The following is a 54,841-nucleotide window of genomic DNA, read 5'->3' on the forward strand; positions in this document are numbered from 1 at the left end:
GCCGGGCACGTCGCGCCCTGCGCGGGCGCACGGGTTGAAACACGCGCTCACCAAAATCGGGCTGATTCCATGCCCTCGGATGGCTCCCAAATGAAGAACGTCAAGTTTCTATTTACTTTCCACAAAATGGAATAGAAATACCATTCCGGCCGAGGCAAACTAGATACAAAGATTACATAAATATCGATAGCTTTTTTCTTCTGGGAATCCTCATGCCAAGCAGTCTCACACTTCCCTCGCGCAATACCAGCCTCCAGGGACCCTGCGCACTGGCGACCGTCTTCGCGTTGTCGATGGGAATGCAGGTGAGCGCGTACGCCGGTGGTATGGCGAATCTTCCAGACAACGCGGCAGGGCCGGTGGCAAGGGTGCAAGGCGTCCATCTGCCACAGGAGCAACCGGCCGGCGCGCATGAAAAGGCCAGCCGGCTGGTTTTCATCGATGGCGGTTTGCCGGATTTCCAGCAGATTGCCGATGCCGCTGCCGACGACGCCATCGTGGTCACGCTCAGGCCCGGGGAGGATGCCGTCGCACAGATGGCGGCGGTCGCACGCGGGCTTCACGGGCTTTCGTCCATTTCCATCGTCTCGCATGGCGACCGCGGCGTGGTCTCGTTCGGAAGCTCGAAGCTGGACACCGGCCATCTGCACGCATACCGGAAAGAGCTTGCACAGATCGGCGATGCCCTCGCGCCCGGGGGCGGGATCATGCTGTACGGCTGCAGCGTCGGTGAAGGCGCGATCGGGCACGATTACCTGGAGGCCCTGGCACGCGCCACCGGTGCAGTCGTGGCGGCCTCCACGAACACCACGGGGAGCGCGGCACTGGGCGGTGACTGGACGCTGGAGGTTTCCACGGCAGCGCTCTCAACCCCCCCGGCCTTCGACCTGGCGAAGCTGGCCCGGTATTCCCACACGCTGCCGCAACCCGCGTATTCGAACGCCACGGGCTACATCGGCGAGCAATTCTTCACCGTGGTCATGAGCGTTGCGCTGGATACCACGCATTTGCCGCCCGCCAGTGCATTCGATGTCCAGGTGAATGGAACCGGCGTCTCCGTGACGGGCGTCGCCGCGGGCGACAGCGCGGATTCCGTGAAGATTTCATTGAATGCCTCCCTGCTGCCGGGAGACATCATCGACTTCGTATACACCGATCCGACGCCAGGCAACGATACCAATGCACTGCAAGGGACGGATGGAACCGATGCGGCGAGCTTCAGCCACTCGATCGTCGTTGCCATCACGCGCCCCGGGCCCTCCGCACCTGCCACCCCGACGCTGGACAGCGCGAGCGATACGGGACAGGCAGGAGACGGCATCACCTCCGTCAATACGCCGACCATCTCCGGAACGGCCCAGGCCAATGCCACGGTCAAGCTCTACGACACCGATGGAACCACGCTGCTGGGCACGGCAATCGCCAATTCCAGCGGCAACTGGAGCATCACGAGCAGCGTGCTCGCGGATGGTTCGCACACGCTCAAAGTCACGCAAACCGATGGATCGAACACGACGTCCCCCCTGAGCAGCGGGCTGACGGTCAAGATCGACACGACGGCACCCGCGGCTCCCACGTCGCTGGGCGTCACTTCGGGCAGCGACAGCGGCGTCTCCGCCAGCGACGGGATCAGCAATGTCGCCACGCCGGTCATCACGGGCGGCGCCGAACCGGGTGCCACGGTGTCGCTGTACGACACCGATGGCGTCACCCTGCTCGGCACGGCCGTCGCCAACGCGACCACCGGCAGCTGGAGCATCACCAGCAGCATGCTGGCCGATGGCACCCACACGCTGAGGGCCAGGCAGCGGGATGCCGCCGGGAATGTATCGGTGGCCTCGACATCCATCGCCTACACCTTGGACACCGCCGCTCCCTCCGGCGTGGGGCTGTCGCCCACCACCATCTTCGTCAGTGCCGCGACGCAGAGTGCGACGATCGGTACGTTGAGTGCCTCCGACTCCCATAGCGTGAGTTTTGCACTGGGTGTGGGAAACGGAACGAACGATGCCGACAATGGCCGGTTCACGGTCAGCGGCGGCACATTGAAGGTGGGAGCGACGGCCCTCTCGGCCGGCTCGTACCATGTCTACCTGTCCGCAACGGATGTGGCAGGCAATGTCAGCTACAAGGCTGTCACGATCACCGTCCTGGCGAATGCCGCGCCGGTCGCCAGCAACGTGTCGTTCACAGGCACTGCGCAAGTGGGCCGTCAGCTGTCCGGCACCTACACCTATACCGATGCGGACCAGGACGCGCAAGGTACCTCCACCTACCGCTGGGTGCGCAACAGCGTGAACACGGGCATCGCCGGCGGCACCAACGCCGCCAGCACGCAGAACTACACCCTGGGCAGCAGCGATGAAGGAAAGTACCTGTACTTCTGCGTGGTGCCGGTGGCCCTGACCGGTACCGGCACGGGTGCCGAAGTGTGTTCGAGCCCGTCCAGCCTCGTTGTTGCCGCTCCCGTCGATGGCGCCTGCGGATCCGCAGCCAGCATCCCCGCCAGCCTTCTGCCCGCCGCCAACCTGTGCACGGCGGGCAATGCTTCCACCGTCACCACCGGAGCGAACCAGTATGCCTGGACATGCGCCGGCACCCAGGGTGGAAGCAATGCCTCCTGCACGGCCCCCTGGAGCAATACCGCCACCGGGCAGGCCCAGGGGGCCTTGTCCACCCCGGCCCCGGGTGCCAACAACAACTGGGTTCTCGCCAGCGCGGGCTTCTCCAATCCGCCGGCGCCTCCACCTGCCCGGGCCAGCCTGCCTTACGGCCTGGCCAACTTCACGCTGACCAGCGGCACGCCCGGCTCGTCCGCAAGCGTGACCATCAACTACACCTCGGCCATCCCGGCCGGCGCGGTGTACATGAAATACGGAAAGAGCCCGGAGGGCTACAACTGCTCCGGAGCCGCCTGCGCCGCCGACCACTGGTACCAGTTGCCTTCCAGCCAGGTGGCGTTTGCACAGGACCGCAAGAGCATCACGCTGACGATCGCCGACGGGGCCGTGGGCGACGACGATCTGAGCCCGAACAGCGTCATCGTCGATCCGGGCGGCCCTGCCGTGCTGTCGGCGGACGCGACCCCCATTCCCACGCTGTCCGAATGGGGCCTGCTGGCGCTGGGCGGGCTGGTCGCGGCCTTCGCATTCGGAGCAGTGCCACGGCGCCGCCGGACACACTGAAGCGCCCCGCGGGCGCCCGCCCTCAGGCCCGCAGTTCCTTCAGCAGCTTGCCCACGTCCAGGCCGCGGGCGCGCTCCTGGATCTGGGGTGCATAGCGTTGCTGCAATCCCTTGGCCTCTTCGGCCGTGCGCGCGAAGGCGGACTTGAGCGCGTCCGTGCCCAGGGTGCGGCCACCGGCGTAGTAGCGCTGCGCGACCTTGCCGAGCGCGTAGGTGGTGGCGAATGAGAACGCGGACCCGGTGGCGGCGCTGCCCACGGCGCGGCCCAGGCCGCCCATCACCTTGCCCAGCAGGCCGCCCACCAGCTTGCGGCCGAACTGCTCGACGTACTGCGAGGTGAGGCCCACGCCCACGGTGGCCAGGAAATCGGTGATGTGGCCCTTGTCGAGCTCGTAGCCATGGACCTTGCCGATGCGATAGACCAGCCGCGTCTGCAGCGGGATGATGGCCATGGAGGCGAGGGATTGCGGCAGCAGTTCCAGCGCGCCGTTCAGGATGGCGGCGTTGAGCACCATGGAATCGATCTCCGCATCGCTCACCGACGCCGCGCGCAGCCCGGGAGTGCCCGCGCCACCTTGCGCGGATGCCGCCGCCGCGCCGGAGGCCACGGGTGCCACGGCGACGGCCAGTGCGGCCGGGGGCACGTCCTCACCCTCCACGGGCGCGGCCCGCACGGGAGCGCCGGCCAGGGCGTCGGCCTGCTCGGTGACGGCGCCGGCATCGGACGGCGCAATGGCCAGGGCCGCGCGCAGCCGCTCGAGGAACGCTTTTTCCTGGGCATTGCAGACGCCGTCGGCATCGCACACGCCCACGGCCATCTCGAAGGCCAGCAGGCGCTGCGCGGGCGTTTCGAGGGCCGCGACGGCGTCTTCCATGCGTGCACGGCCGAGCAGCACGTCCTGGTAGGTCTTCATCAGGTCGGCCCCGCTGGCGGCGCCCAGGGATTGGGCCAGCTCGCGGATGTGCTCCCGCTCGCGCTCGTCCTTGTGGTCGTCGGCGAAGGCGGCCATCAGGGCCAGGGTCATGACGGCGCGGGTCTGTTCAGGCTGCATGCGAAGGGATCCTTGTCGGTGACGGTGGATGGTGGTGACGGGACAGGCCGCCGCACCACGCGGTGGCGGAGCACCGGCTTCCTGCCCGACAGAGCGTAGCCGGTGACGTTGGTTCCCTCCGCCGGCAGCCCATGCCGAATCGGCGTAGGCCGCAATCCCTTGCATCCACAAGGGTTTACGCTCCTCAAACGATAGCACCACAGTGCGCAGCGGCCGGGCCGGAGCGCATGGGCGGTTGACTGACATCAAGCCCCGCGCAGCGCCCGCACAATGTCTGCCGGCCAGAAACAACATCACACACTCTGCGTGCCGGCCCTGCGGCGCGCACGGCCAGAAAGGCATTTTCTCCATGAGCACGCACACCCCTTCCGCGGCCGGCACGCCGCGTCCCGAGCCCCGCGCCTACACGGCCGAGGAGAAGCGCCACCGGATCTTCTCGATCATGGCGGCCTCGTCGGGCAATCTCGTGGAATGGTTCGATTTCTACGTGTATGCGTTCGCGGCGCTGTATTTCGCGCCGGCGTTCTTCCCGAAGTCGGACCCGACCGCCCAGTTGCTGAACACGGCGGGCGTGTTCGCGGCGGGCTTCCTCATGCGGCCCATCGGCGGATGGCTGTTCGGCCGCATCGCGGACCGCTACGGCCGCAAGACCTCGATGCTGATCTCGGTCACCATGATGTGCGCGGGCTCCCTGGTCATCGCCTGCCTGCCCACGTATGCGGCCATCGGGGCCTGGGCGCCCTTCCTGCTGCTGGTATGCCGGCTGTTCCAGGGCCTGTCGGTGGGCGGCGAGTACGGCACCACGGCCACCTACATGAGCGAGGTGGCGCTGCGCGGCCAGCGCGGCTTCTTCTCGTCGTTCCAGTACGTGACGCTGATCGGCGGGCAGTTGCTGGCGGTGCTGGTGATCGTGATCCTGGAAACGCTGCTGTCCGATGCCGAGCTCAAGGCCTGGGGCTGGCGCATCCCGTTCGTGATCGGCGCCATCTCGGCGGTGGTCGCGCTGATGCTGCGCCGCACGCTGCACGAGACGCAGAGCGACGAGAACAGGAAGAAGGACGACGCCGGCACCATCGGCGGCCTCTTCCGCCACCACAAGGCGGCCTTCTTCACGGTGCTGGGCTATACGGCCGGCGGCTCGCTGATCTTCTACACCTTCACGACCTACATGCAGAAGTACCTCGTGAACACGGTGGGCCTGCCGATCAAGACGACCAGCTACGTGATGACCGGCGCGCTGTTCCTCTACATGTGCATGCAGCCCGTTTTCGGGGCACTGTCGGACCGCATCGGCCGCCGCAGCAACATGCTGCTGTTCGGCGCGCTGGGCGCCATCGGCACGGTGCCGATCCTCACCACGCTGCAGCACGTGACGAGCCCTGTCGCCGCCTTCGCGCTGATCGTGGTGGCGCTGGCCATCGTGAGTTTCTACACCTCGATCAGCGGCATCGTGAAGGCGGAGATGTTCCCGCCCGAAGTGCGTGCGCTGGGCGTGGGCCTGGCCTACGCAGTGGCCAACGCGATCTTCGGCGGTTCGGCGGAGTACGTGGCGCTGGGGCTGAAGACGCTGGGGCACGAGTCGGCGTTCTTCTGGTACGTGACGGCAATGATGGTGGTGGCCTTCCTGGTGAGCCTGCGGCTGCCGCGGCAGGCGAGTTACCTGCACCACGACCATTGATCGATCCGCCAGGAAGATCCTTGGCATTGCATTAAGGCCGGGCGCTTGTCCATGCCCCACCCCTGCTGTTCCAATGTCTCTCACTACAAGGTCATGGAGAGGGAGAAATGGCAGAACAGCGGTATGCCGATGCCATGCGCGCGGGCGGCAGGTTTGCGGTGGAACCGGGCAGGGAACGTCCGGCGTGTGCTGGCAGGCGGAGCACGGCACGGCGATGGGCCCGGTCACTGTGGTGCGCCGGCCTCTGCTGCGCCGCGGCCTGTGCGGCCGCCTCCGTGGAGCCCTACCGGATGCTCACGGAGCGGGAAGCGGGGGACGCGCGCACCGTCGTGCAGTATTTGCGGCAGTCGCCCGACGCGGGCTCGATGAAGGCGGCGCGACGGCTGCAGCAGAAGGGTGAACAGCAGATGCAGCGCGGGAACTGGCCGGCTGCGTTCAGGCTCTTCGGAAAGAGCATGGTCAGCTATCCTGCGCCCGGGGCGCTGGCAGGGTATGCCGACGCAGAAATCCGCATGCTGGCGCAGATGCATGCCCGCCGGCCCCGCGCGGATGCCGCCGTGCGCGCGGATCTGCGGCATGCGGTGCGCTTCTATGAGTCGTCGCTCGCGGCCGACACCGTCCTGGGATCCCTACCGAGCGAAGAGCGCTCGCGGATCGAGCGCAATGCGGGCTGCCTGCGCGCGTTCATCCGGACGGGCGACAAACCTGCGTCCTGCGAACCCCTGCAGTGGTACGCCTCCGGGCGCTGAACGGGCACGCCCGTCCGGGCGTCAATCGCCGGAGCGGCCCCTGCCCATTTTCCACAGGGCGTCCGATACGTTCTGCCACGCCACGTCGCAGCCGGGCGCCGCCCGCCCCGCGGGCAACGGCGCCTGCAGGGCCCACCACGCGCCGGCCTCCACGCTGTCGATCACGGGCACGTCCACCCGGGGCTGCACGACCTTCGCCATGCCCGCGAGCCCTGCCCCCCCCAGCACCACGGCCTGCACGCCGGGCTCGCGCGCCATGGCCTGGCACGCCCGCGCGAGCAGGGCCTGGGCTCCGGCGGGATCGGCCGCCAGCTCCGCACCCGAAGGGGCCACGGTGCGGATGCCGACCAACCGGTCCGCATGGCCCAGCGCCTGCGCGAGCCGCAGCAGCATGGCCTCCCACCGCTCCCCGCCCGTGACGATGCCGAAGCGGCCATGGCACGCGGCCGCAAGGAAGGAGGCCTCGGCCAGCCCGGTGACCGGCGCCGGGCTGCACTCGCGCAGCGCGAACAGGCCCGGGTCGCCGAAGCAGCCGATCAGCACGGCGTCGGGTGCGGGCTGCGGCGCCGCGAGGGCTTCGGCCCAGGCGTCCAGGACCGCGTGGCCGGCGACGGCGTAGCTGGCCTCGCAGGCGATGTAGGGCGCGCCGAAGCGTGCGGTCACGGTGCGCACGGCCGCATGGGTGCCCGCGGCGGCCTGCACGTGGCGCTGCAGCAGCGCGCTGACGGAGGTGGAGGTGTTGGGATTGACGACCAGCAGCGTGCGCGCGCGGCCCTGCGGCGCGGGGGCGGTCCCGCTCATGCGCCGCCCCCGAGCAGTTCCACGAGGTCCGGGGCACTGCCCTCCGGCGGCTCGAACGCCAGTTGCGATTCGATGCGCGCGAGGTGGTCCAGCATGCGCCGGCCGGCCTCCGCCGCGTCGCGCAGGCGGATGGCGTCGATGAGCGCACGGTGCTCGCGGCAGCCGCAGGCGGTGGCCTCTTCGCGCGCCTGGGCATGGCTGGGGCTGTAGGCCATGAGGATGAGCGAGGTGCGGGACACGAGCTCGCTGAGGATGCGTCCCAGGGTGGCGTGCCCGGCGGCCTGGGCGATGTGCAGGTGGAAGTCGCCCGAGAGGCGGATGGCGCGGCGCATGTCGCCGCCCCTGCGTGCCGCCTCTTCCTGCGCCACGGTGTCCACGAGGCGCGCCACGTCGGCGGGCGCGGCGCGCTGCACGAAGAGCGCGACGAGGCGCGGCTCGATGAGGCGGCGGGCCTCGAACACCTCGCGGGCCTCGTCCACCGTGGGGCGGGCGATGGAGGCGCCGCGCCGCGGCGTGAGCGTGACCACCTGCTCGCCGGCCAGGCGCACGAGCACAGGCCGCACGCGGGTGCGGGATACGCCGAAGGCCAGGGCCAGCTTGTCTTCCACGAGCTTGGTGCCGGGCGGCAGGCGGTGGTCCAGGATGGCGGAGACCATGCGTTCGTACATCTGCTGGTCGCTCAGGCCCTCGGCGCCGCTGCCGGGCTCCGCGCCGGGTTCCTCACCGGGCTCCTCGCCGGCCGGCCAGGGCCTGGCCGGGCGCGCTGCGGTCCTGGTGCGGGCCGCGCCGCCGGGGCTGCGCCGCCGTGGCGGCAGGCCGGTGCTCATCGCGCGCGCCCTCCGCGCCGCCGCAGCATCCAGGCCAGCGAGAGCGCCGCGCCCATGACCGCGAACGAGACCACGGTGGTCACCGTGCCCAGCGCGTAGATGGCGGGGGTGGTGACGGTGGTGGTGAGGCCCTGCAGTTCGAGCGGCAGCGTGTTCACGTCGCCGATCGCCTGGGAGGTGCGCGCGATCTCGTCCCAGCTCAGCGTGAATCCGAACATGCCGATGCCCACCACCGAGGGCGCGATGAGCGGCAGCACCACGTGCCGGAAGCCCTGCCAGGGCGTGGCGCCCAGGTCGCGCGCGGCCTCTTCGTAGGCCGGGTTGAAGCGGTTGAACACCGCGAACATGATGAGCAGGCCGAAGGGCAGCGTCCAGGTGAGGTGCGCGCCCAGCGCGGAGGTGAAGAGGCCCAGCGAGGTGCCGTAGCCCTCCAGCGCCTCCTGCCAGCCCAGCCGCTCCAGCACCGCCTTGGCGCCGGTGTCGATCAGGCGGAACTCCAGCCCGATGCCGAGCGACACGATGATGGACGGCATGATGAGGCTGGCCACCACCATGAGGAACAGCAGGTTGCCGCCCGCGAGGCGCTTGCGGAAGGCCAGGCCCGCCAGCACCGAGAACGCCACGGTGCAGGCCATCACGGCCAGGCCCAGGGCCAGCGAGCGGCGCAGGGCAGCGCCGATATCCACCACGCCGAGGCCTTCGGCGAGCTGGCGGAACCAGTGCAGCGACAGCCCGCGCAGCGGGAAGGTGAGGCCGCCCTCGGGGCCCTGGAAGCTCAGGATGAAGATCACCAGCATCGGCCCGTACATGAACAGCACGAACAGGGCGAAGACGCAGGCGAGCGGCCAGAAGCTGGCCGGGCGGGGTTCGCGGGGACGGGCCATCACAGCTCCTTGCGCAGGTCCACGAGGCGGGTGAGGCCCCAGATGATCATCAGCACGATCGCCAGCAGGATCACCGCGTTGGCGGCCGCGAGCGGGAACTGCAGGTACGAGGTCTGCACCTGGATGATCTTGCCCACCGAGGCGATCTGCTGACCGCCCATCACGCCGATGGTGACGAAGTCGCCCATGACGATGGTGATGACGAAGATCGATCCGATGACGATGCCGGTGCGCGACAGCGGCACGACCACGTTCCACAGCGTCTGCCAGCCGCTCGCGCCCGCGTCGCCCGCGGCCTCGATCAGGCTGCGGTCGATGCGCATCATGCTGTTGAAGATGGGCACGATCATGAACATGGTGTAGAGGTGCACGAACGCGAGCACCACCGAGAAATCCGAGAACAGCAGCCACTCGATGGGCGAATCGATCAGCCGCATCTGCATCAGCGTCTGGTTCACCAGCCCGTTGCGCCCGAGCAGCGGCACCCAGGAGATCATGCGGATCACGTTCGAAGTCCAGAACGGGATGGTGCAGAGCACGAACAGCAGCGTCTGCAGCCCCGCCGACCGCACGTGGAACGCCAGGAAATACGCCACCGCGAACCCCAGCACCAGCGTGATGCCCCACACCAGCAGGCTGAACTTGAGCGTGGAGAGGTACGTGCCGAGCGTGACGCACAGCTGCCCCAGGTTGCCGCACCCTTCGAAGATGGACACGTAGTTCTTGAACGTGAACCCGGGCAGCAGCTCGTACTCGCTGAAATCCCAGAAGCTCACCATCAGCACCAGCCCCAGCGGCACCAGGAAGAACAGCACGAACACCAGCGTGAGCGGCGCCGCCTGCCACCAGGCGGCAACACCCTGCTTCGCCGGCATGCGGGCCGCAGGAGGAGGAGAAACGGCAGTGCCCATAGAACCCCAGAACAGAGAAGAAACAGGAACACCCCAAGACCGCGGCACCGGGTGCCCCTCCGGAAAGGCAGGGCCTCACCCATCAAAAGGCCGCGGAGCAGGCCACGCCAGCAGACGCCGTGGAACGGGCTCCGCCCGGCCACCGGCGTCGTCCCCCTTCCCGCCGCGCGCAGCGCGGCGAGAGAAGGGGGAAGCGGCGCAGCCGCTCAGGGGGTAGCCCCCCTCATGCAGCAACGAACTCGTTCCACTTCTGCACCATGTAGTTGTTCTCGTCCATCACCGCGTTCCAGCAGGCGATGGCGCCCATGCGGGCCTCGTAGCTGCCGCCGTCGCGCACGGTGCCGGCCTTGGCGAGCACCTGGCCCTGCGGGCTCAGGATGTCCTTCTCGGCGGGCTTGCCTTCCATCCAGTAGGCCCACTCGTAGGGCTCCATCTTGGCTTTCGCTGTTTCCAGCACGGCGCTGTAATAGCCCTGGCGGTTCAGGTAGGCGCCGGCCCAGCCGTCGAGGAACCAGTTGATGAACTCGTAGGCGCCGTCGAGCTTGCGGCCCGAGAGCGTCGCAGGCACGCCGAAGCCGGCCGCCCAGGCGCGGTAGCCTTCCTTGAGCGGCTGGAAGTTGCAGGCGATGCCCTTGGTGCGCACGGCGGTGACGGCGGGGCTCCACATGGACTGGATCACCACCTCGCCGGAGGCCATGAGGTTGACGCTCTCGTTGAAGTCCTTCCACAGCGCGCGGAACTGGCCGGCCTTCTTGGCTTCGATCAGCGTCTTGATCGTGAGGTCGATCTCCTTCTTCGTCATGTTGCCCTTGTCGGGGTACTTGTAGAGGCCCATGGCCTCCACCACCATGGCCGCGTCCATGATGCCGATCGAGGGGATGTTGAGGATGGCGGCCTTGCCCTTGAACTCGGGGTTCAGCAGCTCGGCCCAGGAGGAGATGGGGCGCTTGATGAGGTCGGGCCGGATGCCCAGCGTGTCGGCGTTGTACACGGTGGGGATCAGCGACATGAACTGCGTGGGCGACTTCGCGAAGACCTTGCTCTTCTCGCCTTCGAGGAACATCACCTTCTTGGGGGCCGTGCCCTGCTCGCCCACGGCCTTGCCGGCAACCGTGCCCTGGGTGAAGAGCGTGGTGATCTTGTCGGCATTCTTGATGCGTTTGGTGTCGATGCCCTTGAGGTTGCCCGTGGGCACGATTTTCTTGAGCGAGAAGTATTCGGTATCGATCAGGTCGAAGCTGTTGGGCGCGGTCACGGCGCGCTTGGTGACGTCGTCGGTGGTGACGGCCACGTACTGGATCTCGATGCCGGTGTCGGCCTTGAACTTCTCGGCGATGGCCTTGTCCTGGTTCACCGCCGTGCCCAGGTAGCGCAGCACGATCTTCTCCTGCGCATGGATGGCCGGGAACACGCCCGCGGCGAGGATGCCCGCCGTGCCCTGCAGCAGCGTGCGGCGGCGCAGCGCCGGGCCATCGGCGGGGGACGGGGAATCGGAAATCACGTCGGACATGGATCAACTCCTTGGTTGGGGACGGGGACAGGGAATGCGCGGGAGAAAAGCGGTCAGTGCGGCACGGGGCCCAGCGGATGGGCGATGTCGGGGGTCCAGTGCAGCAGGGCCGAGTCGCCCACCTGCCAGGGGCGCGCGGCGAAGGCCTGCTCGGACACCATGGCCGAATAGGCGGCGGTCGCGGTGGCGGGGCCGGCCTGCGCGGCGGCGCCCGGCAGCGCGGGCGGAACCTCGTCCCGCAGGCCGATGAGCACGTGCGTGCCCTGGTATTCGACGTCCGTCACGCGGGCCGCGAGGTGCATGCCGCCTTCGGGCAGCGGCGTGCCGGGTGGATCGATGCGGATGCGGTCGGTGCGCACGCCCACGGGGCCGGCGGGGGTGGCCAGCACGTTGTGGCCGCCCATGAAGCGCGCGACGAATTCGCTGGCCGGGCGGTTGTAGATGTCGTGCGGCGAGCCGGCCTGCTCGATGCGGCCGTGGTTCATCACCACCATGGTGTCGGCCAGGGCCATGGCCTCTTCCTGCGAGTGCGTGACGTGGATGAAGGTCAGGCCCAGCTCCTTCTGCCAGCGCCGCAGCTCCGCGCGCATCTGCACGCGCAGGAAGGGGTCGAGCGCGGACAGGGGCTCGTCGAGCAGCAGCACGCGCGGCTCGGTGATGAGCGCGCGCGCCAGCGCCACCCGCTGCTGCTGTCCGCCGGAGAGTTCGCCCGGCTTGCGCTGGGCCAGGTGGCCCATGGCCACGCGCTCCAGCAGGTCCTGCGCGCGCCGGTGGCGCTCTGCACGGCCGACGCCCTTCATCTTGAGGCTGAAGGCCACGTTGTCCAGCGCCGTGAGGTGCGGGAACAGGGCGAAGCTCTGGAACATCATGGCCGTGCCGCGCGCGGCGGCGGGCAGGTCGGTGATGTTGCGGTTGTCCAGCAGCACGTCGCCGCTGGTGACCGATTCGTGCCCGGCGATCATGCGCAGCGTGGTGCTCTTGCCGCAACCCGAGGGGCCCAGCAGGCAGCAGTAGCTGCCGCTCGCGATGCGCAGGTCGATGCCATCGACCGCGGGCTGGCCGGAGGCATAGCGCTTGGTCAGCGCGACGATCTCGATGGCAGCGGGTGCCGGAGCAAGGGTGGGGGCGTCCATGCGCTGGCAGTACGCAAACCGCATGCCAGCGCCGCATACGGTTTGCGCACCGTTTTGTATACAAATCACGCTGGCAATCTGCGTGCCACGCACCAGGGTGGCGGGGCACGCACCGGGAATGGGCGGCAGCAGGCGGAAACGGCGCCAGGCGGGGGCGCCCCGCCGCTTCGCGGGGCGCCACGCCGCTTCGGATCGGGAGCCCGGCGGGCAGGGCCGCGCGGCGATCATCGCGCCCAACAGTACAGCGGGGCGGCGTACCGCTCCTGCAGACCCGATTGGAGCCTTCGATGACCGATGTCCGGTTCAGACATTCCGCCGGCGTGGCGCCTGCCGCGGCACGCCACCCCACCTTCGCCCCCCAATCCGCGCCCGAGCGCCCGCGTTCCGTTTTGTCGAGCAGCACCGGCCTGTTCGGACGCGGCGGCATGCAGGCCGCGCACGGCGGTGCCGGCATGCAACCCCGCTCCGCGCTGCCCGGCATGGCGCCGCACGGGCATGCCAGCCGGGAGTTCCACCCCGGAGCGGCCCTGCACGGGCCGGCGCATGGCTTCGGGCATGCCGCCCACCTGCAGCCGCCCGCGCACATGCCGCCCCCGATGCACTTCCAGCCCCCCGCATACGCCGCACCGCACTACGGGATGGGCCATGGCGGCCACGCGGCCCACCCCACGGCAGGCCATGCGCTCCCGGCGTTCCAGCAGTTCAACCCGCACCACCTGGCGCAGCAGAGCGGCAACTTCCACTACCAGCCTGCGGCGCATGGCGCGGGTGCGGCCAGCGGCCGGTCGCTCAACTCCTTCATCTACGGCGCGTCGATGCTGCAATCGGCGCTGATGTCGCCGATGGCGGCGCTGGATTACTTCTCGCACCGGCTGAACCCGTTCTCCGCGTTCAGCACTTTCGTGAGCTTCCCCCACTTCTTCTGAGGAAAGGCCCCGCCCCATGGATGCCACCACCGCGCCGGATGCCCCGGCCCGCACCGCCCTCCCCGCTTTCGTGATGCCGCCGGACAGCCCCGGCGAACCCTTCGACGCGCGGGCGCTGCTCGCGCGCTACGTGCTGCGCGATTTCAGCCAGGCCGTGGCGGAGGTGGAGCAGGCGCTGCTGGCCGCGCAGGACGGTGGAGCCCCCGCTTCGGCCGGGGCGCCCGGCGAAGAAGCCCGCCGGGAATTCGCGCGCCAGTTCGTCGCCGGCGCATGGCTGAACCGCCACAACCCCGGCTGGGACCCACGCCGCCCCGAAACGCACCAGCCCCTGCCGGACGACCCGCTGGTGGGGCTGCTGCAGGAGATGGCCGGCCGCGAGGCCGGCGCCACCGCCTGATCAGTCGCGCTGGCGCGAGACGCCCGCCTGCTCGAAGCTCGCCATCTCGCGCAGGATCGCGCAGGCGGAAACCAGCAGCGGCCACGCCAGCGCCGCGCCCGAACCCTCGCCCAGGCGCAGGCCCAGGTCCAGCAGCGGCTCGGCACCCAGCGCGGCGAGCAGGTGCGCATGCCCCGGCTCGCCCGAGCGGTGCGAGAACACACAGCAATCCAGCACGGCCGGATCGATCCGGCTGGCGACCAGCACCGCGGCGCTGGTGATGAAGCCATCGACCACGACCACGCGGCGCTCCGCCGCGGCCTGCAGCACGGCGCCCGCCAGGGTCGCGACCTCCAGCCCGCCCAGGGCGGCCAGCGCATCGAGCGGCGCGATGGCGGCGGCGTTGGCCTCCAGCGCCTGCCGCAGCACGGCCCGCTTGCGCGCGATGCCGTCGGCGTCCAGCCCCGTGCCGGCCCCGGTGCAGTCCTCCAGCGCGATGCAGCACAGGCGCGCGAGCAGCAGGCTGGCCACCGAGGTGTTGCCGATGCCCATTTCTCCCAACAGCAGCGCATTGCCCGGCAGGGAGCGGACGATGGAGCGGCCGTTCTCCACGGCCTGCGCGCACTGCTCCGAGGTCATGGCGGGGCCCGCCGCCGCGTCGGCGGTGCCGGCCGCCACCCGGCAGTGGCTCAGCAGGCTCGGCATGCCCGGGGCGCCGTCGCGCGGCGGGACCGGTGCCGCCACGCCGCAGTCGGCCACGGTGAGCGCCAGGCCGTGCTGGCGCGCGAGCACGCTCACCGCCGCGCCGCCCGCCAGGAAGTTCTCCACCATCTGGGCGGTGACTTCGCTGGGATAGGCCGAGACGCCGCGCGCAGCGATGCCATGGTCCGCCGCGCAGACCAGCATCTGCGGCGCGCGCAGCTCCGGCGATTCGGTGCCGAGGATGCAGCCGATGCGCACGGCCAGCGCTTCGAGCCGGCCGAGCGCGCCCAGCGGCTTGGTCTTGTGGTCCATGCGGTGGCGCAGGCGCGCGGCCAGGGCTGCATCCTGGGGCCGTGCATGGGCGCCGGCCGGGGTGGGAATGTTCGTGGTCATGGATGGCTTTCGGATTCCAGGAAACGCACCGCGGCCGGGCACGGTGCCGCGATCATCATTGGCCAGCGCGCTGCGCCGCACGCCAGGCGGGGTCGAACCATTCGTCCACGCCGCGCGCCAGCCGGTCGAACACCGCGTCCAGCGTCGGCACATCCGCGCCGAAGAGCGCGCGCAGCGCGGCCGCATCCTCGAACAGGCCGTGCACGTACAGGCCCAGCACATTGCCGCGCGCGTTCTGCCACGCCAGGCCGGGGATGGCTGCGTGCGCCACGTCGCCGGCCGCGGCCATGGCCGGGTGCTGCGCCGTGCGGCCGTGGTGGATCTCGTAGCCCTGCACCGCCACGCCCGAAAGCGCGCTCCAGGCGCCCTGCAGCGCGCCGAAGGCGGTGCGCGTGCGGCGCACGGTCTTGTCCGGATCGAACGCGGTGACCAGCGGCAGCAGGCCCAGGCCGGGCGCATTGCCGTCCACGCCGTGGGTGTCGATCAGCGCCTCGCCCAGCATCTGCAGGCCGCCGCAGATGCCCAGCACGCGGCCGCCGCGCGCGGCGTGGGCGGCGATGGCGGCATCCAGCCCCTGGGCGCGCAGCCAGGCCAGGTCGGCCGCGGTCGCCTTGGAGCCGGGCAGCACGATCCAGTCGGCACCGGCCACCTCGGCCGGGCTGCGCGCCCACACGAGCCGCAGGCCCGGCACGCCCTTGAGCGGCTGGAACTCGTCGAGGTTGCTGATGCGCGGATACGCCACCACCGCCACGGTCGTGTGCACCGCGCCACCGGCGCCCGCACGCACGTGGCCGGCATCGTCGAACACGCCGTCTTCTTCCGGCAGGCCGTGGCGCCACTGCATGGGGATGGTGGCCACCGTGGGCACGCCCGTGCGCTCGCGCAGCATGTCCGGCGCGGGCGCGAGCAGCGCGGCATCGCCGCGGAACTTGTTGAGCACGAAGCCCTGGATCAGCGCGCGCTCGTCTTCGGGCAGCAGCGCCCAGGTGCCGTAGAGGTGGGCGAAGGCGCCGCCACGGTCGATGTCGGTCACCAGCAACCCGTGCGCATCCGCATGGCGCGCCACGCGCATGTTGACGATGTCGTTGGCGTGCAGGTTGATCTCGGCCGGCGAGCCCGCCCCTTCGATCACCACGACGTCGTTCTCGGCCCGCAGCGCATCGAGCGCGGCGGCCACGTGCGGCCAGACATGCACGCTGCGGCCGCGCCAGGGCATGCGCATGAGTTCTTCGCTCACCTGCCCCATCAGGACCACCTGGCTGCGCGTATCCGCCTCGGGCTTGAGCAGCACCGGGTTCATGCGCACCTCGGGCTCGGCGCGCGCGGCCAGCGCCTGGAAATACTGCGCGCTGCCGATCTCGCCCTGCCCGCCACCCGGCGCCGCCACCACGCGCGCGTTGTTGCTCATGTTCTGCGCCTTGAACGGCGCGACGCGCAGGCCCTGGTCGCTGAACCAGCGGCACAGCGCGGTGGCGAGCCAGCTCTTGCCGGCGCCGCTGGAAGTGCCGAGGACCATGATGCAGCGGGCGGTCATGCGGCCTCCCGCGCCATGCAGGCAGGCCCGCCGCCGGAGGATGGGCGGCGCGCAGCGTTCGCGGCGCGGCGGAGCCGTTCGGATGCGGGACGGGGATGGTCTGGGAGGGGGATCACGGCACGGCGGCAGGAAAAGTGGGCGCCCGTCCGGGCGGGAGGCCGTCCGGATCGCGCAATGCGCCTATTGTCCCCTGCGCCGCGGCACCTGGACGCGGGTTCGGCCGCCCGGCCGGCGGCTCAGCCCTGAGGCGGCTGCCCGTTCGATGCCGACACGCCGCCATCCACCGGCAGCACCACGCCGGTGACGAAACCCGCGTCCGGGCTCGCGAGGAAGGCGATCACGGAGGCGATCTCCTCGGGCTCGGCGCCGCGGCCCAGGGGGATGCGTTCGGCGAACTTGGCGAGCAGCGCGGGATCGCTTTTGATGTCCTGCGTCATGCCCGTGAAGGTCAGACTGGGTGCCACGGCATTCACGCGCACGCCGTCCTTGCCGTGGTCCAGCGCGAGCGCGCGCGTGAAGTTGGAGACGGCGCCCTTGGAGGTGTTGTAGAAGCTCATGTCCCAGTCGCCGCCCAGGCCCGAGACCGACGAGGTGTTGACGATGCAGCCCCGTGTCTTCAGCAGGTGCGGCATGGCGGCGCGCGCACCGTGGAACACGCCGGAGACGTTGGTGGCGAGTACGCGCTGCCAGTCGTCCAGGCTGGCTTCGGTGACCTTGCCCTGCACGGCGATGCCGGCGTTGTTCACCATGACGTCGAGGTGGCCGAAGCGCTGCACCGTGGCGTCCACCAGGGCCTGGACGTCTTCGAACTTCGAGACATCGGCCGGGTGCGCGAGCGTGCGGTCGGCCGGCAGGTCGGCGCGCGTGGCGGCGAGCTTGTCGTCGCTCAGGTCGGCGATGGCGACCATCGCCCCTTCCTGCGAGAAGCGGCGCGCGGTGGCGGCGCCGATGCCGGAGCCCGCCCCGGTGACGATGACGACCTTGCCGGCGAAGCGCCGGGACGCGTCGGAGGGGTTGGCGGAACTGGACTGCGAAGATAGGGATGCCATGGGACGTTCCTTTCGTAGGGTCTGCGTGGAAAGCAAACGTCCATTCTTCGCGCGGCCCGCCCCCGCGTCGGTGCGCCTTCGGCGCCGTATGGCTGTCGGAGGGCATCCCGCCAGGCGGCCCGACCGCAGACCGTGCGGAGGGCGCCGGGCTCTTCAGCGCCGGACCATGCGGTCCATGATGTGCTCCAGCGCCGCCGCGGCGTCCGTGCAGCGTCCCGTGTGCACGGGCGAGGTCTGGATGATCGCGCTGCGCCGCGCGGTGAGCCAGTGGAAGCGCGCCCGGTAGGGCAGCGCCGCGATCGGGCCGCAGTCCGCATCGCCCGCGCAGATGGCCACGATGGCGCCCAGGTGGCGCCGCACCGTGTCCAGGTCGGCCTGCGGGTCGAGCGCGAGCAGGCGCGACTCGTCGAGCGCGGTCGCGGCCTGCAGGAAGCCGGAACGCTGGCACGAGAGGATCACGCCGGCATTGATGAACTCCTCGCGCTCCACGCGCGGCACCACGCGCACGATGGCGTAGTCATAGACATCAGCCGCGTGCATCGATCGCCCCCTGCAGCCAGGCCTGCCGGCCCGCGAGCCGCGCCAGGAAATAATCGACGTAGGCCTGCCGGTGCGCTGCCGGATCGGCGAGCGGGCCATCGCCCGGCCCGTCCCCGTGGCCCTCTGCCGCCTGCGCCAGGAACAGGTCGGGCACCTCGGCCAGCACCGCCTGCAGGCATTGCGGGGTCAGGCGCGCCGCGAGCCCGGCATCCACCGCCGCCAGCTCCGTGGCCAGGGGCAGCAGCACGTGGTCGGCGATCGGCGCGAACGGCTTGGCGGGCTGCGCCACCGTGCCGCTCCAGGCATGGTGGAAGGTGAGCGATGCGCCATGGTCGATCAGCCACGGGTTGCGGTGCCACACCAGCAGGTTGGTATTGCGCGCGGTGCGGTCCACATTGCCCACCAGCGCGTCGAACCAGACGAGGCGCGAGGCGAAACCCGGCGTGACGCGGTCCACCGCCGGATCGAAGTTGACCGCACCGGAGAGATAGTCGAGCGCCACGTTCAGCCCCGCGCTCGCGCGGATCAGGTCCTGGATCTCGGGATCGGGCTCGGTCTGCGCGAGGGCCGGATCGAGCTGGGCCAGCACGATCTCGGGCACGGGCAGTTCCAGCGCACGGGCGATGCCGCCGGCGATGATCTCTGCCATGAGCGCGCGCACGCCCTGCCCGGCGCCGCGGAACTTGAGGACATAGACGCCGAGATCGTCGCCCTCGACGACGGCCGGCATGGAGCCGCCCTCGCGCAGCGGCGTGACGTAGCGGCTTACGGTGATGGAACGCACGGCAGGACTCCGGGACCGGGGTGGAGGGGTGGCATGGATGGCGGCAAAAGCGGCAATGGTAGCGAGGCGCCACCGACGGCCACAGGCCTCATGCGGCGGCGCCCGGCCCCGCCCCCCGCCATGCGGCTTGCAATGCCTGCTGCGATGCTGGCGGCAGCACGCCGAGCCGCACGCAGCCGGGCAGCCCGAAGCTGCCGCAGTCGCGCAGCTTCACGCCCCGCAGCCGCACGGCCTGCAGCCAGGGCAGCAGGTCGGCCACCGGGGGGCGCGCCACGAAATAGTTGGCGCGGCTCCCGGCGTGCACGGACCAGCCCATGTCCTCGCACAGCGCCTGCTGGGCCGCCTTCCATATGCGCAGCGTGCCGAGCGACGCGGCCAGCCAGTCCTGCACCTGCGGCGCCACCCAGGCCGACAGCATCGCCACCCCGTGCGCGCCGATCGGCCAGGAGGGCGCCAGCGCCTGCAGCGCATCCAGGTCGTGACGCGGCACGCAGGCCGGGGCGATGGCATAGGCAGCGCGCACGCCCGTGAGGCCCAGGGCCTTGTTGGGCGTCCAGAGCTGCCATGCGTTCGCGGGCAGCGGGCCACTGGCGGACTCCAGCCGCAGCGGCGCGTAGGCGCAATCGACGATGCGCAGGTCGGCATCCGGCGCGCCGCTATCGATGGCCCCCCGCGCGTGCCATGCCTCCAGGCCAGGATCGGGCGTGCCGAGCGGGCTGCCGGGTTCGCAGGCCCAGTGCAGCACGGCCTTCCCGGAATCCTTCTTCGCGCCCTCCTCCGCTCCCGGCACCGGGGACGCGAGCAGCGGCAGGCCCCAGGCCCGGGCAGCGCGCGCATAGTCGCCATAGGCATGCGCGGGCACCGCCACCCCGGCCACGCCCTGCCGTGCGGCCCACGCGGTGAAGCGGTGGATGAATTCGCTGGCGCTCGCGGCCGGCAGGATGCGCCCGGGCGCCACGCCGTGCCAGGCGCCCAGGGCCTCGCGCAGCGCGGTGTAGGCCGGATCGGGATAGCGCGCGGCGTCGGCCCCGCGCACGGCCACCAGGGCGGCGGGACAGGGCCCGCAGGCATTCGCGTTGGTGGAAAAATCGTGCAGCGGAACGCCCAGCGCATCCGGGCCGCCGTGCACCGGCAACCCCTGCGCGGCCGCGCCGCCGTCGAGCGCCTCTGGCGTCATGGCAGCACGCCTCCCGGGGCGACATGCACGACGACACGCAGCCACTCCAGCGCCCAGAGCGCAGCCAGGGCGAGCGGCAGGCACCATGCCACGGCCCGCGCGGCCAGCACGGCGGCCCGGTGGGTGTCCGCCGGGGCGGCGGCCCTGCCGCGGCGGTGCAGGGTGTACACGCCGGGCTTGCACAGCCGCACATCCAGCGCGAGCGCCATCGCGGCCATCGGCCAGCCGCTGTTGGGCGAAGGCGTCCGGCGCGCCTGCCGGGCCACCGCGGCCCAGCGCACGCGGCGCCCGCACAGCGCCAGCAGCACCGCGGTGATGCGCGCGGGCACCCACGAGAGCACGTCGTCCGCGCGCGCCGCCCACTTGCCGGCCCACTGCCAGTAGCGCCCGCCGCGCATGCCGGGGTAGCCCCACATGGCATCCGCGGTGTTGGCGAAGCGGTAGAGCGCCGCGCCCGGCAGGCCCAGCAGCGCGAACCAGAAAAGCGGCGCCACCACGGAATCGTTCAGGTTCTCCGCCAGCGATTCGATGGCGGATTCACGCACCTGCACGGCCTGCAGCGCGTGGACGTCGCGGCTCACCAGGCGCGACAGCCGCTCGCGACCGGCCTCCAGCGATTGCGCCAGGGCCTCCTCCACGGCCACGACCTCGTCGCGCAGCATGCGCCAGGCCAGCAGGGGCTTGAGCAGCAGCGCCAGCACGGGCACGGCCCACCATGCGGGCAGTTGCAGCGCCGCGTGCTGCAGCACACCGGCGGCACCGGCCACCACCGAGGCCATCAGCAGCCAGGCCACCGCGCCCAGCACGAAAGCCCGGGCATCCGTGGCCACCGGCTGCGCGGGCGCGATGCGCTCGCCGCACCAGTGCAGCGCGCGCCCCATCCAGACCACCGGGTGCAGGGCCACCGGCGGCTCGCCCCACCACCGGTCGATTGCCAGCGCAGCCGCGATGGCGGCGGCCCAGGGCAGCGCGCCCAGCAGGGCCTGCAACGCAGGGCCGCCGTCAGCCACTCTCGCCCCCGCCGTCTTCGTCGCCCGACAGCCAGGGCGCCGGGCGACCCCAGGCCCCGTCGAACACCACCGACGCCAGCGGCGCGCGGCGCGCCCAGCGCTCGCGCTCCAGCATGGGCGACGGGTAGAAACCATGCACCGGCCCCAGGCACAGCAGCGCGACCGGTTCGGCGCCGGGCGGCAGGCCCAGCAGGCGTGCGACGTCGGCAGGATCGAAGATCGACACCCAGCCCATCCCCAGCCCTTCGGCGCGCGCGGCCAGCCAGAGGTTCTCGATGGCGCAGCCCACCGAGGCCACGTCCATGTGGGGCATGGTGCGGCGGCCGAACACGTGGGCGTCGCGCCCGTCGGCCAGCACCACGGCGATCAGTTCCGCCGCATCGAGGATGCCCTCCAGCTTGAGCCGCAGGAACTCCTCCTGCCGCCCCGCGCCCCGCACCGCCGGCCCGGCCGCATCCGGCGCGGGGCTGGCCAGCACCCCGGCCGTGCGCAGGCGCTCGGCATCGACGCAGGCGTGCAGCGCGCGCCGCAGCGAGGCGTCGGACACGCGGATGAAGCGCCAGGGCTGCATGAAGCCCACGCTGGGCCCTTCGTGCGCGGCGCGCAGCAGGCGCTCGAGCACAGCGGGTTCGACATGCCCGCCCGCGAAGTGGCGCATGTCGCGCCGCTCGCGGATGGCGCGGTAGATGGCCTCGCGCTCCGCGGCGCTGTAGGCCTCACCGGATCCGCCGGGTGCCATGCCTTTGCCTTCCTTGTCCAAGCGTCAGTCCTCGATGCCGCGCTGCGCCGGCACCCCGGCCTGGAACGCATGCTTGACCAGGCCCATCTCGGTGACCGTGTCCGCCAGGTCGATCAGCTCCTGCGGGCAGCGGCGCCCCGTCAGCACCACATGCACGTCGCGCGGCCGATCGCGCAGTGCCTGCAGCACCTCCTGCAGCGGCACCCAGCCGTAGATGAGCGGATAGGTGATCTCGTCGAGCACCACCAGGAAATGCCCGCCGCCCAGGATGGCATCCCGGGCACGCTCCCAGCCGGCGCGGGCCAGGGCGGCCGAATGTTCCAGGTCGCGGCTCTTCCAGCTGAAGCCGTCGCCCAGGCCCTCGATGGGAATGCCGAGCTGTTCGAAGACGCGGTGCTCGCCGAAGCGCGCGCTGGGCACCTTCATGAACTGGAAGATCTTCACCGGCTTGCCGCGGCCGTGCGCGCGCAGCGCAAGGCCGAAGGCCGCCGTGCTCTTGCCCTTGCCGTCGCCGGTATGCACCAGCACGAGGCCGCGGCGCTCGCCGTCCGGCTTGTCCGAGCGGCGCTCGGTGGGTGGAGATTCGATCTGCATGCGGAAGAAAAATGAATGAGGGAAGGAAAAAGGAAAGGCTCGGCCGGGGAGCGGCGTCAGCCGCCTGGTGCAGCCGGACCGACGCACGGCACCGCCACGCGCAGGCCGTCCACCTCGCGCACGCGGATGCGGTGGCCGAACACGGCCTCCAGCGCCGCATGGGTGGCGGGATCGTCGCCCGGGCCATGGTGGAGCACCCGGCCTGCGTCCAGGATGACCAGCGCATCGGCCTGCAGCGCGAACGACACCTCGTGCAGCACGCTCACCACCGCGCAGCCCTGCCGCACCAGCCCACGCACGGTCTGCAGCCAGTCGGCCTGGTGGGGCGGGTCGAGGTGGGCGAGCGGCTCGTCCATGAGCAGCACCGGGGCCTGCACGGCCAGCGCACGGGCCAGCAGCACGCGCTGGCGCTCGCCGCCGGAGAGTTCGGCAAGCGGGCGGTGGCGCCATGCCCAGGCCTGCGTGGCCTCCAGCGCGGCGCGCACGGCTGCATGGTCCGCCGGGCTGGGCGGTGCGAGCCAGGGCTGGTGCGGCAGCCGGCCCAGCATGGCAATGTCGTAGGCGGGCAGGCCGTCGGAGCCGGCCTCGCCCTGCCCCAGCCACGCGAGCTGGCGCGCCCGCTCCCGCGCACCCCAGCGCGGCAGCGGGCGGCCCATCAAGTCGATGTGGCCTCGCACGGCGCCGCCCGGCAGCAGGCCTGCCAGGGCCTTGAGCAGGGTCGATTTGCCGGCGCCGTTCGGCCCGACCACGCTGGTCCAGCAGCCGGCGGGAATGCTCAGGTCCACATCGCGCAGCACGGGCGTGCCGCCAAAGGATGCGCAGAGGCCGGATGCCTGCAGGGCGACAGTGCGGTCCATGCGTTCAGCCTCCGCGGCCCAGCCGGGTGCGCCGGTGCATGAGCCACAGCAGGTAGCTGCCGCCCAGCGCTGCCGTGAGCACGCCCACCGGCAACTCCTGCGGCGCGACGATCCAGCGCGCGAGGATGTCCGCGGCCAGCAGCAGCACCGCGCCCATCAGGCTGGAGAGCACCACATGGCGCTGGTGGGTGGACGGCGCGATGGAGCGCACTAGGTGCGGGGCGGCCAGGCCCACGAAGGCGATCAGGCCCGTCTGCGCCACCGCGGTGCCGGTGGCCAGCGCCATCGCCGCCACCAGCCCCGCGCGCATGGGCGCGAGCGGCAGGCCCAGGCTGGCTGCCGTGGCCTCGCCCAGCACCAACCCGTCCAGCGCGCGTGCCAGCACCCAGGCGGCGCCGGCGCTGAGCGCCCAGGCCCCGGCCATCAGCCCGCAGGCGATCCAGCCCACGAAGGCGGTGCTGCCCAGGGTGAAGGCCTGCATGGCCTGCAGGATCTCGGGCGAGGCCAGTTCCACCAGGTCGCGAGCGGCGCCGAGCACCACGCCCACGATCACGCCCGCGAGCAGCAGCCGCAGCGTGTGCTGCACGCCGCGCGCCAGCACCAGCGTGAGCAGCACGGCTGCCACGGCGCCCAGGAAGGCCATGCCCGTCACGCCCAGCCGCGCGAGCCACTGCGATGCACTGGGCGACAGGCCGAACAGCGCCATGGCCAGCGCGCCGCCGAGCGCCGCGCCCGAGGCGCTGCCCAGCAGGTACGGGTCCGCCAGCGGATTGCGGAACAGCCCCTGCGCCACCGCGCCAGACAGGCCGAGCAGCGCACCGGCGAGCCAGGCGCCCAGGGTGCGCGGCAGGCGGATGTCCCACAGGATCTGCCGCGCCACGGGATCGGCATCCGGGCCCCAGGCCAGTCCGATGCCGGTGCTGCCCACGCTCGCGCCCAGCAGCAGCAGGGCCGCGCCGGCCAGCAGCAGCCCCGCGGCCAGCCACGCCGCACGGCGGGCGCCGCCGGCATGTCCGGCCCCGTCGTCCACCGGGCTCATGGCGCCTTGTCCGCGAGGCAGCGCGCCATGATGCGCGCGGCATCCGCCATGCGCGGGCCGGGGCGCACCGCCACGTCGGCCTCGCGCGGGGAAAACACGCAGACGCGCTGCCCCTGCACGGCGCGCAGGCCGTCCCAGCCCGGGTACGGCACCAGGGCCTGCATGCTGCTGTTGCCCACCATGATGATGTCCGGCTGGGCCCGCACGACGAACTCCGGGTTCAGCCGCGGGAACGGCCCCAGCTCGGGCGGCACCACGTTGCGCGCGCCCAGGCGGGCCAGCGTCTCGCCGATGAAGGACGACGTGCCGGCCGCGTACGGCCCCCGGCTCACCTCGAAATACACCCGGGCGCCGCGCGCGCGCTCCGGCAGCGACTGCGCGGCCGCCTGCACGCCCGCGTCGATCTCGCGCCACACGCGGTCGGCGCCCTGCTGCGGCGGCACGGCCAGCAGCGCGCCCAGGGTGCGCAGCACCTCGCGCACGTCCGCATGCGTCCTGGGCTCCAGCGCCACCACGGGAATGCCCAGCGCCTCCAGCCGGTCGCTCGCGCGCGAGCTGGTCGCCAGCAGCACCACGTCCGGCCGCCGGGCGGCGATGGCCTCGATGTTCGGGTCGATGCCGCCGCCCATCTGCGGCAGCGCGCGCACGGATTCGGGCCAGTTGGAGTAGCGGTCCACGCCCACCAGCCGCGCGCACTGCTGCAGCGCGCAGACCGATTCGGTGAGCGAGGGCAGCAGGCTCACGATGCGCTGCGGCGGCCGGGCGAAGGCGATGCGGCGGCCCCGGCCGTCGGTGATCGCCACGCCGCCCGCGGGGGCATCGGGCACCGCGGAGGCCGCAGAAACCGCGGCCGCGGGCTTCGGCGGCACCTGCGCCAGTGCCGGCCCCGGCGCGCCGGCAGCCCCTGCCAGCAGGGCCGCCGCCCCCAGGCGCTGAAGTAAAGGAATCACGGGAGGCCACCGGTTCATGGCTGCGGCGCCTCCTTCAGCGCGAGCGGCAGGCCGGCTGCCATGAGGGTGACGCGCGCGCAGGCCTCGGCAGTGCGCTGGTTGAGGCGGCCCAGCGCATCCACGAAGGCACGCACCTCGCGGCCCAGCGGGATGACGCCCAGCCCGATCTCGTTGCCGACCACCACCACCGGCCCCGGCGCCTGACGGATGGCCTCCAGGAAGGCCTGGCACTGGGGCTCGAAGTCGCCCGGCGGCTGCGCCTCGGGCAGCGGCATCAGCCACTGCGTGAGCCACAGCGTGAGGCAATCGACCACGACCAAGGTGCCCGCCCGCGAGCAGCGCGCCAGCGCTGCGGCCACGTCCAGCGGCTCCTCCACCGTCTCCATGCCCGGCACGCGCACCGCACGCTCGCGCTGGTGGCGGGCGATGCGCTCGCGCATCTCGTCGTCCCAGGCCCGGCCGGTGGCGATGAGCACCGCGCGGTGTGCGCCGGAGGCCTCCATCCAGGTGCGCGCCAGCATCTCGGCACGGCGCGACTTGCCGCTCTTCTGCCCGCCCAGGATGAATTCGCTGCGCGCGACCGACAGCCGCGTGTCCTGCATGCTGTCGCCGACGCCATCGCCCACGAAAGGGGCCGCCAGGGCCGTCATGCGGCGGCCTCCGGAGCCGCCGCCGGCGCCGGCTCCGCCAGTGCGTCCCCGGCGCCGAACAGCGCCGCCACGGCCCGCGGGCTGGAGGGGAACCAGGCGTGGAAATAGCTCGCGTGGATGCTGCCCTGCCGGTAGAGCGCCTCGCCTGCGCCGCCCTCGCCCGGATCCGGGCGGCGGGTGCGCGCGCGCACGGGGGCGCTGCTCTCGCAGGTCGAGTAATGGAAGGTGTGGCCGCGCAGCACTTGGCCGTCCAGGTCCAGCTGCTGCGGCCCCAGCGCGGCCAGCCGCCGCTGCATGGCCACGTGGCCCGGCAGCAGTCCCCAGAGCGGCTTGCGCTCGCCGTCCGCGAGGGTGATCGATTCGAAGAGCGCCATCATGCCGCCGCATTCTGCCCATACGGGCCGGCCGGCCTCCACGTGGGCCCGCAGGCTGCGCTGCATGCCGGTGTTGGCGGCCAGGCGGTCGGCGTGCAGCTCCGGATAGCCGCCGGGCAGCCACACCGCGTCGCAGGCTGGCAGTTCCGCATCCTGCAGCGGCGAGAAGCGCCGCACGCGTGCGCCCAGGGCCTCCAGCGTCTGCAGGTTGGCCCGGTAGATGAAGCAGAACGCGGCATCGCCGGCCACCGCCACGGTGCGGCCGGCCAGCAGCGGCGGCACCGCGGCGCGCGGCGCGGGCGCTGCGAACTCCACGGCGAACCGCTCCTGCCAGTCCTGCGGCGACAGGCAGCCCAGGGGCGTCTGCGCCAGCGCATCGGCCGCCAGATCGATGCGCGCCAGGCCGTCGGCCAGTTCGTGCGCGGCCACCAGGCCCAGGTGCCGCTCGGGCAGCAGCCCCGCGCGCTGGCGGCCCGGTGGCGCGTCGCCTGCAGGCGCATCCGCCGCGGGCGGGGCGACGCGCGCCAGGGCGCCCATCCAGTCTCCCGCATCCGCCAGGCTCTCCTGCAGCATGCCGGCATGGCGCGCGCTGCCCACGCGGTTGGCCAGCACGCCCGCCCAGGGCAGGCCCGGGCGGTAGTCCCGCAGGCCCCAGGCCAGCGCGCCGAAGGTGCCCGCCATGGCAGAGGCATCCACCACGGCCAGCACCGGCAGGCCGAAGCGCTGCGCGAGGTCCGCGAGGCTGGGCGTGCCGTCGAACAGGCCCATCACGCCCTCGACCAGGATCAGGTCGGCCTCTTGCGCGGCAGCGTGCAGCCGCTCGGCCGCGTCCTGCTCACCCGTCATCCAGAGATCGATGGCATGCACCGGCGCGCCGCTGGCCTGCTCCAGCCAGCACGGGTCGAGAAAATCCGGACCGCACTTGAACACGCGCACGCGCCGCCCCTGCCGCGCGTGCAGGCGTGCCAGCGCGGCGGTCACGGTGGTCTTGCCCTGCCCCGACGACGGCGCGGCGATCGCGATCGCCGGACAGCGGATGCTGCCCGCCGTGCCGGCGGCCCTGCTCAACGCGGCGCCCACTTGAGGCCTACATAGAACGTGCGGCCCGCCTGCGCATAGGTGCGCGCGGTCTGGTAGTTCCTGTCGGCGAGGTTGTCCACGCGCGCGAGCAGCGTCGTGTCCTGCGCCACGCGCGTGCTGGCATACAGGTTGACGAGCGTGTAGCCGCCCAGCACCGCGGTGTTGGCGGCGTTGTCGAAACGCCGGCCCTCGGCCTGCACCTCGGAGCCCACCGTCCAGCCGGCGACGCGCGTGTCGGCGCCCAGCGTCGCATGGCGCCTGGCGCGTCGGGGCAGCAGGCGGCCGGTAGTTTCGTCGCGGTGGTTCTGCAGGTCCACGGATGCGCGCAACTGCACGCCGCCCAGGGTGTGCTGCGCGGACAGCGTCACGCCCTGGTACTTCGCCCGGCCCGCGTTGGCATAGCAGCCGAACTCATCCTGGCACGGGCCGGCCTCGCCGAAGACGATGAGGTTCTTCACGCGGTTGCGGTAGGCCACCACGGACGCGCTGCTCGCGCCCTGCGCCCAGCGCAGGCCCAGTTCCACGTTGCGGCCCTCTTCCGGCTTCAGCGACGCGACGCCGTAGGGGCTGAAGCGCTGGTAGAGGGTGGGGGCACGGAACGCGGTGCCGGCCGATGCCGTGGCCCGCCACTGCGGCGTGATCGCGTAGCCGTAGGCGATGCTGCCGGTATTGTGCCCACCGAACTCGCTGTCCGAATCATGGCGTGCGTTGATCTGCAGCGCATGCGGGCCGGCGGTGAAGCCGTAGCCCAGCGCCAGCGCGTCCTGCGAGCGGTCGCCATCGAGGCCACCGTTGCGCAGCTGGTCCTCGCGGCGCTCCAGCGCGGCGGTGAACAGATGCCCCCCCTCGCGCCATTCGTTCTGGAACAGGTAGCCGCGCAGGCGGGTATCGGCGGTGTAGGGCGAGGGGCGCGTCTCGTAGCGCTCGCGCGAATCGGTGACCGACACGCGGGTGGTGTAGCGGTCGCTCCATTGCGCCCGCCAGTTCAGCCCCAGCGCATGCATGCGATGCAGGGCGCGGTCGTCGTTGCCCAGGGGCGTGGTGTCGTAGCCCGCATTGGTGTCGGCGCCCAGCAGCGTGCCCTCGAGGCGCTGGCGCGGATCGATCTGCAGGCCCACGCGCGCGTTCACGGCAGAGCGGCGCAGGCCGTCCTTGTCGGGGTTCTGACCCGCGACGGGCCGGGCGTTGAAGCCGTCGCTGATCTCGCGCTCGAAGCCCAGCGCGTAGTCCACCGCGCGGCCCTCGCCCGCCGAGCCGCTCACGCCGGCCTCGGCCTTGTAGGTGCCGTGGCTGCCGGCGCCGACGCCCACGTAGGGCTGCGCCGGGCCCTCGCCCTTGCGCGTGAAGATCTGGATCACGCCGCCCACGGCGTCCGATCCGTACACCGCGGCGGCGGGGCCGCGCAGCACCTCGATGCGGTCGATGAGGCCCAGCGGGATCGCCTCCCAGGGCGCGCCGCCCGTGGTCTGCGAATCCACGCGCACGCCATCGATATAGACGGCGGTGAAGCGCTGCTCCGCGCCGCGCAGGTAGACGCTGGTCGTCGTGCCAGGCCCGCCGTTGCGCGAAATCTCGATGCCCGGCACGCGGGCCAGCACGTCGGCCAGCCCCGTGGCGCCGCTGGCCTCGATGGTGTCGCGGTCCACGATGGAAACGTCGGCCACGAGATCGGCCAGGGGCTGGGGCGTGCGGTTGGCGGTCACCACGACCTCGCCCATCGGGGCTGCGGTGGCCGCTTGCACCGCCGGGGCCAGCGACAGGCCCGTGGCGAGCAGGACCAGCGTGGCAGGCGCATGGAGGAACGGAAGGGCAGCACGTGCGCCGGCGGCGCCGCGGAACCGGGGAATCGGAGAATGCATGGAAGCGATCGCAGAAAACGAGCCCGCGCCGGCCTCCCCGCCGGCATTGGGCGACACGGCCGCGCAGGCCCGATGGCTCTGGCGCGGCCTCCGTGTTGGCCGGTATCCGGGCTGGTGGACGACACGCTCCTGCGCCTTCCCAGGCGCTTGTTCAAGGCACCCAGTGGCCATGTGCAGGAGGCGGCGAAAGCCGCCCTGCCGAAAGGGGCGGGCAGCTTTCTTCCACGGACCGTTGCGGGGGCAGCGCAGGCACGGCGCGTCCGTGGCGGACGGCGCCTCCCTGCTTCCCGTTGAACCGCGGTCTGTGAACCAGGCCGCAGGCACCAACGCAGCGGATTCTAGGACGTTTCGATACATATTCCCCCGCCCTGCCCCAACCCTACAATCCGTGCATGGATTCACCCTCCCCCCTCGACCAGATCACCGAGCGCGTGGAGCGGCTGCTCGTGCGCCATGCCGAGCTGCAGCGCGCCAACGCCCTGCTCACCGCCCAGGTGGTCTCGCTCACGCAGGAGCGCGACTCGCTCCGGTCGCGCCTGAACACGGCCCGCACGCGCATCGACGCGATGCTGGAGAAAATGCCGCCCCCGCCGGGCGATGCCCCGACCGACCTGCCCAAGGAGGCCGAATGAACCAGATCGAAGTGCAGATCATGCAGCAGAGCTACCGCCTCGCCTGTCCGGAAGGCCAGCAGGAACGGCTGCTGCAGGCGGTCGAGCGCGTGGATGCGGCCATGGTCCGCATCCGCGACGCCGGCAAGGTGCGCGCGCGCGAGCGCATCGCCGTGCTGGCGGCCCTGAATCTGGCCTTCGAACTGGCCGACCAGGCCCGCGCTGCAGCCGCGCCCGCCGAGGCGCCAGCCGCGCAGGAGCCCCCGGACGATCTCCCGCCTGCGCAAGCGCATGCCGCTGCGGATGCCCGGGCCACCCTGCCCGGCGCCGCGCCGGCCGCCGACGGGCCTGCCCAGCGCAGCCTGCTGGCCGACGGCGAGGCGCCGGATGGCGATGCGCTGCAGGCGCTGCTGCGGCGCCTGGACCATGCACTGGGCGAGGACGGCCGGCCGGCCTGACCCTGCACTTCCAAAGGGCGGTTTGCGCGCCTACAATGGGGGCGTCTGCAGTGCCGCCGGGCTTTATATTTCCTTGAACCAATGCTCCATGAGCAAGGGCTTGGTACATTGCCCGGTGAGCGTGATCATCTCGCGTCAGATGAACCCAACGCCTGGCTGCCCTCGCCCCCCTGAACCCCCGGTTCAGGATGACGGTCCGGCGGCTACTGCGGACACCCTTTTACCCGAGCGCCGCGGCAACCCCGCGGCGCTTTTGCGTTGCGGGCTCATGCCGGTGCGCGGCCGCCCTGTGCATCCCGCGCGACCAGGGCGCGGAAGTCCTCGGCAGGCAATCCCGGGGCCACCAGGAAGCCCTGGAAGTAGTGGCACTGCATGGCCTGCAGCGCTTCGCGCTGCTGCGGCGTCTCGACCCCCTCGGCCACCACCTGGATGCGCAGCGCCCGGCCGATGTGCACGATCGCCTCGATGATTGCCCGGTCGCTTTCGTCGTCCGGCAGGCCGCGCACGAACGACTGGTCGATCTTCAGCTTGTGGATGTGGAGCTTCTTGAGGTAGGCCAGGCTCGAATAGCCCGTGCCGAAATCGTCGATCGACAGGCCCACGCCCAGCTCGGCCAGGGCCGCGAGGCGCTGCGCCATTTCCTGGGCATCCTGCAGCAGGATGGTCTCGGTCAGCTCCAGTTCCAGCAGCGACGCCGGCAGCCCGTGGCTGCGCAGCAGCGACACGAGGCGCTCCACGAAGCCGGACTGCCGGAACTCCAGCGCGGACACGTTCACCGCCACCACCAGGGGCGTGCCGGCCTGCATCCAGCGGGCCGCCTCGCGGATCGCCTGCTCCAGCACCCAGGCGCCCAGGGTCACGATGTAGCCCGACTCTTCGGCCAGTGGGATGAAGACGCCCGGCGACACGGCTCCGAGCCCGGGATCGTTCCAGCGCAGCAGCGCCTCGGCGCCCACCACCCGGCCCGAGGCCATTGCCACCTGCGGCTGGTAGTGGACGGCGAAATCGCCGCGATCCAGCGCCTGCCGCATCGCATGCTCCAGTTGCATGCGCGAGAGCATGTCGGCATTCATCTGCGGCTGGTAGAACCCGTAGCTGCCCCGGCCGCGCTCCTTGACCCGGTACATGGCGGTGTCCGCCTGCTTGATCAGGTCGTCCAGCGTCTCGCCGTCCCGGGGATGCAGCGCGATGCCGATGCTGCACTGGATGGAAAAGCCCATGCCGTCGAGCATGAAGGGCTGGCGCATGTCCTCCAGGATGCGGAGCGCCAGGGACTCGGCCAGGTGCGCGTCGCCCGCATCCAGGTGGAGCACGAACTCGTCGCCCCCCAGGCGGCACAGCATGTCGTTCTGCCGCAGGCAGCCCTGCAGGCGCTGCGCCACCAGTTGCAGCACCCGGTCGCCGAAGAGATGCCCCAGCGAATCGTTGATGATCTTGAAGCGGTCGAGGTCGATGAACAGGATGGCGAAGCCGCCGCCCTGCGCACGCGCGGTTTCCAGCGCCGAGGCGACGCAGCGCGACAGCAGCAGGCGGTTGGGCAGGCCGGTGAGCACGTCGCTGTACGCCAGCTGCTCGATGCGCTTTTGCGCGGCATGCTGCAGGGTGAGGTCGCGGAAGGAGTACACGCGCCCCATGGGCCGGCCCTGGATCATCTGCGGCACCGAACGGCGCTCGATCACGGTGCCCGTGCGCAGGTGCAGGATGTCGAGGGTTTCCTCCTCCGGGAACTGCGCGATGCCCAGCAGCCGCGCGCGGTAGGCATCGGCATCGGTGACCTGGCCGGCCATGTGCGCCTCCACGGCCGCGTCATTGCGCTGCACGAGCAGGTCTTCCGGCATGTTCCACAGCCAGGCCATGCGCTGGTTGAAGGCCCTCACCCGGCCACCCATGTCGCAGACCAGCATGCCGTCGGCGGCGGAGTCGAGCGTGGCGCGCAACTCCGAGAGCAGCCGTTCCAGCTCACCCTGGATGGATGCCTGCTCGCTGCGGTCCAGCATGCCCAGCACCAGCAGCGGCATGCCCTCTGGAGAATCGACGGCGGCGACGCGGCGGTCCACCGGCACGAGGGAGCCGTCGGGGCGCAGCATGCCCGAATGCGAATGGATGCCCGCCCGCAGCCCGGCCATGTCCTGCGACCAGAACGCGAGATCCTCGGGCGTGCAGGCCAGCAGGTGCACCGGCAGCCCTTCCATGGCGTCCTGCGGCCGGCCGGCCAGCTCGGCCGCGGCCCGGTTGCACAGCACCACGTTCAGCGACTGCGCATCGACCAGCCAGAGCGCCTCGCGCAGGCCCGCGAACAGCGACCGCCACGCGACATCGATGCCAGGGCGGTTCATTCCGGCACCTCGTCCGCGCCGGCCACCAGCGCCCTTTCGAAGAAGTAGCAGATGCGCTTGCGCGGCGACAGGTAGTCCAGCGCATCGCGCGGCAGCTGCGCGGGGCGCAGGCTGCGGCGGATGCCAAGGTCCGGCGAGCGCTCCAGGTCGAGCACCAGCGCCTCGTCGCGCGGCACGCTGCCGTCGTGCACGATGACCTGCGGCCGCAGCGGCCGGGCCGAGTCCACCGCCACCACGATGGCATAGCGCTCATTGGTGAGCTGCACGATCGATCCCGCGGGGTACACCCCCATCAGGCGGATGAAGCACTGCAGCACCTGCGCGTCGAAACGGGACTTGTGCTGGGCGAACAGGACGGACAGCGCCTCGTGCGGCGTCAGCGGCGCCGCGCCGCGCAGCGGGTTGCACAGCCGGTCGTAGTGGTTCACCAGCGCGAGCACCTGGCCCGCCCGGCCCAGGTCGGCCCCCCGCAGCCCGAGCGGAAAGCCGCCGCCGTCGGCCCGTTCGTGGTGCTGGGCGATGGCCGAGACCACCGCCCGGCCCAGGCCCATGCGCTGCGCCAGCACCACCGATTCGCCCACGTGCGCCTCGTAGAGAGCCTGGTCGGCCGGGCCCAGCGCGGCGCTGGGCTGCGCGACGTGCGGCGGCAGGGAGATCTTGCCCAGGTCGTGCAGCAGCGCCGCGATGCCCAGGTCACCCAGGTCTTCCCCGCGCATTCCCAGCGACTTGCCCAGCAGCAGGGACAGCACCGCCACGTTGACGGAATGCAGCGCGGCGCGCGTGCCGGCCCGCTCGGACAGCAGCCGGACCGCGGAATCGCCATGGGCCATGAGTTCGTCCACGCAGCCGCGGACCAGGGACTCGGTCGCCTTGCGCGCCTCGGCCGGATCCTGTTCCACGTGCAGGGCCAGGCGCTCGTACACCCGCGTGGCCCGCGCGAACTGCTCGTCGCAGCGGGCCAGGGCGCGGCGCTGGGCATCCAGGCGCGCATGCAGCGCGCCCGCCGGCTCGGCAGCCGGGGTGCCGGAGCCGGCCCCGGGCACCGGGGCTGGCTCCGCAGGCCCCTGCGGAGCGGATGCCGGTGCCTCCATCGCCGCGCGCACCGCCGCATCGCTGCGCGCGGGCACCCAGCGCACCTGCTCCAGTCCCAGCGATTGCAGGGTGGCGACCTGGTCCCCGGATGCGATCCGGAAGCTGCTCACCGGAAAGGGATGGTTCATCCATCCCAGCTCCAGCTGGATGTACATGCCGACGCGCAGCTGGGCGACGTCGATGAGGAGGGAGGAGTTCACGGGGAGGTCACGAAATAAGAGAGGCGCGTAACGCCTCTCATTCGAAACCATTATCACCAGTTCGTGAGCAGCTGTTTCCGTGCCCGCGACAAATGTACCGCTTCAGCGACACCAGGGCTCCAGCGCATGGCGCCCCACGTCCATCCAGAGCGCCCAGGCCGCCACGGCCGCCAGCAGCAGGCCGGCGAACCGCGTTCCCCAGGTGGCGCGCGCCGCGTCCACCCGGGAGCGGAGCCGCCGCCAGGCCCAGGCGCCGCCCAGCAGCCAGAGCGCGCCGCCGGCGCCGAACGCGGCCATCGCCGCGGCACCCTGCGCCGGGCTGCCGGCCAGCGCCGCCACGAGCAGGGCCGAATACAGCAGCCCGCACGGCATCAGGGCCCAGGCCAGCCCGGCCACCGCGAGGCCGCCCGGAGCGCGCACGCCGGGGCCGACGCGGGCCCAGACCGCGCGGCCGGCCCGCTCCACCCAGGCCGGTTGGCGCGCCTGCAGGGCCATCAGGAGGCCCCAGGCCAGCATGCCCACGTGCAGCAGCGTCCATGCCGGCCGCAGGGCCGCGGACTGCTGGGTGAGCCAGGCCAGGCGGTCCATCGCCAGCGCCGCGGCGGCCCCGGCCAGCCCGTAGCCGGCCATCCGGGCGAGATGGAACACCGCGGTGCGCGCCATCGCGCTGCGGAGCAGGCCGCCCGGTCCGGACGCAGCCAGCGCGGCGCAGGCGGCGGGCGCCCCCGCCGCGGCCGGCACGGAGCCGTACCGGCGCAGCGGCGCCAGCGCAGCCGCCCCGCCGCCCTGCGGCCCCCCCAGGATCGCGGCGCAGGGGGCCGCGCACATCGCCAGGCAGTGCGGCCCGCCCGCCAGTCCCATGGCGAAGGCCGTCCAGATCAGTGCGTCGGGCATGGCGGCTCCTGCAAAAAGAAAAGAGCCGTCAGATGATCCGGGAGAACCGCGCGCGGTTGCGGTCCGCCTGCAGGTAGCGGTCGAACACCATGGCCACGCCGCGCACGAAGAACCAGCCCATTTCCGTCACGCTGATGCCGTCTTCGCCCACCGTGACGAGGCCGTCGCCGGCCATGCCTTCGAGCACCTCGATTTCCGCCGCGAAATACCGCCGGAAATCGATCAGCCACGACTGCTCCATCGGCTCGAACAGCACTTCGCCCTGGCACATGAGGGCCATGATGACGGAACGGCGCACGAGGTCGTCACGCGTCAGCGCGAGGCCGCGCACCACCGGCAGCCGGCCCTGGTTGATGAGGTCGTAGTACTCGTCCAGGGTCTTCGCGTTCTGGCTGTACGTGGCGCCGATGCGGCCGATGGCGGAGACGCCCAGCGCGATCAGGTCGCAGTCGGGCTGGGTGCTGTAGCCCTGGAAGTTGCGGTGCAGCCGGCCCTGCCGCTTCGCCACGGCCAGGGCGTCGCCCGGCAGCGCGAAGTGGTCCATGCCCACGTACACATAGCCCGCTTCCTGGAAGGCGTTGAGCGAGCGCGACAGCATCGACACCTTGGCGGACGCCATCGGCAGTTCGGCCGACACGATGCGCCGCTGCGGCTTGAAGCGCTCCGGCAGGTGGGCGTAGGCATAGAGCGCGATACGGTCGGGCCGCAGCTCGCACACCTGGGCCAGCGTGCGGTCGAACGATTCGGGGGTCTGCCGCGGCAGGCCGTAGATCAGGTCCACGTTGACGGACTCGAAGCCGATCCGGCGCGCCTCCTGCACCAGCGCGAACACCTGCTCGGCCGGCTGCACGCGGTGCACCGCCTTCTGCACGGCCGGGTCGAAATCCTGCACGCCGAAGCTCAGCCGGTTGAAGCCCAGCTCCGCCAGCCGTGCGAGCCGCCCGGCGTCCACCGTGCGGGGATCGACCTCGATGGAATACTCGCCCCCCGGCACGAGCGTGAAGCTGCGGCGCAGCATGTTCATCAGCTCCTGCAGCGCGTCGTCGCCGAGGAAGGTGGGGCTGCCGCCTCCGATGTGCAGCTGGCTCACCGCATGGCCGGGCGCGCAGTGCGCCATGTGCAGGTCGATCTCGCGGCTGAGGTAGCGCAGGTACACGTCGGCGCGCTCGGGGTGGCGCGTGATGATCTTGTTGCACGCGCAGTAGTAGCACAGCGATTCGCAGAACGGGATGTGCACGTACAGCGAAAGAGGCACGGCCTTGGCGGCGGAGCCGAGGCGGCGCTGCTGCAGCGCCAGCACGTACTCGTCCGCGCCGAAGGCCTCCACGAACCGGTCCGCGGTCGGGTAGGAGGTATAGCGGGGGCCCGGCACGTCGAAGCGGCGCAGAAGCTCGGGAGTCACAGCGTTCATGGTGCGGAATTCCTTATCGGTCCACAATGTGCCCCAGGTCCTTCGCCGTTGTCCTTGACGCCGGTCAAGCATTCGGACGCGCGTCGCTGCGACAATTGACGCATCACAGCCACCCGCCACATTCTTTCCGCACGCATGCGCTCCCGCCATGCGTGCGCACCGTGGCAGGCCTGCATGCACAACGAGATAGCACACAGAAGGGAAGGCTGCTCATCCATGAATCCGCACACCATCAAGGTTGCCTGCTCGAACTGCAACCTGCGCGAGCTCTGCATGCCGCTGGGCCTGAACGAGCAGCAGCTGCAGCGCATCGATGACATCGTCGCCACGCGCCGCAAGGTCAAGCGCGGCGGCACGCTGTTCCGCAACGGGGAGGCGTTCACGTCGCTCTTCGCCATCCGCACGGGCTTCTTCAAGACCTGCGTGGCCACCGAGGACGGGCGCGACCAGGTGACGGGCTTCCAGATGGCCGGCGAGATCATCGGGCTCGACGGCATCGTCAGCGACCACCACACCTGCGACGCCGTCGCGCTGGAGGACGCCGAGGTGTGCGTCATGCCCTTCGAGCGCATCGAGGAGCTGTCGCGCGAGGTTACCGCCCTGCAGCACCACGTCCACAAGATCATGAGCCGCGAGATCGTGCGCGAGCACGGCGTGATGCTGCTGCTGGGCAGCATGCGCGCCGAGGAGCGCCTCGCGGCCTTCCTGCTCAACCTCGTGCAGCGCCTGCATGCGCGGGGCTTCTCGCAGTCCGAACTGGTTCTGCGCATGACCCGCGAGGAGATCGGCAGCTACCTGGGCCTCAAGCTGGAGACCGTGAGCCGCACGTTCTCGAAATTCGTCGAGGAAGGCATCGTCGAGGTCAAGCAGCGGCACGTGCGCATCGTCGAGCCGGATGCGCTCAAGCGGATCGTGAACAGCCAGGCTTGTCACTGACATCCCCCTGAGGCGCTGCGCGCCTTCCCCCTTCTCTCGCATCGCTACGCGATGCGGGAAGGGAGACGACGCCAGTGGCCGGGCGAAGCCCGTTCCACGGCGTCTGCTGGCCTGGCCTGCTCCGCGGCCTTCTGATCGGTGAGGCCGTGCGCGCTCTCACTGCATGAACTTGCCGCACTCCATCGGGCGCTCGCCCGCGGGAACGGGACAGCGGTTGAGCTCGAAGGGCGACATGGACAGCAGCGTGGTGAGGGCGCTGGAGAGCATGCACAGCGCCCAGAACACGAAGAACGCCACCGTATAGACGCCCTCGCGCGAGAGGGCGAGGGGTTGGTCGGACCAGTGCAGGGCGGCAGGGTCCACGAAGGCGAATACCACCATCTCGATCAATCCTGCCACCAGGAAGGCGGGCCAAGCGATCCACATCCAGCGTTGGGTTCTCATCGCGATCTCCTCCTTTGCAGTCATCGGTGTCGAAAACGAACGGAACACATCGGGCTCCGGTGCCCGCCAGGCAGCGCCGCGGTACTCAGCGCGGCTGGTCCTGGGCCGGCGTGGCCGCGTGGTTGCGCGCCTTCATCGCCGGCTCCATGGCCGCGGCGCGCGCGCGCTCCCGCTCGAGCGTGCGGTTGATCTCGATGCCCTGGCGGTAATAGTCTTCCGCCACCACCGGATCGGGCTGCCGCACGGCGAGCCATGCCGTCGCCGTGCCGGCGACCACCACGATCGCGGGCCCGGCGATCACCATCCACACGTGGCCGAACTTCCACCAGGGCTGGGCCGCCACGGCGGCCGATGTCGTCTTGTGCGCCATCATCTCGAACTCCTTCCTTCGTCACCACGGCCCCATCACACCACAGGGTGGCAGGGGCCTGCCATACTGAATAACACCAACCGCCCTCGCCGCCTCAGCGCGGCACGAGGAAGATGGATTTCTCTTTCACGCGGGCCCGGGTCTCCAGGGACTGCACCTCGAAGGCCACCGGATGCGAGCCCGGCGCGGCCGAGCCGTACGGGATCTGCAGCCGCACCGCCACCCAGCGCGACTGCGCCGCGCCGATCTCCACCTCGGCCTCGGATGCGACGGCCAGCCCTTCCAGCCCGGACGCCGCGATGCGGTAGCGCTGGGGCGCCTCTGTCGCATTCATGATCTGCAGGCTGTACACGTTCTCCAGCCGCCCGCCGGCCACGATGCGCGAGAGCGCCGCGCGGTCGCGCACCACGTCCACCTTGAGCGGCGTGCGCAGCGCCAGGCTCGTGAGCATGCCGACGCACAGCGCCACCAGCACCGCCGTGTAGATCAGCACGCGCGGCCGCAGCACGCGGCGCAGCATCTGCGACTGCGTCCAGCGGTTCGCCACGCCGTTCTGCGTGGAATAGCGGATGAGCCCGCGCGGGTACTTCATCTTGTCCATCACGGTGTTGCACGCATCCACGCACAGGCCGCAGCCGATGCATTCGTACTGCAGGCCGTTGCGGATGTCGATGCCCACGGGGCAAACCTGCACGCACAGCGTGCAATCGATGCAATCGCCCAAGCCCCTGGCCCGGTGGTCCACCGACTTGTTGCGCGGGCCGCGCGGCTCGCCGCGGATCTCGTCGTACGTGACGATGAGGGTGTCCTTGTCGAACATCGCGCTCTGGAAGCGCGCATAGGGGCACATGTACTTGCAGACCTGCTCGCGCAGGAAGCCGGCGTTGCCGTAGGTGGCGAAGCTGTAGAAGGCCACCCAGAAGAGCTGCCAGGAGCCCTGCAGCGCCATCAGCTCGGTGCCCAGTTCGCGGATGGGCACGAAGTAGCCCACGAAGGTGAAACCCGTCCAGGCCGCGACCGCGATCCAGAGGAACTGCTTGAGGGCCTTCTTGCGGATCTTCTCGAAGGTCCAGGGCCCGTTGTCGAGCCGCAGGCGCGCACTCCGGTCGCCCTCCACCTTGTGCTCGATCCACATGAACATCTCGGTGTAGACGGTCTGCGGGCAGGAAAACCCGCACCAGAGCCGGCCCGCCACCGCGGTGAACAGGAACAGCGACAGCGCCGAGATGATGAGCAGGCCCGTCAGGTAGATGAAATCCTGCGGATACAGCACCAGGCCGAAGAGGTAGAAGCGCCGAGCGCCCAGGTCGAACAGCACCATCTGCCGCTCGCCCCACTGCAGCCACGGCAGCCCGTAGAACACCAGCTGCGTGAAAGCGACCATGGCCCACCGCCAGCGCGCGAACACGCCGGCGATGGACCTCGGGTAGATCTTCTTCTGGGCTTCGTAGAGGGAGACGACTTCGGCCTGTGCCGATCCGCCGTCCGCCGGAACGGGGGCGATCGGGATGACCTTGCGCGGCTGTCCGTCAGGGGGCTTCATGTGGATTCTGCTTTGGTCTGTGGGCCGGCGGACTCGTTTCGTGGGGGCAGGGATTGCGCGTGGGACCGTCGGGGGCGGCGCGCCGGCCGGCGGCGCCCCGGGTACGGTCCCGCGGTTCAGTTCGCCGGGGCCGCCGCGGCGGTGTTCGCGCCGGGCCTGTTGGACAGGCCCCAGACGTAGGCGGTCAGCACGCCGATCTGCGCATCGGTGAGCTTGCCGGCCTGGGCGGGCATCTGGTTCACCTTGCCGTTGTTGATCATGGCGGTGATGGCGCCCTCGCCCCAGCCGTGGAGCCAGATGTCATCGGTCAGGTTGGGCGCGCCCAGCGCGGTGTTGCCCTTGCCGTCCATGCCATGGCAGGCCGCGCACACCGTGAACTTGGACTTGCCCAGCGAGGCGCGCAGCGAATCGTGCGGGCTGCCCGACAGGCTCAGCACGTAGTGGGCGAGGTTGCGCACGTCCTCGGCCGAGCCGACGGCCGCCGCCATGGGGGGCATGGTGCCGATGCGGCCCTTCTCGATCGTCTCGCGGATGTTGGCGGGTGCGCCGCCGTGCAGCCAGTCGTTGTCGGCCAGGTTCGGGAAGCCCTTGCTGCCGCGCGCATCGGAGCCGTGGCACTGCGCGCAGTTGTTCATGAACAGGCGCTCGCCGATGGCCATGGCCTCGGGGCTGGCGGCGGCCTGCTCGGTGCTCATCGCGGCGAATCGCGCATAGAGCGGCTCCAGCTCGGCCTTCGCCTTGGCCATCTCGTTCTCGTACTCGCCGCGTTGCGACCAGCCCAGCTGGCCGCTGAAGCGGCCCAGGCCCGGATAGGCGGCCAGGTAGCCCAGGCCGAACACGATGGTGATGACGAACAGCCACATCCACCAGCGCGGCATCGGGTTGTCCATCTCGGTGAGGTCGCCGTCCCAGACGTGGCCCGTGGTGTTGTCGGCGCGCGGCTCGACCTTCTTGCGCGCGGTGATCCACAGCAGGATGAGACAGCCGGCGATGCCGCCGAGGGTCAGCGCGACGACGTACACCGACCAGAAATTGTGGGTGAAGTCACTCATGGTTCTTCTCGTTCTCGAAAGAATTCAGTGGAGCGTCCGGTTCGGTGAACGGCAGCTGCGCCGCCTCCTCGAACCGGGACCGGTTGCCGCGGGAGAACGTCCAGGCCAGGATTCCGAGGAACAGGGCGAACGAGATCAGCGTCGCGGCGATGCGGACGGTGGTGATGTCCATGGCGGCCTCCCCTTACTTGAGCGCGCGGCCCATGACCTGCAGGTAGGCCACCAGCACGTCCAGTTCTGTCTTGCCCTTGACCTCGTCGGCCGCACCGGCGATCTGCTCGTCGGTGTAGGGCACGCCCACGGTGCGCAGGGCCTTCATGCGGGGCGCGGCGACGGACGGGTCCACCGCGGTCTTCTCCAGCCACGGGTAGGCCGGCATGTTGGACTCCGGCACCACGTCGCGCGGGTTGTTCAGGTGGATGCGGTGCCACTCGTCGCTGTACTTTCCGCCCACGCGGTGCAGGTCGGGGCCCGTGCGCTTGCTGCCCCACTGGAACGGGTGGTCATAGACGAACTCGCCGGCCACGGAGTAGTGGCCATAGCGCAGCGTCTCGGCGCGGAACGGGCGGATCATCTGCGAGTGGCAGTTGTAGCAGCCCTCGCGCAGGTAGATGTCGCGGCCCAGCAGCTGCGTGGCCGTGTAGGGCTGCACGCCGTTGACCGGCTCGGTGGTGGACTTCTGGAAGAACAGCGGCACGATCTCCGCCAGGCCGCCGACGGCCACCACCAGCACGATCAGCACGATCATGAGGAAGTTGTTGGTCTCGATCTTCTCGTGGGAGAAGCCGGCTTTTGTCGTTGTGTTGTCGGACATGAAAGCGCTCCAGGGTTTCAGGCGTGGGCAGGTGCCACGGCCGGGATCTGCACCTTGACCGAGCGGCCGGCCATGGCGGTCTTCCACACGTTCCAGGCCATCACCACCATGCCCGCGAGGTACAGCAGGCCACCGGCGAAGCGGATGACGTAGAAGGGATAGGTGGCCTTGACGCTCTCGACGAAGGTGTAGGTGAGCGTGCCGTCGGCATTCACCGCACGCCACATCAGGCCCTGCATCACGCCGGCGATCCACATGGCGGCGATGTAGAGCACGATGCCGATGGTGGCCATCCAGAAGTGCAGTTCGATCGCCTTGATGGAGTGCATCTTCTCGCGGCCGAACAGGCGCGGCACGAGGTAGTAGAGCGAGCCCATCGTGATCAGGCCCACCCAGCCGAGGGCGCCGGCGTGCACGTGGCCCACGGTCCAGTCGGTGTAGTGGCTCAGGGCGTTCACCGTCTTGATGGACATCATCGGGCCCTCGAACGTGGCCATGCCGTAGAACGACAGCGACACGATCAGGAAGCGCAGGATGGGATCGTCGCGCAGCTTGTGCCATGCGCCCGACAGGGTCATGATCCCGTTGATCATCCCGCCCCAGCTGGGGGCCAGCAGGATCAGCGAAAACACCATGCCCACGGACTGCGTCCAGTCGGGCAGCGCGGTGTAGTGCAGGTGGTGGGGGCCCGCCCACATGTAGGTGAAGATCAGCGCCCAGAAGTGCACGATGGACAGGCGGTAGCTGTACACCGGGCGGCCGGCCTGCTTCGGGATGAAGTAGTACATCATTCCCAGGAAGCCGGCCGTGAGGAAGAAGCCCACGGCGTTATGGCCGTACCACCACTGCACCATCGCGTCCTGCACGCCCGCATAGGCGGAGTAGCTCTTCATCCAGCCTGCGGGCACTTCCGCGCTGTTGACCACGTGCAGCAGCGCCACCGCGAGGATGAAGCCGCCGAAGAACCAGTTGGCCACGTAGATGTGTTTCACGCGGCGCTTGCCCACGGTGCCGAAGAACACGATGGCGTACGACACCCACACCAGCGTGATCAGAATGTCGATCGGCCACTCGAGCTCGGCGTATTCCTTGCCCGTGGTGTAGCCCAGCGGCAGGCTGATGGCCGCGGCCACGATCACCGCCTGCCAGCCCCAGAACGTGAAGGAGGCGAGCGGGCCCGCGAACAGGCGCACCTGCCCCGTGCGCTGCACCACGTAGTAGCTGGTGGCGAACAGCGCGCAGCCGCCGAACGCGAAGATCACCGCGTTGGTGTGCAGCGGGCGCAGGCGGCCGTAGCTGAGCCACGGAATGCCGAAGTTGAGTTCGGGCCAGGCGAGCTGAGCGGCGATGACCACGCCCACCAGCATGCCGACCACCCCCCACACCACCGCCATGATTGAAAACTGCCGCACGACCGTGTCGTTGTAGTGCGCGGCATTCGAGACAGAAGAATCCATCGGGCACCTCTTTTGGTTTGCTTACAAATTCTGACGAGGGGGGCCCCGGAGCCGTTTGACAAGCGTCAATCGTCCCGAAGAATGCGTTCGCCTTCCTGTTCGACGTTGTCGAATTGCCCCCGGTCGATGGCCCACCAGAGCCCGACCAGGATCAGCAGCACAAGCACGACCGACAGCGGAATCAGCAGGTACAGGATGTCCATCACGCGGCTCCCTGCGCCAGGGGCGCGGAGGCGGGCGGCAGGGCTGCGTCCGCCCCCGGGGCGGCCGTGCCGGCATCGCTGCCCGCGCCCCGCGCAAGGCGCGCCGCGTTCGCCACCACCAGCAGAGAACTGAGCGCCATGCCCAGCCCCGCGAGCCAGGCCGGCATCCAGCCGGCCACGGCCAATGGCACGCACAGCGCGTTGTAGGCAGCGGCCCAGGCCAGGTTCTGCCGCACCACGCGCAGCGTGCGCCGCGCGAGCCGCACGCTGCGCTCGACCATCGCGAGCTGGTCGCCCATCACCACGAAATCCGAACGCGACCGCGCGAGCGGCACGGCCCGGCCGAAGGCGAACGACACATGCGCGCCCGCGAGCACCGGTCCGTCGTTGAGGCCGTCGCCCACCATCGCCACATGCCGGCCGGCGGCCTGCAGCGCGCGCATGCGGTCGAGCTTGTCCTGCGGCGAGCAGTCGCCACGGGCGGCATCGATGCCCGCGCTGGCGGCCAGGCGCGCCACCGCGTCGGCACGGTCGCCTGAAAGCAACTCGACCGACAGGCCGGCCTCGCGCAGGCGGGCAACGACACCGGCCGCGTCGGGCCGCAGGTCCTCCCGCCAGTCGAAACACGCGACCTCCGCGGGCCACGCGGCCAGGGACGCGCCGACCGGCAAAGGCTCCGCGCTCAGGGCCACCCGCTGCGTGGCGGCTGCACCGGCATCCCCGGCCCGGCCCAGGCGCAGCACGGCAGGCGCCCGCAGGCCCTGCAGGTCATCCACCCGCGCGACCAGGCCCTGCCCCGCCACTTCGCGCACATCGCTCAGCCGCCAGCGCGCGCCGGCGCCCTCTTCCTGCGGCCCGGCCGCCTCCACCAGCGCGCGGGAGAGCGGGTGCAGCGAGTGCCGTGCCAATGCCGCCGCCAGGGACAGCGCATCCGCTTGCGTGAAGCCCTGCGCCGGATGCACGCCCGCGATCCGGATGCCGTCCTGCGTCAGCGTGCCGGTCTTGTCGAACACGACCGTGTCCACCGCAGCCAGGGCCTCCAGGGCCTGCAGGTTGCGCACCAGCACGCCCTGCCGCGCGAGCGCGCCCGCCGCCGTGAGCATGGCCACCGGCGTGGCGAGCGAAAGCGCGCACGGGCAGGTCACGATGAGCACCGCCACCGCGACCATGAGTGCATGTTCCGGATCCGTTTTCCACCACCACGCCGCAGCCAGGCCCGCGGCCACCAGCACTCCGGCCAGGAACGGCCGCGCGATGCGGTCGGCCAGCTGCGCCAGGCGCGGCTTCTGCGCCGATGCGGCCTCCATCAGCGCGACGATCTCGGCGAAGCGCGTGTCGCCGCCGACGCGCTCCACCCGCACCTCCACGGGCGCGCGCAGGTTGTAGCTGCCGGCCGTCACGGCCGCGCCTTCCGCGCGCGCCAGCGGGGTCGACTCCCCCGTGAGCAGCGCCTCGTCCACCTGCGTGCTGCCGCGCTCGATTCGCCCGTCGGCCGGGAAGGCCTCGCCCGGCAGGATGCGGACCACGTCGCCCACCGCGAGCCGGCGCACGGCCACGCGCGCGAACGCGCCATCGGCGCCGCGCCGCTCCACGCTGTCGGGCAGGCGGTTCATCACCGCCTCCAGCGCGCCCGCCGTGCGATCACGCATCCGCATCTCCAGCCAGCGGCCGGTGAGCAGGAAGAACACGAACATGGTCAGCGAGTCGTAATAGACCTCGCGGCCGAAGGCGCCGGCCGGGTCGAAAGTGCCCGCCGTGCTCACCACGAAGGTGATGCCCATGCCCAGCGCGACCGGCAGGTCCATGCTCACGCGGCGCAGGCGCAGGTCGCGCAGCGCGCTGGAGAAGAACGGCCCGCACGAGAAGATCATCATCGGCAGCGTGATGACCCAGGAGGCCCAGCGCAGCAGCCGCTCCATTTCGGCCGTGAGGTCGCCCGGCTGCGCCACGTACGCAGGCCACGCGTACATCATCACCTGCATCATGCAGAAGCCCGCCACCAGCCAGCGCCACAGGGCCTTGCGGCCCTCGCGCCGGCGCTGCTCGCGGGCCAGCGCATCCATGGCCGGCAAGGCGGGGTAGCCCGCGCGCGCCACCGCGGCCATCCAGCGCGACGGGCGCACGCGCCGGGCGTCCCACACCACCCGCGCGCGGTGCGTGGCCGCGCTCACCTCGGCCTGCAGCACGCCGGGCACGCCGCGCAGCGCATCCTCCACCGTGAGCGCGCAGGCCGCGCAATGCATGCCCCCGAGGACCACGTGCGACTCCCACAGTCCTTCGGTGGCGTACCCGGGCTCCGCCGCGCCGGCAGCCTGCGTGCGCACCGGCCGCCCGAAGGCGGGCCACTCCAGCGGATCGTCGAGCAGCTCGGCAGCGGAATCGGCGGCCTCCACCGACACGGAAGGATCGGACATCATGGACACGGAGGCTAGGCTCCATGGCACCGGTCCGCGTTGACGCATGTCAAGACACGGGCAACCACTTCGCCCTACTCTGCCGTTACGCCAAGGCCGTGCCGGCCCTGGCGTCTCCCATCCCTTCCAGGAGAACAACGATGTCCTACCGCCGCATCCTCATCGCCACCGACGGCTCCGACCTGTCCGCCAAGGCCGTCGAGCACGGGCTGTCCCTGGCCCGGCTCTCGGGCGGCCGCGTGGTCGCGCTCAAGGTCGTTCCGCGCTACCCGCGCAGCTACTTCGAGGGCGGCTCGCCGGTGGATGCCGCCGAGGCACGGCGCATCGAGAGCCAGTGGGCCACCAACGCCCAGGCGCTGGTGGACGGCATCCGGCAGCAGGGCGATGCCCAGGGGGTGAAGGTCAAGCCCGTGGTGACCAAGTCGGACCTCGTCGCCGAGGCGATCATCGCCGCGGCCACCAAGCACGACTGCGACCTGATCGTGATGGCCTCGCACGGCCGCAAGGGCATCAAGCGCCTGCTGCTGGGCAGCGAGACGCAGCACGTGCTAACGCACTCGAAGGTGCCCGTGCTCGTGCTGCGCTGAAATCAGCCGAACAGTCCCTTGTACTGCTCGCGCAGCAGGTTCTTCTGCACCTTGCCCATGGTGTTGCGCGGCAGCTCGGCGGCCACGAAGCAGCGCTTGGGAATCTTGAAGTTCGCCAGGCGCGCCTTGAGCTGCGCGATGATCGCCTCGCCATCGAGCTGCGCGCCGGGCTTGCCGATCACCACTGCCACGCCCACCTCGCCGAAGTCGGGGTGCGGCACGCCCACCAGCGCGCTCTCGGCCACGCCGGGCATCTCGTTGATGAAGCCTTCGATCTCGGCCGGATAGACGTTGTAGCCGCCGGAGATGATGAGGTCCTTGCTGCGCCCCACGATGTGGACATAGCCCCGCGCATCGACCTTGCCCACGTCGCCCGTCTTGAACCAGCGGCTGCCCTGCGCGTCAACGGCGAACTCCTCCTTCGTCTTCTCCGGCATGCGCCAGTATCCCTGGAACACGTTCGGCCCCTGCACCTGGATGTGGCCGATCTCGTCGGTGGCCACCGGCTGGCCCGCATCGTCCACCACGCGCAGGCCCACGCCCGGCAGCGGGAAGCCCACGGTGCCGCCGCGGCGCTCCTCCTGCCCGCCGTGGCGCGCGTCGGCGGCATAGGGATTGCTGGTGAGCATGATGGTCTCGCTCATGCCGTAGCGCTCCAGGATGGTGTGGCCCGTGCGTTCCTGCCACTCCTTGAACGTCTCGATCAGCAGCGGCGCGGAGCCGGCCACGAACAGGCGCATGCGGGCCGTGCTCTCGCGGTTGAGCGCGGGCTCGGCCAGCAGCCGCACGTAGAGCGTGGGCACGCCCATGAACACCGTGGCGCGCGGCATGGCGGCGATCACGGCCTTCGGGTCGAACTTCGCGAACCAGACCATCGGGCTGCCGTTGATGAGCGCCCCGTGGATCGCCACGAACAGGCCGTGCACGTGGAAGATCGGCAGCGCGTGGATCAGCACGTCGCCGGGCTGCCAGCCCCAGTAGTCCTTGAGCACGAGCGCGTTCGACAGCAAATTGCCGTGCGTGAGCATCGCGCCCTTGCTGCGGCCCGTGGTACCGCTGGTGTAGAGGATGGCGGCAAGGTCGTCCGCCGAGCGTGCCACCGGCTCGTGCACGCTGGAGTGGTGCGTCGCGCGCTCCAGCAGCGTGCCCGTGCGGTCGTCGCCGAGCGTGAACACGTGCGCCGTGCCGGCCGTGAAGGCCAGCTTGGAAACCCAGCCGAAATTCGCCGGGGTGCACACCACCACCGCCGGCTCGGCGTTGCCGATGAAGTATTCGATCTCCGCGCTCTGGTAGGCGGTGTTCAGGGGCAGGAACACGAAACCCGCGCGCAGCGTCGCGAGATATAGCAGCATGGCCTCGACCGATTTCTCCACCTGCACGGCGATGCGGCTGCCCTCGGGCAGCTTCAGCGAAGCGAGCAGGTTGGCGATGCGCGCGCTGGCCTGCTCCAGGTCCGCCCAGCTGTAGTGCAGGGGCAGCCCCTCGGGCGACGTGGCCTCGACGGCGATGCCGTCCAGGTCCGCCGGGAAGGCAGCGCGCAGGGCGCTGTAGAGGTTCTGGTGGCCGGCGGCCGGTGCGGAGTCCGGCGCGCGGGAAGGCGATGCGAGCGGTTGGGAAGACATGGTGGATGAATGGTTGGACGAAAGCAAAAGGAGGATGAATAAAAACAGGTTGCGTATGCGTTGCCGGTGTCTTTCTCAGAACTGCGGAGGCCGCTTCTCCAGAAAGGCCGCGATGCCTTCGCGGTGCTCCGCGCCAGCCGCGTAGGCATACGGATCGGACCCGGCTTGCAGCACACTGCCGCCGCCGTGCCGGCATGCACGCAGCGTCTGCTTGTTGAGCCGCGCCGCCCGGGGCGCAAGCGCCGCGATGCGCTCCGCGCTGGCCCGCGCCTGCGCGGCCAGTCCGTCGTCCGCCACCACGGCCGCCAGGAAACCCTGGGTGGCCAGCGGCCCGGCACCGAAGGTGGCGGCCTCCAGCAGCATGCGGCGGGCCAGCGCGTCGCCCACGGCCTGCGCCACCAGCGCGGCCTCGCGCGGCGCCATCGGAAAGCCCAGCCGCGCGATCGGCGCGCCGAAGCGCGCGGATTCCGCGGCGAACCGCACGTCGCAGCAGGCCGCGATCTCCACCCCCGCGCCCATGCACGCTCCGCGGATCGCAGCCACGATCGGCACATCGCACGCCAGCATCGCCGACAGACCGCCCCACACATCGCGCTCATGGAAGTCGCGCAGGCTCCCGGCATCGAACCGGAACGACGGGTACTCGGAAATATCGCCCCCCGCGCAGAAGGCATCGCCCTCCCCCTCGATCAGCACGCAGCGCGCATCCGCACGGGCCTGTATGCCCTCGAACACCTCCCGCAACTGCCGCCACATCGCCCGCGACATGGCATTGAGCCGCCCCGGATGCCGCAACGTGACACGCACGATGCCGCGCCCATCCTGCGCCGCGGCCTCCGGCCACACTACCCCGACCTCACCACCCGCCATTCATCAGCCCCTGTTCATGAAAAGTCATCTGCTCACCTGAGCATTGCCATGCCAGCGAATGCATACGCCACCACAACGCCTCCCATCCGACGGCCGCGGAGCAGGCCAATGCGAGCAGACGCCGTGGAACCGGCTCCGCCGGGCCACCGGCGTCGTCCCCCCTTCCGCGCGCAGCGCGAGAAAATGGGGGGAAGGCGCGCAGCGCCTCAGGGGGGTTCACTCCAATTTGGCCCCCGAAGCCTTCACCACCTGCGCCCAGCGCTTCACCTCCGCCCCCACCATCGCGCCGAACTGCGCCTGCGTGAGCCCGCCATAGTCGGCGCCGTTCTTCGCCCATACGGCCTTGATCTCGTCGGCCGCGCCGATGCGCCGCACCTCTTCCACGATGCGCGCCTGCAGGTCCGGCGGCGTGCCGCGGGGCGCCCAGAGGCCGTACCACGTGGTCACCGTGTAGTCGGGCAGGCCCACCTCGGCCGCGCACGGCACGTCCGGGAAGGCCGGGTTGCGTTGCTTGCCCGACACCATCAGCGCACGGATGCGCCCGCCCTTGATGTGCGCAGCGGAAGAACCCAGTCCGTCGAACATCATGTCCACGTTGCCGCCGATCAGGTCCTGCAGCGCCGGTCCCGCGCCCCGGTAGGGAATGTGCGTGATGAAGGTATTGGACTGCAGCTTGAACAGCTCTCCCGCCAGGTGATGGGACGTGCCCGATCCCGCCGACGCATAGTTGAGCTTGGCCGGGTTGCGCCGCACATGGTCGAGGAAGGCGGGGAACGCCGTGAACGGCACATTGCGCGGGTTCACCACCAGCACCTGCGGCACGTTGGCCAGCAGCGCCAGCGGAATGAAATCGCGCTCGATGTCGTAATCCAGCTTCGGATACATCGACGGCGCGATCACGTGGTGCGTTCCGCCCATGAACAGCGTGTAGCCGTCCGGAGCGGCCTTGGACGCATAGCTCGCGCCCACCGTGCCGCCCGCACCGCCGCGGTTGTCGATGACCAGCGTCTTGCCGGTGGATTTGGAAAACTGCGCGGCCAGCGGCCGGGCGAACGCATCGGTGCCCCCGCCGGCCGGGAACGGCACCACCAGCGTCACCGGTTTGGCCGGCCACGGGTCGTTCGCCAAGGCACGCCCCGCCGCGAGCGCGAGGCCCGTCGCGGCAGCCCCGCGCAGCACGGCGCGCCGGGGCAGCGCCGCGGCGGGCGCATGGAAAGGATTCACTGGCATCGGTCTTGTCTCCTGTCATCGTTGTGGTGATTCGTCGATCCGATATCCGGAGGCGGGGCCGGCATGGCCGGCCGCAGGGGTCATCCGCGGGCGAGGCTGTCGATGTCTCCCGACACCGGTACGCGGCCCTGGGCCAGGAGCGCCCGGTGCTTGTCGATGCGCTTGAGGTCGTAGAGGTAGTTCACCATGAGGCCGAACGACTGCTTCTGCCCCTTGGACGACGGGTCCCCCGCCCAGTTGAGCCGCTCCACGCGCGCGCCGTTGCCGAGGTGGAAGCGCGCCACCGCATCCACGGGGCGGCCGTCCTGCAGTTCGCGCCCCAGGTAGCGCGCCGCGCAGTGCAGCAGCCACTGCCGCAGCGGCGACTTCACGGGCAGCTCCAGCGCCTTCTCGGCCGCGGCGATCACCTGCGCGGCCTGCGGTGCTTCCACTCCGAGGGCACGGCCCAGTTCGGCACGGCGCTTGTCGTCCATGGCGTCGAGCATGCCCGCGCAGTGCTTGCCGAACCATGCGCGGAAACCCGGAATCGGCGAGAGCGTGGCGAAAGTCCGCAGCCGCGGGAACTCGGCCGACAGCGTCTCCACCACGTGCTTGATGAGCGAATCGCCGAAGCTCACGCCGCGCAGGCCCGTCTGCGTGTTGCTGATCGAATAGAAGATCGCGGTATTGGCGCGGGCGATGTCCACTTCCGCCCCATCCTCGTCCAGCAGCGGCGTAATGCTGTCCGAAATCTCGTTGACCAGCGCCACCTCCACGAAGATGAGCGGCTCGTTCGGCAGGCGCGGATGGAAGAACCCATAGCAGCGGCGGTCGCTGCCCACCCGGTTCTTCAGGTCCGCCCAGCTGCGGATATCATGCACGGCCTCGTACTTGATGAGCTTTTCCAGCAGCGACGCCGGCGAATCCCACGACAGGCGCTGCAACTCCAGGAAGGCCACGTCGAACCACGTGGAAAACAGCTGCTCCAGTTCCGCGTCCAGCGGCAGCAACCGCTTGTCGCCCTTGAGCTGCGGCAGCAGTTCCGCGCGCAGGTCCACGAGAAAGCGCATGCCCTGCGGGAACACCGCGAAGCGCTGCAGCAGCCGCGTGCGCGGCGAGACCAGGGCGCGGCGCAGGTGCACTTCCGCGTGCGCCTCGTCCTCCGTGCCGGCGGCGGCCTCGTAGCGCTTCTGCGCCGTCTTGAAACGCGTGGCATCGGGTGCGAACTGCTCGCACATCAGCAGCCACATGTCGCGGCGCTCCTCGGGCTTGGCCTCGGCATACCAGGCGGCCACGGCCTCGGCCTGCCGGCCGCCCTCCACCTCGCTGGCCTGCGGCGCCGCGACCGCCTGCAGGTCGGCCAGCAGCCGGCGCAGCGCGCGCGGGGACAGGGCCTCGTTCGCTCGCCTCAGCGTGGCGGCCATGCGCTCGGACGTGGAACGCGGCGGCGGTGCCTTGGCCGGCGCGGGGGCCGGAGCGGCAGCGGTGGGCGGGCGGCCACCGCCTGCGGCGCCCGCGGCATCGAGGTCGGCGATCGGGGCTTCGGTGCGCAGGCGGGCGACACTGCGCGTGATCCATTCGGAAGCGGCATTCATGGGGCGATCCTGGAGTGGTGGTGGCGGGCAATGTCGCGCAGCGCCACGCGCTGCGCGAGAAGATGGTTGCGCATGGCCTGCTCGGCGGCCTCGGCATCCCCGCGCCGCAGCGCGGCGAACACCGCCAGGTGCTCCGCCAGGCTCTGCTGCAGGCGGCCGGGCGCATGCAATTGCTGCAGCCGCGCGAGGCGCAGGATCTTGCGCAGGTCGCCGATCACCTGGGCCAGCCAGCGGTTGTCGGCCAGCACGATGAAGGCTTCGTGGATCGCATGGTTGGCCGCGTAGTACTCGGCGATGCGGCCGGCGGCAGCATGCTCCTGCAGCCGCTCGTGCAGCACCTCCAGCGCAGCCAGGTCGGCCATGCCGGCGCGCAGCGTCGCCTCGTGCGCCGCACGGCCCTCCAGCAGCGCGATCACGGGGAAGATCTCGTCCAGGTCCCGCTCCGTCACCTCGGCCACGAAGCAGCCCCGCCGGGGCTCGTGGCGCAGCAGGCCCTCGGCCACCAGCACCTTCAGCGCTTCGCGCAACGGCGTGCGCGAGATGGCCAGCCGCTCGCACAGCGCCACCTCGTCGAGCAAACTGCCCGGCGGCAGCGCCCCCGCGAAGATCTGCTCACGCAGCCGCTCTGCCACCTCCTCGTGCAGCGAGGGGGCCTGGGACCGGACGATGGCAAGCGCAGGGGGCATGGCGTTCCTCAGGTGGCCGACGGATGGATCGACAGCAATGCCCATCGGTCATTTCACGTAATTTTTCATAATTACAGAGCCAGGTCAATGCCTGGATTACCTGAGCGCGCCGTGGGCAGGCAAAAACGCCCCTACCGCCCCCCGCATGCCTCATCCGCCGTTCACGCTGGCCGGCATCCACGCGCTGATCACGCCCGGGGGCCAGGGCTGGCGGGCCTGCCGGACGGCCGCCCCGCCACCACGCACCGGGAACGCGTGGCCGGAGCCACGCTGCGCCGTGCCGGTCCGTAAACCTTCAGTGCGCCGGTGCCATGCGCGCCGGCTGCCGCCGCGCCCACACCCACAGCAGCACACCGGCCACGATCATCGGCACGCAGAGCCACTGCCCCATGCTCATGCCGAGCGACAGGATGCCCAGGAACGCATCCGGCTCGCGGAAATATTCGGCGATGAAGCGGAAGCACCCATACCCCACCAGGAACGCCGCCGCCACCTCGCCCTGCCGGCGCTCGCGCCGCGCATACAGCCACAGCAGCACGAACAGCAGCAGTCCTTCCAGCAGGAACTGGTACACCTGCGAGGGATGGCGCGGCAACATGGAGCCGCTCTGCGGGAACACCATGCCCCAGGGCAGCGACGGATCGCAGAACCGTCCCCAGAGTTCGCCATTGATGAAGTTGCCCACGCGACCGGCCGCGAGCCCCGTCGGCACGCACGGCGCCACGAAGTCCGCCACCTGCAGCCACGGCCGGTGGCGCGAGCGGGCGAACCACACCATGGATGCGATCACCCCCAGCAGCCCGCCGTGGAAGCTCATGCCGCCCTGCCAGATGTAGAAGATCTCCAGCGGGTGCGACAGGTAGTAGCCGGGCTTGTAGAACAGGCAATAGCCCAGGCGCCCGCCCACCACCACGCCCATCACGCCCAGAAAGAGGATGTCCTCTACGTCCTTGCGGGTCCAGGCCTGCGCGCCGGTGAGCGAGGCGTACGGCTCGTGCCGCAACCGGCGCGTGCCCAGGAACATGAAGAGGCCGAACGCGGCCAGGTAGGTCAGGCCATACCAGTGGATGGCGAGCGGCCCGATCTGCAGGGCGATGGGATCGATATGCGGGTACATGAGCATGGTGGGCGGTATTGTGCCCGTCGCGTATGCCCCTGGAGCCGGCTGGCGCCCACAGCGATGCGATCCTTGAAGTCAGCCGCCATGCGGCGGCATTCCACCGGATCGACTCACACCCGGTCTCCGTCGCCTCTCTGCAGCGAGGGAGAACTCGCGGCAATGCGGTACCGAACAAATTGGTTCAACGCCAGCGAGGGACGCCCAGGATGGCTCCTTCTCAGCAGCGGGAGGATGTTCCGGATGAGCTGCAGGGGCGTGATCACGATGCCCCAGGGGAATCCCCACCAACCGAGGGCCAGGGAAAAAACGGAATCATCCATCTTTTGCCTGAGCCCGCATTTGCGGCAGCAAATCAACATCTCGCCCGAAGTTCTGGTAATGAAAATGGCCGACCAGACCCTGTAGGACTGGTGTACATCGACCGGTCCCGGACCTCCGCATTTCGGACAGCTGCCTCGGTGGATGGCGGTGGCATGGCGCTCGACTTCCGCATCAGGAACCTGCTGCGCAACGACGAGGTATGCCCCTTTGTCCCGGCACTTGGCACTGCAGAAGCGCAGTGATCCCTCCCGCTTGCCTCCCACCAGAATAGTCGCATTGCAATATGCGCAGGAAGCCATTTTTTCGATATCCAGAATTGAAGTGAAGGAGGCAGGCAACAGCACTTGCCATGCCCGGCCGTGATTATTGCCCACCGGCCCCGCAAGCATGAAGAAGTTACATCACTTCGGCCAGCCTCCGTCCAACGCGAACGATTCTGATCCCCGTACGCATGCAAACCGCCGCGGCGGGGGCTTTGGGCGACAAAGTCACGCAACGGCGCCATACTCCCGGTCTCACAAAAACAAGGAAAAAGGGCACACCATGCAGGGCAACCCACAGGTCATCGATTACTTCAAGGATCTGCTGCGCGGCGAACTGGCCGCGCGCGACCAGTACTTCATCCATTCGCGGATCTACGAGGACCAGGGCTTCGTGAAGCTCTACGAGCGCCTGAACCACGAGATGGAGGAAGAAACCCAGCATGCCGACGCGCTGCTGCGCCGCATCCTGTTCCTGGGCGGCCTGCCCGACATGCGCCCGCGCGAGTTCACCCCGGGCACCACGGTGCCCGAGATGCTGCGCAAGGACCTCGACACCGAATACGAAGTACGCGCCGCCCTGCAGACGGGGGTGCACCTGTGCGAGGGCGTGCGCGACTACGTGAGCCGCGACATCCTCCTCGCGCAGCTCAAGGACACGGAAGAGGACCACGCCTACTGGCTGGAGAAGCAGTTGGGCCTGATCGATCGCGTGGGCCTGCAGAACTACCTGCAATCGCAGACCGCCTCCGGCACGCCCTGATTCCGGTCGCGCCCGCAGCGCGCCGCCCATTGAAAAAGCCGCACCGTTGCCGGTGCGGCTTTTTTTCGTCCCGGCAGCGACCGCCTGCCGCACGGCAGGCAGCTCCGCGCGGTCAGTCGTCCAGCAGCGACAGGTCGCGCACGGCGCCCTTGTCGGCCGACATCACCAGCTTGGCATAGGCCTTGAGCGCTGCGGATACCTTGCGCGGGCG

General features: G+C 70.6%; 53 protein-coding genes, 1 other RNA gene and 1 riboswitch (1 of these 55 only partly in view). Of the genes, 12 read left to right on the forward strand and 42 right to left on the reverse strand.

Features of this window, described 5'->3' with window-relative positions:
• Nucleotides 1–326 precede the first annotated feature (326 nt).
• Nucleotides 327–3,185, forward strand: coding sequence for an IPTL-CTERM sorting domain-containing protein (locus T336_RS25800; protein ID WP_209436006.1), 2,859 nt, complete (start codon nucleotides 327–329; stop codon nucleotides 3,183–3,185).
• A 22-nt stretch (nucleotides 3,186–3,207) separates the two neighbouring features.
• Here the strand turns inward: T336_RS25800 and T336_RS0123940 are convergent, their stop codons facing one another.
• Entirely contained in the window at nucleotides 3,208–4,236 is a 1,029-nt protein-coding gene (locus T336_RS0123940) for a YcjF family protein (protein ID WP_026434409.1), read from the reverse strand.
• A 349-nt stretch (nucleotides 4,237–4,585) separates the two neighbouring features.
• Here T336_RS0123940 and T336_RS0123945 point away from each other — a divergent pair, with 349 nt between their 5' ends.
• Entirely contained in the window at nucleotides 4,586–5,914 is a 1,329-nt protein-coding gene (locus T336_RS0123945; protein ID WP_026434410.1) for an MFS family transporter, read from the forward strand.
• A 290-nt stretch (nucleotides 5,915–6,204) separates the two neighbouring features.
• Entirely contained in the window at nucleotides 6,205–6,663 is a 459-nt protein-coding gene (locus T336_RS0123950; protein ID WP_026434411.1) for a hypothetical protein, read from the forward strand.
• A gap of 21 nt (nucleotides 6,664–6,684) precedes the next feature.
• Here the strand turns inward: T336_RS0123950 and T336_RS0123955 are convergent, their stop codons facing one another.
• The 6 genes from T336_RS0123955 to T336_RS0123980 form a co-directional block, all read right to left on the reverse strand.
• On the reverse strand, nucleotides 6,685–7,464 hold the full coding sequence (locus T336_RS0123955) for an aspartate/glutamate racemase family protein (protein ID WP_026434412.1): 780 nt from the start codon (nucleotides 7,462–7,464) through the stop codon (nucleotides 6,685–6,687).
• Nucleotides 7,461–8,291, reverse strand: a complete 831-nt coding sequence (locus T336_RS0123960) for a GntR family transcriptional regulator (protein ID WP_019700198.1) — start codon at nucleotides 8,289–8,291, stop codon at nucleotides 7,461–7,463. Before T336_RS0123960 ends, T336_RS0123955 begins: the two co-directional genes overlap by 4 nt.
• Nucleotides 8,288–9,175 (reverse strand): ABC transporter permease, encoded by an 888-nt coding sequence (locus tag T336_RS0123965; RefSeq protein WP_019700197.1) that lies wholly within the window; start codon nucleotides 9,173–9,175, stop codon nucleotides 8,288–8,290. The genes T336_RS0123960 and T336_RS0123965 overlap by 4 nt, the downstream gene beginning before the upstream one ends.
• On the reverse strand, nucleotides 9,175–10,050 hold the full coding sequence (locus T336_RS0123970; RefSeq protein ID WP_013594038.1) for an ABC transporter permease: 876 nt from the start codon (nucleotides 10,048–10,050) through the stop codon (nucleotides 9,175–9,177). The genes T336_RS0123965 and T336_RS0123970 overlap by 1 nt, the downstream gene beginning before the upstream one ends.
• Nucleotides 10,051–10,309: 259 nt before the next feature.
• Nucleotides 10,310–11,596 carry an ABC transporter substrate-binding protein gene (locus tag T336_RS0123975; protein ID WP_026434414.1) on the reverse strand — a complete coding sequence of 429 codons (1,287 nt, stop codon included), beginning with the start codon at nucleotides 11,594–11,596 and terminating at the stop codon, nucleotides 10,310–10,312.
• 53 nt (nucleotides 11,597–11,649) lie between these two features.
• Complete coding sequence (locus tag T336_RS0123980) at nucleotides 11,650–12,729, reverse strand: ABC transporter ATP-binding protein (RefSeq protein ID WP_026434415.1); 1,080 nt, start codon at nucleotides 12,727–12,729, stop codon at nucleotides 11,650–11,652.
• A 287-nt stretch (nucleotides 12,730–13,016) separates the two neighbouring features.
• On the opposite strand from T336_RS0123980, the gene T336_RS0123985 reads away from it, so the two are divergent.
• Entirely contained in the window at nucleotides 13,017–13,655 is a 639-nt protein-coding gene (locus T336_RS0123985; protein ID WP_026434416.1) for a hypothetical protein, read from the forward strand.
• 16 nt (nucleotides 13,656–13,671) lie between these two features.
• Nucleotides 13,672–14,052, forward strand: a complete 381-nt coding sequence (locus T336_RS0123990; RefSeq protein ID WP_019700193.1) for a hypothetical protein — start codon at nucleotides 13,672–13,674, stop codon at nucleotides 14,050–14,052.
• On the opposite strand, the gene cobT is transcribed toward T336_RS0123990, so the two are convergent.
• The 15 genes from cobT to T336_RS0124065 all read right to left on the reverse strand — a co-directional run bounded on the left by cobT (nucleotide 14,053) and on the right by T336_RS0124065 (nucleotide 29,362).
• Nucleotides 14,053–15,126: a nicotinate-nucleotide--dimethylbenzimidazole phosphoribosyltransferase gene (gene cobT, locus T336_RS0123995; protein WP_026434417.1), complete on the reverse strand. Its 1,074-nt coding sequence runs from the start codon at nucleotides 15,124–15,126 to the stop codon at nucleotides 14,053–14,055.
• A 55-nt stretch (nucleotides 15,127–15,181) separates the two neighbouring features.
• Nucleotides 15,182–16,660 (reverse strand): cobyric acid synthase, encoded by a 1,479-nt coding sequence (locus tag T336_RS0124000; protein WP_026434418.1) that lies wholly within the window; start codon nucleotides 16,658–16,660, stop codon nucleotides 15,182–15,184.
• A gap of 236 nt (nucleotides 16,661–16,896) precedes the next feature.
• A complete protein-coding gene (budC, locus tag T336_RS0124005) occupies nucleotides 16,897–17,709 on the reverse strand; it encodes a meso-2,3-butanediol dehydrogenase (RefSeq protein ID WP_026434419.1) in 813 nt (270 codons plus the stop codon).
• Nucleotides 17,710–17,862: 153 nt separating this feature from the next.
• Nucleotides 17,863–18,249: a DUF3037 domain-containing protein gene (locus T336_RS0124010; RefSeq protein ID WP_026434420.1), complete on the reverse strand. Its 387-nt coding sequence runs from the start codon at nucleotides 18,247–18,249 to the stop codon at nucleotides 17,863–17,865.
• Nucleotides 18,236–19,033: a HipA family kinase gene (locus tag T336_RS0124015; protein WP_026434421.1), complete on the reverse strand. Its 798-nt coding sequence runs from the start codon at nucleotides 19,031–19,033 to the stop codon at nucleotides 18,236–18,238. The genes T336_RS0124010 and T336_RS0124015 overlap by 14 nt, the downstream gene beginning before the upstream one ends.
• Before the next feature lie 88 nt (nucleotides 19,034–19,121).
• Entirely contained in the window at nucleotides 19,122–20,210 is a 1,089-nt protein-coding gene (locus tag T336_RS0124020; protein WP_026434422.1) for an aminotransferase, read from the reverse strand.
• The gene (gene cbiB, locus T336_RS0124025) at nucleotides 20,207–21,220 is read right to left on the reverse strand and encodes an adenosylcobinamide-phosphate synthase CbiB (protein ID WP_026434423.1); all 1,014 of its coding nucleotides are present in this window, start codon (nucleotides 21,218–21,220) and stop codon (nucleotides 20,207–20,209) included. The genes T336_RS0124020 and cbiB overlap by 4 nt, the downstream gene beginning before the upstream one ends.
• Nucleotides 21,213–21,959 (reverse strand): 5,6-dimethylbenzimidazole synthase, encoded by a 747-nt coding sequence (gene bluB, locus T336_RS0124030; protein ID WP_026434424.1) that lies wholly within the window; start codon nucleotides 21,957–21,959, stop codon nucleotides 21,213–21,215. Before bluB ends, cbiB begins: the two co-directional genes overlap by 8 nt.
• Before the next feature lie 24 nt (nucleotides 21,960–21,983).
• Nucleotides 21,984–22,553: a cob(I)yrinic acid a,c-diamide adenosyltransferase gene (gene cobO / locus T336_RS0124035; RefSeq protein ID WP_026434425.1), complete on the reverse strand. Its 570-nt coding sequence runs from the start codon at nucleotides 22,551–22,553 to the stop codon at nucleotides 21,984–21,986.
• Between the two features lie 56 nt (nucleotides 22,554–22,609).
• Nucleotides 22,610–23,410: an ABC transporter ATP-binding protein gene (locus tag T336_RS0124040; protein WP_026434426.1), complete on the reverse strand. Its 801-nt coding sequence runs from the start codon at nucleotides 23,408–23,410 to the stop codon at nucleotides 22,610–22,612.
• A 4-nt stretch (nucleotides 23,411–23,414) separates the two neighbouring features.
• Nucleotides 23,415–24,449, reverse strand: a complete 1,035-nt coding sequence (locus tag T336_RS0124045) for a FecCD family ABC transporter permease (RefSeq protein ID WP_026434427.1) — start codon at nucleotides 24,447–24,449, stop codon at nucleotides 23,415–23,417.
• On the reverse strand, nucleotides 24,446–25,417 hold the full coding sequence (locus tag T336_RS0124050; protein WP_026434428.1) for an ABC transporter substrate-binding protein: 972 nt from the start codon (nucleotides 25,415–25,417) through the stop codon (nucleotides 24,446–24,448). Before T336_RS0124050 ends, T336_RS0124045 begins: the two co-directional genes overlap by 4 nt.
• Nucleotides 25,414–26,049 (reverse strand): bifunctional adenosylcobinamide kinase/adenosylcobinamide-phosphate guanylyltransferase, encoded by a 636-nt coding sequence (locus T336_RS0124055; protein ID WP_026434429.1) that lies wholly within the window; start codon nucleotides 26,047–26,049, stop codon nucleotides 25,414–25,416. Before T336_RS0124055 ends, T336_RS0124050 begins: the two co-directional genes overlap by 4 nt.
• Entirely contained in the window at nucleotides 26,046–27,491 is a 1,446-nt protein-coding gene (locus tag T336_RS0124060) for a cobyrinic acid a,c-diamide synthase CobB (protein WP_035227255.1), read from the reverse strand. The genes T336_RS0124055 and T336_RS0124060 overlap by 4 nt, the downstream gene beginning before the upstream one ends.
• Nucleotides 27,488–29,362 (reverse strand): TonB-dependent receptor domain-containing protein, encoded by a 1,875-nt coding sequence (locus T336_RS0124065; RefSeq protein WP_404821602.1) that lies wholly within the window; start codon nucleotides 29,360–29,362, stop codon nucleotides 27,488–27,490. Before T336_RS0124065 ends, T336_RS0124060 begins: the two co-directional genes overlap by 4 nt.
• 80 nt (nucleotides 29,363–29,442) lie before the next feature.
• A riboswitch (cobalamin riboswitch) is annotated at nucleotides 29,443–29,705 on the reverse strand.
• Between the two features lie 49 nt (nucleotides 29,706–29,754).
• Here T336_RS0124065 and T336_RS0124070 point away from each other — a divergent pair.
• The 3 genes from T336_RS0124070 to ssrS all read left to right on the forward strand — a co-directional run bounded on the left by T336_RS0124070 (nucleotide 29,755) and on the right by ssrS (nucleotide 30,650).
• Nucleotides 29,755–29,994: a hypothetical protein gene (locus T336_RS0124070; RefSeq protein ID WP_026434432.1), complete on the forward strand. Its 240-nt coding sequence runs from the start codon at nucleotides 29,755–29,757 to the stop codon at nucleotides 29,992–29,994.
• Nucleotides 29,991–30,431 (forward strand): cell division protein ZapA, encoded by a 441-nt coding sequence (locus tag T336_RS0124075; RefSeq protein ID WP_026434433.1) that lies wholly within the window; start codon nucleotides 29,991–29,993, stop codon nucleotides 30,429–30,431. The genes T336_RS0124070 and T336_RS0124075 overlap by 4 nt, the downstream gene beginning before the upstream one ends.
• A gap of 39 nt (nucleotides 30,432–30,470) precedes the next feature.
• A non-coding RNA gene (gene ssrS, locus T336_RS27655) (6S RNA) lies at nucleotides 30,471–30,650 on the forward strand.
• A gap of 47 nt (nucleotides 30,651–30,697) precedes the next feature.
• On the opposite strand, the gene T336_RS0124080 is transcribed toward ssrS, so the two are convergent.
• From T336_RS0124080 to hemN, 4 genes are read right to left on the reverse strand one after another with little or no spacing between them, the layout of a single operon-like run.
• Nucleotides 30,698–32,767, reverse strand: coding sequence for a putative bifunctional diguanylate cyclase/phosphodiesterase (locus T336_RS0124080; protein ID WP_019700174.1), 2,070 nt, complete (start codon nucleotides 32,765–32,767; stop codon nucleotides 30,698–30,700).
• Nucleotides 32,764–34,110: a cyclic di-GMP phosphodiesterase gene (locus tag T336_RS0124085; protein WP_026434435.1), complete on the reverse strand. Its 1,347-nt coding sequence runs from the start codon at nucleotides 34,108–34,110 to the stop codon at nucleotides 32,764–32,766. Before T336_RS0124085 ends, T336_RS0124080 begins: the two co-directional genes overlap by 4 nt.
• Nucleotides 34,111–34,161: 51 nt before the next feature.
• The gene (locus T336_RS0124090; RefSeq protein ID WP_026434436.1) at nucleotides 34,162–34,953 is read right to left on the reverse strand and encodes a sulfite exporter TauE/SafE family protein; all 792 of its coding nucleotides are present in this window, start codon (nucleotides 34,951–34,953) and stop codon (nucleotides 34,162–34,164) included.
• Nucleotides 34,954–34,981: 28 nt separating this feature from the next.
• Nucleotides 34,982–36,364: an oxygen-independent coproporphyrinogen III oxidase gene (gene hemN, locus T336_RS0124095; RefSeq protein ID WP_026434437.1), complete on the reverse strand. Its 1,383-nt coding sequence runs from the start codon at nucleotides 36,362–36,364 to the stop codon at nucleotides 34,982–34,984.
• Nucleotides 36,365–36,580: 216 nt separating this feature from the next.
• Between hemN and fnr the strand changes: the two genes are divergently transcribed.
• On the forward strand, nucleotides 36,581–37,300 hold the full coding sequence (gene fnr, locus T336_RS0124100; RefSeq protein ID WP_019700168.1) for a fumarate/nitrate reduction transcriptional regulator Fnr: 720 nt from the start codon (nucleotides 36,581–36,583) through the stop codon (nucleotides 37,298–37,300).
• 156 nt (nucleotides 37,301–37,456) lie between these two features.
• Here the strand turns inward: fnr and T336_RS0124105 are convergent, their stop codons facing one another.
• The 9 genes from T336_RS0124105 to T336_RS0124145 all read right to left on the reverse strand — a co-directional run bounded on the left by T336_RS0124105 (nucleotide 37,457) and on the right by T336_RS0124145 (nucleotide 45,600).
• Complete coding sequence (locus tag T336_RS0124105; RefSeq protein WP_026434438.1) at nucleotides 37,457–37,744, reverse strand: hypothetical protein; 288 nt, start codon at nucleotides 37,742–37,744, stop codon at nucleotides 37,457–37,459.
• A gap of 85 nt (nucleotides 37,745–37,829) precedes the next feature.
• Nucleotides 37,830–38,114 (reverse strand): FixH family protein, encoded by a 285-nt coding sequence (locus tag T336_RS0124110; protein ID WP_026434439.1) that lies wholly within the window; start codon nucleotides 38,112–38,114, stop codon nucleotides 37,830–37,832.
• 94 nt (nucleotides 38,115–38,208) lie between these two features.
• Nucleotides 38,209–39,657 carry a cytochrome c oxidase accessory protein CcoG gene (gene ccoG, locus T336_RS0124115; RefSeq protein ID WP_026434440.1) on the reverse strand — a complete coding sequence of 483 codons (1,449 nt, stop codon included), beginning with the start codon at nucleotides 39,655–39,657 and terminating at the stop codon, nucleotides 38,209–38,211.
• 116 nt (nucleotides 39,658–39,773) lie between these two features.
• Complete coding sequence (ccoP, locus tag T336_RS0124120; protein ID WP_026434441.1) at nucleotides 39,774–40,709, reverse strand: cytochrome-c oxidase, cbb3-type subunit III; 936 nt, start codon at nucleotides 40,707–40,709, stop codon at nucleotides 39,774–39,776.
• Nucleotides 40,702–40,881, reverse strand: coding sequence for a CcoQ/FixQ family Cbb3-type cytochrome c oxidase assembly chaperone (locus T336_RS0124125; RefSeq protein ID WP_013594007.1), 180 nt, complete (start codon nucleotides 40,879–40,881; stop codon nucleotides 40,702–40,704). Before T336_RS0124125 ends, ccoP begins: the two co-directional genes overlap by 8 nt.
• 12 nt (nucleotides 40,882–40,893) lie before the next feature.
• Complete coding sequence (ccoO, locus tag T336_RS0124130; protein WP_019700107.1) at nucleotides 40,894–41,523, reverse strand: cytochrome-c oxidase, cbb3-type subunit II; 630 nt, start codon at nucleotides 41,521–41,523, stop codon at nucleotides 40,894–40,896.
• Nucleotides 41,524–41,540: 17 nt separating this feature from the next.
• Nucleotides 41,541–42,980: a cytochrome-c oxidase, cbb3-type subunit I gene (ccoN, locus tag T336_RS0124135; RefSeq protein WP_026434442.1), complete on the reverse strand. Its 1,440-nt coding sequence runs from the start codon at nucleotides 42,978–42,980 to the stop codon at nucleotides 41,541–41,543.
• A gap of 65 nt (nucleotides 42,981–43,045) precedes the next feature.
• Nucleotides 43,046–43,183, reverse strand: a complete 138-nt coding sequence (gene ccoS, locus T336_RS0124140) for a cbb3-type cytochrome oxidase assembly protein CcoS (protein WP_011794659.1) — start codon at nucleotides 43,181–43,183, stop codon at nucleotides 43,046–43,048.
• The gene (locus tag T336_RS0124145; protein WP_026434443.1) at nucleotides 43,183–45,600 is read right to left on the reverse strand and encodes a heavy metal translocating P-type ATPase; all 2,418 of its coding nucleotides are present in this window, start codon (nucleotides 45,598–45,600) and stop codon (nucleotides 43,183–43,185) included. Before T336_RS0124145 ends, ccoS begins: the two co-directional genes overlap by 1 nt.
• 137 nt (nucleotides 45,601–45,737) lie before the next feature.
• On the opposite strand from T336_RS0124145, the gene T336_RS0124150 reads away from it, so the two are divergent.
• A complete protein-coding gene (locus T336_RS0124150) occupies nucleotides 45,738–46,184 on the forward strand; it encodes a universal stress protein (protein ID WP_026434444.1) in 447 nt (148 codons plus the stop codon).
• A gap of 2 nt (nucleotides 46,185–46,186) precedes the next feature.
• On the opposite strand, the gene T336_RS0124155 is transcribed toward T336_RS0124150, so the two are convergent.
• From T336_RS0124155 to lgt, 6 genes are all read right to left on the reverse strand, one after another.
• Nucleotides 46,187–47,806 (reverse strand): malonate--CoA ligase, encoded by a 1,620-nt coding sequence (locus T336_RS0124155; protein WP_051647437.1) that lies wholly within the window; start codon nucleotides 47,804–47,806, stop codon nucleotides 46,187–46,189.
• A gap of 75 nt (nucleotides 47,807–47,881) precedes the next feature.
• On the reverse strand, nucleotides 47,882–48,676 hold the full coding sequence (locus tag T336_RS0124160) for an enoyl-CoA hydratase/isomerase family protein (RefSeq protein WP_026434446.1): 795 nt from the start codon (nucleotides 48,674–48,676) through the stop codon (nucleotides 47,882–47,884).
• A gap of 216 nt (nucleotides 48,677–48,892) precedes the next feature.
• Nucleotides 48,893–49,906, reverse strand: coding sequence for a Bug family tripartite tricarboxylate transporter substrate binding protein (locus T336_RS0124165; protein ID WP_035227235.1), 1,014 nt, complete (start codon nucleotides 49,904–49,906; stop codon nucleotides 48,893–48,895).
• A gap of 80 nt (nucleotides 49,907–49,986) precedes the next feature.
• Nucleotides 49,987–51,480, reverse strand: a complete 1,494-nt coding sequence (locus tag T336_RS0124170) for a malonyl-CoA decarboxylase (protein ID WP_026434448.1) — start codon at nucleotides 51,478–51,480, stop codon at nucleotides 49,987–49,989.
• Nucleotides 51,477–52,166 (reverse strand): GntR family transcriptional regulator, encoded by a 690-nt coding sequence (locus tag T336_RS0124175; protein WP_051647439.1) that lies wholly within the window; start codon nucleotides 52,164–52,166, stop codon nucleotides 51,477–51,479. Before T336_RS0124175 ends, T336_RS0124170 begins: the two co-directional genes overlap by 4 nt.
• 295 nt (nucleotides 52,167–52,461) lie before the next feature.
• Nucleotides 52,462–53,289, reverse strand: coding sequence for a prolipoprotein diacylglyceryl transferase (gene lgt, locus T336_RS0124180; RefSeq protein ID WP_026434450.1), 828 nt, complete (start codon nucleotides 53,287–53,289; stop codon nucleotides 52,462–52,464).
• Nucleotides 53,290–53,492: 203 nt separating this feature from the next.
• Between lgt and T336_RS27020 the strand changes: the two genes are divergently transcribed.
• Both T336_RS27020 and bfr read left to right on the forward strand, forming a co-directional pair.
• Nucleotides 53,493–53,849 carry a hypothetical protein gene (locus T336_RS27020; protein WP_156957961.1) on the forward strand — a complete coding sequence of 119 codons (357 nt, stop codon included), beginning with the start codon at nucleotides 53,493–53,495 and terminating at the stop codon, nucleotides 53,847–53,849.
• 301 nt (nucleotides 53,850–54,150) lie between these two features.
• A complete protein-coding gene (bfr, locus tag T336_RS0124190) occupies nucleotides 54,151–54,630 on the forward strand; it encodes a bacterioferritin (protein ID WP_026434451.1) in 480 nt (159 codons plus the stop codon).
• Between the two features lie 112 nt (nucleotides 54,631–54,742).
• On the opposite strand, the gene ilvD is transcribed toward bfr, so the two are convergent.
• Nucleotides 54,743–54,841: the 3' portion of a dihydroxy-acid dehydratase gene (ilvD, locus tag T336_RS0124195; RefSeq protein ID WP_019700096.1), read on the reverse strand. Its footprint extends 1,761 nt past the window's final position; only the last 99 of its 1,860 coding nucleotides appear in the window; its start codon lies beyond the right edge, outside the window; its stop codon occupies nucleotides 54,743–54,745.

The sequence above is a fragment of the Paracidovorax oryzae ATCC 19882 genome (assembly GCF_000687165.1).
GTDB lineage: Bacteria > Pseudomonadota > Gammaproteobacteria > Burkholderiales > Burkholderiaceae_C > Paracidovorax > Paracidovorax oryzae.

What these genes read in the sequence shown, in the direction of transcription:
- T336_RS25800 (WP_209436006.1), top strand. Translation starts at nt 327, where the DNA reads ATGGCGAATCTTCCAGACAACGCGGCAGGGCCGGTGGCAAGGGTGCAA.
- T336_RS0123940 (WP_026434409.1), bottom strand. Translation starts at nt 4,236, where the DNA reads ATGCAGCCTGAACAGACCCGCGCCGTCATGACCCTGGCCCTGATGGCC.
- T336_RS0123945 (WP_026434410.1), top strand. Translation starts at nt 4,586, where the DNA reads ATGAGCACGCACACCCCTTCCGCGGCCGGCACGCCGCGTCCCGAGCCC.
- T336_RS0123950 (WP_026434411.1), top strand. Translation starts at nt 6,205, where the DNA reads ATGCTCACGGAGCGGGAAGCGGGGGACGCGCGCACCGTCGTGCAGTAT.
- T336_RS0123955 (WP_026434412.1), bottom strand. Translation starts at nt 7,464, where the DNA reads ATGAGCGGGACCGCCCCCGCGCCGCAGGGCCGCGCGCGCACGCTGCTG.
- T336_RS0123960 (WP_019700198.1), bottom strand. Translation starts at nt 8,291, where the DNA reads ATGAGCACCGGCCTGCCGCCACGGCGGCGCAGCCCCGGCGGCGCGGCC.
- T336_RS0123965 (WP_019700197.1), bottom strand. Translation starts at nt 9,175, where the DNA reads ATGGCCCGTCCCCGCGAACCCCGCCCGGCCAGCTTCTGGCCGCTCGCC.
- T336_RS0123970 (WP_013594038.1), bottom strand. Translation starts at nt 10,050, where the DNA reads ATGCCGGCGAAGCAGGGTGTTGCCGCCTGGTGGCAGGCGGCGCCGCTC.
- T336_RS0123975 (WP_026434414.1), bottom strand. Translation starts at nt 11,596, where the DNA reads ATGTCCGACGTGATTTCCGATTCCCCGTCCCCCGCCGATGGCCCGGCG.
- T336_RS0123980 (WP_026434415.1), bottom strand. Translation starts at nt 12,729, where the DNA reads ATGGACGCCCCCACCCTTGCTCCGGCACCCGCTGCCATCGAGATCGTC.
- T336_RS0123985 (WP_026434416.1), top strand. Translation starts at nt 13,017, where the DNA reads ATGACCGATGTCCGGTTCAGACATTCCGCCGGCGTGGCGCCTGCCGCG.
- T336_RS0123990 (WP_019700193.1), top strand. Translation starts at nt 13,672, where the DNA reads ATGGATGCCACCACCGCGCCGGATGCCCCGGCCCGCACCGCCCTCCCC.
- cobT (WP_026434417.1), bottom strand. Translation starts at nt 15,126, where the DNA reads ATGACCACGAACATTCCCACCCCGGCCGGCGCCCATGCACGGCCCCAG.
- T336_RS0124000 (WP_026434418.1), bottom strand. Translation starts at nt 16,660, where the DNA reads ATGACCGCCCGCTGCATCATGGTCCTCGGCACTTCCAGCGGCGCCGGC.
- budC (WP_026434419.1), bottom strand. Translation starts at nt 17,709, where the DNA reads ATGGCATCCCTATCTTCGCAGTCCAGTTCCGCCAACCCCTCCGACGCG.
- T336_RS0124010 (WP_026434420.1), bottom strand. Translation starts at nt 18,249, where the DNA reads ATGCACGCGGCTGATGTCTATGACTACGCCATCGTGCGCGTGGTGCCG.
- T336_RS0124020 (WP_026434422.1), bottom strand. Translation starts at nt 20,210, where the DNA reads ATGACGCCAGAGGCGCTCGACGGCGGCGCGGCCGCGCAGGGGTTGCCG.
- bluB (WP_026434424.1), bottom strand. Translation starts at nt 21,959, where the DNA reads ATGGCACCCGGCGGATCCGGTGAGGCCTACAGCGCCGCGGAGCGCGAG.
- cobO (WP_026434425.1), bottom strand. Translation starts at nt 22,553, where the DNA reads ATGCAGATCGAATCTCCACCCACCGAGCGCCGCTCGGACAAGCCGGAC.
- T336_RS0124040 (WP_026434426.1), bottom strand. Translation starts at nt 23,410, where the DNA reads ATGGACCGCACTGTCGCCCTGCAGGCATCCGGCCTCTGCGCATCCTTT.
- T336_RS0124045 (WP_026434427.1), bottom strand. Translation starts at nt 24,449, where the DNA reads ATGAGCCCGGTGGACGACGGGGCCGGACATGCCGGCGGCGCCCGCCGT.
- T336_RS0124050 (WP_026434428.1), bottom strand. Translation starts at nt 25,417, where the DNA reads ATGAACCGGTGGCCTCCCGTGATTCCTTTACTTCAGCGCCTGGGGGCG.
- T336_RS0124055 (WP_026434429.1), bottom strand. Translation starts at nt 26,049, where the DNA reads ATGACGGCCCTGGCGGCCCCTTTCGTGGGCGATGGCGTCGGCGACAGC.
- T336_RS0124065 (WP_404821602.1), bottom strand. Translation starts at nt 29,362, where the DNA reads ATGCATTCTCCGATTCCCCGGTTCCGCGGCGCCGCCGGCGCACGTGCT.
- T336_RS0124070 (WP_026434432.1), top strand. Translation starts at nt 29,755, where the DNA reads ATGGATTCACCCTCCCCCCTCGACCAGATCACCGAGCGCGTGGAGCGG.
- T336_RS0124075 (WP_026434433.1), top strand. Translation starts at nt 29,991, where the DNA reads ATGAACCAGATCGAAGTGCAGATCATGCAGCAGAGCTACCGCCTCGCC.
- T336_RS0124080 (WP_019700174.1), bottom strand. Translation starts at nt 32,767, where the DNA reads ATGAACCGCCCTGGCATCGATGTCGCGTGGCGGTCGCTGTTCGCGGGC.
- T336_RS0124085 (WP_026434435.1), bottom strand. Translation starts at nt 34,110, where the DNA reads ATGGTTTCGAATGAGAGGCGTTACGCGCCTCTCTTATTTCGTGACCTC.
- T336_RS0124090 (WP_026434436.1), bottom strand. Translation starts at nt 34,953, where the DNA reads ATGCCCGACGCACTGATCTGGACGGCCTTCGCCATGGGACTGGCGGGC.
- hemN (WP_026434437.1), bottom strand. Translation starts at nt 36,364, where the DNA reads ATGAACGCTGTGACTCCCGAGCTTCTGCGCCGCTTCGACGTGCCGGGC.
- fnr (WP_019700168.1), top strand. Translation starts at nt 36,581, where the DNA reads ATGAATCCGCACACCATCAAGGTTGCCTGCTCGAACTGCAACCTGCGC.
- T336_RS0124105 (WP_026434438.1), bottom strand. Translation starts at nt 37,744, where the DNA reads ATGAGAACCCAACGCTGGATGTGGATCGCTTGGCCCGCCTTCCTGGTG.
- T336_RS0124110 (WP_026434439.1), bottom strand. Translation starts at nt 38,114, where the DNA reads ATGGCGCACAAGACGACATCGGCCGCCGTGGCGGCCCAGCCCTGGTGG.
- ccoG (WP_026434440.1), bottom strand. Translation starts at nt 39,657, where the DNA reads ATGAAGCCCCCTGACGGACAGCCGCGCAAGGTCATCCCGATCGCCCCC.
- ccoP (WP_026434441.1), bottom strand. Translation starts at nt 40,709, where the DNA reads ATGAGTGACTTCACCCACAATTTCTGGTCGGTGTACGTCGTCGCGCTG.
- T336_RS0124125 (WP_013594007.1), bottom strand. Translation starts at nt 40,881, where the DNA reads ATGGACATCACCACCGTCCGCATCGCCGCGACGCTGATCTCGTTCGCC.
- ccoO (WP_019700107.1), bottom strand. Translation starts at nt 41,523, where the DNA reads ATGTCCGACAACACAACGACAAAAGCCGGCTTCTCCCACGAGAAGATC.
- ccoN (WP_026434442.1), bottom strand. Translation starts at nt 42,980, where the DNA reads ATGGATTCTTCTGTCTCGAATGCCGCGCACTACAACGACACGGTCGTG.
- ccoS (WP_011794659.1), bottom strand. Translation starts at nt 43,183, where the DNA reads ATGGACATCCTGTACCTGCTGATTCCGCTGTCGGTCGTGCTTGTGCTG.
- T336_RS0124145 (WP_026434443.1), bottom strand. Translation starts at nt 45,600, where the DNA reads ATGATGTCCGATCCTTCCGTGTCGGTGGAGGCCGCCGATTCCGCTGCC.
- T336_RS0124150 (WP_026434444.1), top strand. Translation starts at nt 45,738, where the DNA reads ATGTCCTACCGCCGCATCCTCATCGCCACCGACGGCTCCGACCTGTCC.
- T336_RS0124155 (WP_051647437.1), bottom strand. Translation starts at nt 47,806, where the DNA reads ATGTCTTCCCAACCGCTCGCATCGCCTTCCCGCGCGCCGGACTCCGCA.
- T336_RS0124160 (WP_026434446.1), bottom strand. Translation starts at nt 48,676, where the DNA reads ATGGCGGGTGGTGAGGTCGGGGTAGTGTGGCCGGAGGCCGCGGCGCAG.
- T336_RS0124165 (WP_035227235.1), bottom strand. Translation starts at nt 49,906, where the DNA reads ATGCCAGTGAATCCTTTCCATGCGCCCGCCGCGGCGCTGCCCCGGCGC.
- T336_RS0124170 (WP_026434448.1), bottom strand. Translation starts at nt 51,480, where the DNA reads ATGAATGCCGCTTCCGAATGGATCACGCGCAGTGTCGCCCGCCTGCGC.
- T336_RS0124175 (WP_051647439.1), bottom strand. Translation starts at nt 52,166, where the DNA reads ATGCCCCCTGCGCTTGCCATCGTCCGGTCCCAGGCCCCCTCGCTGCAC.
- lgt (WP_026434450.1), bottom strand. Translation starts at nt 53,289, where the DNA reads ATGCTCATGTACCCGCATATCGATCCCATCGCCCTGCAGATCGGGCCG.
- T336_RS27020 (WP_156957961.1), top strand. Translation starts at nt 53,493, where the DNA reads ATGGCTCCTTCTCAGCAGCGGGAGGATGTTCCGGATGAGCTGCAGGGG.
- bfr (WP_026434451.1), top strand. Translation starts at nt 54,151, where the DNA reads ATGCAGGGCAACCCACAGGTCATCGATTACTTCAAGGATCTGCTGCGC.